This window comes from Streptomyces sp. NPDC001700, from assembly GCF_053596435.1.
Genome location: NZ_JBSFGE010000001.1, coordinates 1 through 57,129, shown reverse-complemented (window position 1 = coordinate 57,129; position 57,129 = coordinate 1). Strand labels below are relative to the sequence as shown.

49 protein-coding genes and 2 pseudogenes are annotated in these 57,129 nt (G+C 71.6%); 28 read left to right on the top strand and 23 right to left on the bottom strand.

Annotated features, from left to right (window positions below):
• Nucleotides 1–116 precede the first annotated feature (116 nt).
• Complete coding sequence (locus tag ACWC5C_RS00255; RefSeq protein ID WP_450872258.1) at nt 117–1,310, top strand: alpha/beta hydrolase; 1,194 nt, start codon at nt 117–119, stop codon at nt 1,308–1,310.
• Between the two features lie 17 nt (nt 1,311–1,327).
• Here the strand turns inward: ACWC5C_RS00255 and ACWC5C_RS00250 are convergent, their stop codons facing one another.
• The gene (locus ACWC5C_RS00250) at nt 1,328–1,804 is read right to left on the bottom strand and encodes a MerR family transcriptional regulator (RefSeq protein WP_450872257.1); all 477 of its coding nucleotides are present in this window, start codon (nt 1,802–1,804) and stop codon (nt 1,328–1,330) included.
• A 127-nt stretch (nt 1,805–1,931) separates the two neighbouring features.
• On the opposite strand from ACWC5C_RS00250, the gene ACWC5C_RS00245 reads away from it, so the two are divergent.
• Complete coding sequence (locus tag ACWC5C_RS00245) at nt 1,932–2,744, top strand: serine hydrolase domain-containing protein (RefSeq protein WP_450872255.1); 813 nt, start codon at nt 1,932–1,934, stop codon at nt 2,742–2,744.
• Between the two features lie 670 nt (nt 2,745–3,414).
• On the opposite strand, the gene ACWC5C_RS00240 is transcribed toward ACWC5C_RS00245, so the two are convergent.
• Nucleotides 3,415–4,080: a pirin family protein gene (locus tag ACWC5C_RS00240; RefSeq protein ID WP_450873203.1), complete on the bottom strand. Its 666-nt coding sequence runs from the start codon at nt 4,078–4,080 to the stop codon at nt 3,415–3,417.
• 122 nt (nt 4,081–4,202) lie between these two features.
• On the opposite strand from ACWC5C_RS00240, the gene ACWC5C_RS00235 reads away from it, so the two are divergent.
• The 5 genes from ACWC5C_RS00235 (at nt 4,203) to fabF (ending at nt 9,132) form a co-directional block, all read left to right on the top strand.
• Entirely contained in the window at nt 4,203–5,387 is a 1,185-nt protein-coding gene (locus tag ACWC5C_RS00235; RefSeq protein ID WP_385445430.1) for a PucR family transcriptional regulator, read from the top strand.
• 89 nt (nt 5,388–5,476) lie between these two features.
• Nucleotides 5,477–6,433 (top strand): ACP S-malonyltransferase, encoded by a 957-nt coding sequence (locus ACWC5C_RS00230; RefSeq protein ID WP_450872254.1) that lies wholly within the window; start codon nt 5,477–5,479, stop codon nt 6,431–6,433.
• A gap of 21 nt (nt 6,434–6,454) precedes the next feature.
• Nucleotides 6,455–7,465 carry a beta-ketoacyl-ACP synthase 3 gene (locus tag ACWC5C_RS00225; RefSeq protein WP_450872252.1) on the top strand — a complete coding sequence of 337 codons (1,011 nt, stop codon included), beginning with the start codon at nt 6,455–6,457 and terminating at the stop codon, nt 7,463–7,465.
• 82 nt (nt 7,466–7,547) lie between these two features.
• Entirely contained in the window at nt 7,548–7,796 is a 249-nt protein-coding gene (locus ACWC5C_RS00220) for an acyl carrier protein (protein WP_009718247.1), read from the top strand.
• A gap of 70 nt (nt 7,797–7,866) precedes the next feature.
• Nucleotides 7,867–9,132: a beta-ketoacyl-ACP synthase II gene (fabF, locus tag ACWC5C_RS00215; protein WP_450872250.1), complete on the top strand. Its 1,266-nt coding sequence runs from the start codon at nt 7,867–7,869 to the stop codon at nt 9,130–9,132.
• A gap of 70 nt (nt 9,133–9,202) precedes the next feature.
• Here the strand turns inward: fabF and ACWC5C_RS00210 are convergent, their stop codons facing one another.
• Together ACWC5C_RS00210 and ACWC5C_RS00205 are read right to left on the bottom strand one after the other, a co-directional pair.
• On the bottom strand, nt 9,203–10,108 hold the full coding sequence (locus tag ACWC5C_RS00210; RefSeq protein WP_450872249.1) for an NAD(P)-dependent oxidoreductase: 906 nt from the start codon (nt 10,106–10,108) through the stop codon (nt 9,203–9,205).
• Between the two features lie 49 nt (nt 10,109–10,157).
• Nucleotides 10,158–10,652, bottom strand: coding sequence for a DUF3145 domain-containing protein (locus tag ACWC5C_RS00205; protein ID WP_385445426.1), 495 nt, complete (start codon nt 10,650–10,652; stop codon nt 10,158–10,160).
• A gap of 326 nt (nt 10,653–10,978) precedes the next feature.
• Here ACWC5C_RS00205 and ACWC5C_RS00200 point away from each other — a divergent pair, with 326 nt between their 5' ends.
• A complete protein-coding gene (locus ACWC5C_RS00200; RefSeq protein WP_450872248.1) occupies nt 10,979–11,869 on the top strand; it encodes an SGNH/GDSL hydrolase family protein in 891 nt (296 codons plus the stop codon).
• Nucleotides 11,870–11,875: 6 nt separating this feature from the next.
• Here the strand turns inward: ACWC5C_RS00200 and ACWC5C_RS00195 are convergent, their stop codons facing one another.
• Entirely contained in the window at nt 11,876–14,440 is a 2,565-nt protein-coding gene (locus ACWC5C_RS00195) for a beta-glucosidase H (RefSeq protein WP_450872247.1), read from the bottom strand.
• Nucleotides 14,441–14,540: 100 nt separating this feature from the next.
• On the opposite strand from ACWC5C_RS00195, the gene ACWC5C_RS00190 reads away from it, so the two are divergent.
• Nucleotides 14,541–15,149, top strand: a complete 609-nt coding sequence (locus ACWC5C_RS00190; RefSeq protein ID WP_450872246.1) for a TetR/AcrR family transcriptional regulator — start codon at nt 14,541–14,543, stop codon at nt 15,147–15,149.
• A 4-nt stretch (nt 15,150–15,153) separates the two neighbouring features.
• Here ACWC5C_RS00190 and ACWC5C_RS00185 read toward each other — a convergent pair whose 3' ends face one another.
• The 6 genes from ACWC5C_RS00185 to ACWC5C_RS00160 all read right to left on the bottom strand — a co-directional run bounded on the left by ACWC5C_RS00185 (nt 15,154) and on the right by ACWC5C_RS00160 (nt 21,320).
• Complete coding sequence (locus ACWC5C_RS00185; RefSeq protein ID WP_450872245.1) at nt 15,154–17,904, bottom strand: ABC transporter substrate-binding protein; 2,751 nt, start codon at nt 17,902–17,904, stop codon at nt 15,154–15,156.
• Nucleotides 17,905–18,003: 99 nt separating this feature from the next.
• Nucleotides 18,004–18,555, bottom strand: coding sequence for a DUF6299 family protein (locus tag ACWC5C_RS00180; protein WP_450872244.1), 552 nt, complete (start codon nt 18,553–18,555; stop codon nt 18,004–18,006).
• 116 nt (nt 18,556–18,671) lie between these two features.
• Nucleotides 18,672–19,874, bottom strand: a complete 1,203-nt coding sequence (locus ACWC5C_RS00175) for an HTTM domain-containing protein (protein ID WP_450872242.1) — start codon at nt 19,872–19,874, stop codon at nt 18,672–18,674.
• A 1-nt stretch (nt 19,875) separates the two neighbouring features.
• On the bottom strand, nt 19,876–20,592 hold the full coding sequence (locus ACWC5C_RS00170) for a DUF5819 family protein (protein ID WP_450872241.1): 717 nt from the start codon (nt 20,590–20,592) through the stop codon (nt 19,876–19,878).
• Nucleotides 20,593–20,961, bottom strand: coding sequence for a hypothetical protein (locus ACWC5C_RS00165; protein ID WP_450872239.1), 369 nt, complete (start codon nt 20,959–20,961; stop codon nt 20,593–20,595). It lies immediately after the preceding gene.
• A gap of 41 nt (nt 20,962–21,002) precedes the next feature.
• On the bottom strand, nt 21,003–21,320 hold the full coding sequence (locus ACWC5C_RS00160) for a hypothetical protein (protein WP_450872238.1): 318 nt from the start codon (nt 21,318–21,320) through the stop codon (nt 21,003–21,005).
• A gap of 233 nt (nt 21,321–21,553) precedes the next feature.
• Here ACWC5C_RS00160 and ACWC5C_RS00155 point away from each other — a divergent pair, with 233 nt between their 5' ends.
• The 9 genes from ACWC5C_RS00155 (at nt 21,554) to ACWC5C_RS00115 (ending at nt 32,905) form a co-directional block, all read left to right on the top strand.
• Nucleotides 21,554–22,717 carry a mandelate racemase/muconate lactonizing enzyme family protein gene (locus ACWC5C_RS00155; protein WP_450872236.1) on the top strand — a complete coding sequence of 388 codons (1,164 nt, stop codon included), beginning with the start codon at nt 21,554–21,556 and terminating at the stop codon, nt 22,715–22,717.
• Between the two features lie 14 nt (nt 22,718–22,731).
• On the top strand, nt 22,732–23,748 hold the full coding sequence (locus tag ACWC5C_RS00150) for a zinc-dependent alcohol dehydrogenase (protein WP_450873202.1): 1,017 nt from the start codon (nt 22,732–22,734) through the stop codon (nt 23,746–23,748).
• Nucleotides 23,749–23,842: 94 nt separating this feature from the next.
• On the top strand, nt 23,843–24,859 hold the full coding sequence (locus tag ACWC5C_RS00145) for a hypothetical protein (RefSeq protein ID WP_450872234.1): 1,017 nt from the start codon (nt 23,843–23,845) through the stop codon (nt 24,857–24,859).
• A gap of 32 nt (nt 24,860–24,891) precedes the next feature.
• Nucleotides 24,892–26,001, top strand: a complete 1,110-nt coding sequence (gene chvE / locus ACWC5C_RS00140) for a multiple monosaccharide ABC transporter substrate-binding protein (RefSeq protein ID WP_450872232.1) — start codon at nt 24,892–24,894, stop codon at nt 25,999–26,001.
• A 14-nt stretch (nt 26,002–26,015) separates the two neighbouring features.
• Nucleotides 26,016–27,578, top strand: coding sequence for a multiple monosaccharide ABC transporter ATP-binding protein (gene mmsA, locus ACWC5C_RS00135; protein ID WP_450872230.1), 1,563 nt, complete (start codon nt 26,016–26,018; stop codon nt 27,576–27,578).
• Nucleotides 27,575–28,804 (top strand): multiple monosaccharide ABC transporter permease, encoded by a 1,230-nt coding sequence (mmsB, locus tag ACWC5C_RS00130; protein ID WP_450872228.1) that lies wholly within the window; start codon nt 27,575–27,577, stop codon nt 28,802–28,804. Before mmsA ends, mmsB begins: the two co-directional genes overlap by 4 nt.
• Nucleotides 28,805–28,834: 30 nt before the next feature.
• The gene (locus tag ACWC5C_RS00125; RefSeq protein WP_450872226.1) at nt 28,835–30,019 is read left to right on the top strand and encodes an aldose epimerase family protein; all 1,185 of its coding nucleotides are present in this window, start codon (nt 28,835–28,837) and stop codon (nt 30,017–30,019) included.
• Nucleotides 30,020–30,102: 83 nt separating this feature from the next.
• Nucleotides 30,103–31,353, top strand: coding sequence for a pyroglutamyl peptidase (locus ACWC5C_RS00120; RefSeq protein ID WP_450872224.1), 1,251 nt, complete (start codon nt 30,103–30,105; stop codon nt 31,351–31,353).
• 118 nt (nt 31,354–31,471) lie between these two features.
• Entirely contained in the window at nt 31,472–32,905 is a 1,434-nt protein-coding gene (locus tag ACWC5C_RS00115) for an FG-GAP-like repeat-containing protein (RefSeq protein ID WP_450872223.1), read from the top strand.
• A gap of 76 nt (nt 32,906–32,981) precedes the next feature.
• Here ACWC5C_RS00115 and ACWC5C_RS00110 read toward each other — a convergent pair.
• From ACWC5C_RS00110 to ACWC5C_RS00080, 7 genes and pseudogenes are all read right to left on the bottom strand, one after another.
• Nucleotides 32,982–33,266 (bottom strand): annotated as a pseudogene (locus tag ACWC5C_RS00110) (NUDIX hydrolase); the annotation flags it as partial.
• A gap of 33 nt (nt 33,267–33,299) precedes the next feature.
• Nucleotides 33,300–34,091, bottom strand: a complete 792-nt coding sequence (locus ACWC5C_RS00105) for a MerR family transcriptional regulator (RefSeq protein ID WP_450872221.1) — start codon at nt 34,089–34,091, stop codon at nt 33,300–33,302.
• Between the two features lie 15 nt (nt 34,092–34,106).
• Entirely contained in the window at nt 34,107–34,868 is a 762-nt protein-coding gene (locus ACWC5C_RS00100; protein ID WP_450872219.1) for an ABC transporter permease, read from the bottom strand.
• A gap of 9 nt (nt 34,869–34,877) precedes the next feature.
• Nucleotides 34,878–35,651, bottom strand: coding sequence for an ABC transporter ATP-binding protein (locus tag ACWC5C_RS00095; RefSeq protein WP_450872218.1), 774 nt, complete (start codon nt 35,649–35,651; stop codon nt 34,878–34,880).
• 119 nt (nt 35,652–35,770) lie between these two features.
• Nucleotides 35,771–36,559, bottom strand: coding sequence for an EI24 domain-containing protein (locus tag ACWC5C_RS00090; protein ID WP_450872217.1), 789 nt, complete (start codon nt 36,557–36,559; stop codon nt 35,771–35,773).
• Between the two features lie 18 nt (nt 36,560–36,577).
• Nucleotides 36,578–37,897, bottom strand: a complete 1,320-nt coding sequence (locus ACWC5C_RS00085; RefSeq protein WP_450873200.1) for a jacalin-like lectin — start codon at nt 37,895–37,897, stop codon at nt 36,578–36,580.
• Between the two features lie 66 nt (nt 37,898–37,963).
• Entirely contained in the window at nt 37,964–39,019 is a 1,056-nt protein-coding gene (locus ACWC5C_RS00080; protein WP_450872215.1) for a pectate lyase family protein, read from the bottom strand.
• A 162-nt stretch (nt 39,020–39,181) separates the two neighbouring features.
• Between ACWC5C_RS00080 and ACWC5C_RS00075 the strand changes: the two genes are divergently transcribed.
• The 6 genes from ACWC5C_RS00075 to ACWC5C_RS00050 all read left to right on the top strand — a co-directional run bounded on the left by ACWC5C_RS00075 (nt 39,182) and on the right by ACWC5C_RS00050 (nt 46,480).
• Nucleotides 39,182–39,961 (top strand): intradiol ring-cleavage dioxygenase, encoded by a 780-nt coding sequence (locus ACWC5C_RS00075; RefSeq protein WP_450872213.1) that lies wholly within the window; start codon nt 39,182–39,184, stop codon nt 39,959–39,961.
• 207 nt (nt 39,962–40,168) lie between these two features.
• Nucleotides 40,169–40,870 (top strand): FadR/GntR family transcriptional regulator, encoded by a 702-nt coding sequence (locus tag ACWC5C_RS00070; protein WP_450872211.1) that lies wholly within the window; start codon nt 40,169–40,171, stop codon nt 40,868–40,870.
• A gap of 124 nt (nt 40,871–40,994) precedes the next feature.
• A complete protein-coding gene (locus tag ACWC5C_RS00065) occupies nt 40,995–42,428 on the top strand; it encodes a four-carbon acid sugar kinase family protein (protein WP_450872210.1) in 1,434 nt (477 codons plus the stop codon).
• Nucleotides 42,428–43,288: a class II fructose-bisphosphate aldolase gene (locus tag ACWC5C_RS00060; protein WP_450872209.1), complete on the top strand. Its 861-nt coding sequence runs from the start codon at nt 42,428–42,430 to the stop codon at nt 43,286–43,288. The genes ACWC5C_RS00065 and ACWC5C_RS00060 overlap by 1 nt, the downstream gene beginning before the upstream one ends.
• A gap of 889 nt (nt 43,289–44,177) precedes the next feature.
• Nucleotides 44,178–45,119, top strand: coding sequence for an NAD(P)-dependent oxidoreductase (locus ACWC5C_RS00055; RefSeq protein ID WP_450872208.1), 942 nt, complete (start codon nt 44,178–44,180; stop codon nt 45,117–45,119).
• The gene (locus ACWC5C_RS00050) at nt 45,116–46,480 is read left to right on the top strand and encodes a GntP family transporter (protein WP_450872207.1); all 1,365 of its coding nucleotides are present in this window, start codon (nt 45,116–45,118) and stop codon (nt 46,478–46,480) included. Before ACWC5C_RS00055 ends, ACWC5C_RS00050 begins: the two co-directional genes overlap by 4 nt.
• Nucleotides 46,481–46,510: 30 nt before the next feature.
• On the opposite strand, the gene ACWC5C_RS00045 is transcribed toward ACWC5C_RS00050, so the two are convergent.
• From ACWC5C_RS00045 to ACWC5C_RS00035, 3 genes are all read right to left on the bottom strand, one after another.
• Complete coding sequence (locus ACWC5C_RS00045; RefSeq protein WP_450872205.1) at nt 46,511–48,586, bottom strand: FUSC family protein; 2,076 nt, start codon at nt 48,584–48,586, stop codon at nt 46,511–46,513.
• Nucleotides 48,587–48,654: 68 nt separating this feature from the next.
• Nucleotides 48,655–50,163: an arabinosylfuranosidase ArfA gene (gene arfA / locus ACWC5C_RS00040; protein WP_450872203.1), complete on the bottom strand. Its 1,509-nt coding sequence runs from the start codon at nt 50,161–50,163 to the stop codon at nt 48,655–48,657.
• Nucleotides 50,164–50,270: 107 nt separating this feature from the next.
• Nucleotides 50,271–51,242 carry an arabinan endo-1,5-alpha-L-arabinosidase gene (locus tag ACWC5C_RS00035; RefSeq protein WP_450872202.1) on the bottom strand — a complete coding sequence of 324 codons (972 nt, stop codon included), beginning with the start codon at nt 51,240–51,242 and terminating at the stop codon, nt 50,271–50,273.
• A gap of 128 nt (nt 51,243–51,370) precedes the next feature.
• On the opposite strand from ACWC5C_RS00035, the gene ACWC5C_RS00030 reads away from it, so the two are divergent.
• Nucleotides 51,371–52,792 carry a glycoside hydrolase family 30 protein gene (locus tag ACWC5C_RS00030; protein ID WP_450872200.1) on the top strand — a complete coding sequence of 474 codons (1,422 nt, stop codon included), beginning with the start codon at nt 51,371–51,373 and terminating at the stop codon, nt 52,790–52,792.
• 13 nt (nt 52,793–52,805) lie between these two features.
• Here the strand turns inward: ACWC5C_RS00030 and ACWC5C_RS00025 are convergent, their stop codons facing one another.
• Nucleotides 52,806–54,032: an RNA-guided endonuclease InsQ/TnpB family protein gene (locus ACWC5C_RS00025; protein WP_450873199.1), complete on the bottom strand. Its 1,227-nt coding sequence runs from the start codon at nt 54,030–54,032 to the stop codon at nt 52,806–52,808.
• A gap of 23 nt (nt 54,033–54,055) precedes the next feature.
• On the opposite strand from ACWC5C_RS00025, the pseudogene tnpA reads away from it, so the two are divergent.
• Nucleotides 54,056–54,471 (top strand): annotated as a pseudogene (gene tnpA / locus ACWC5C_RS00020) (IS200/IS605 family transposase).
• Nucleotides 54,472–54,599: 128 nt separating this feature from the next.
• Here the strand turns inward: tnpA and ACWC5C_RS00015 are convergent.
• A complete protein-coding gene (locus ACWC5C_RS00015; protein ID WP_450872199.1) occupies nt 54,600–55,619 on the bottom strand; it encodes an NADP-dependent oxidoreductase in 1,020 nt (339 codons plus the stop codon).
• A gap of 90 nt (nt 55,620–55,709) precedes the next feature.
• On the opposite strand from ACWC5C_RS00015, the gene ACWC5C_RS00010 reads away from it, so the two are divergent.
• Nucleotides 55,710–56,132 carry a MarR family winged helix-turn-helix transcriptional regulator gene (locus tag ACWC5C_RS00010; RefSeq protein ID WP_450872197.1) on the top strand — a complete coding sequence of 141 codons (423 nt, stop codon included), beginning with the start codon at nt 55,710–55,712 and terminating at the stop codon, nt 56,130–56,132.
• A 512-nt stretch (nt 56,133–56,644) separates the two neighbouring features.
• Nucleotides 56,645–57,129, top strand: a 485-nt coding sequence (locus tag ACWC5C_RS00005; RefSeq protein WP_450872195.1) for an ABC transporter ATP-binding protein, incomplete at its 3' end; no start/stop codon positions are given.

Sequence of the window (57,129 nt, the reverse complement as noted above, 5' to 3'; positions counted from 1 at the left end):
CCGGGCACCCCCTACCCCGGTATGACATCCGACTTGGCACCGGGGGTTGACGCCCCGCCATACGTCCGCTCCTTACGTTTCCCTCCGCCACCCACCGGAAGAGGGAAACCGCGGCCATGTCCCAGACGCTACGCCCCAGGCACTACGCCCGACGCCTGATCACGGCGGCGCTCACCATCACCGTCATGGCGGGAACGGCCGGGTGGACCGTGGCGCACGAGGAGCAGGCCGTCACGGGGCCCCCGCCCGGGACCGAGCGATGGCTCGCCGATCACTCGTCGGGCGGGCGCGAGCTGCCGGACCCGGGCCGCGTGTCGCCCGCCCGCATCGCCCGGTTCTTCGACGGGCTCGGCGACGCCCAGCGGCAGGCGCTGGTCATCCGGCACCCCGGGGTCGTGGGCAACCTCGACGGGGCGCCGCTCGCGCTGCGTTACGCGGCCAACGCGCGGGCCATCCGGGCCGCGCGGGACGCGGAGCGGCGGGCGGATCCGGGCAGCGCGCTGGCCGAGCGGTACGACGCGCTGCTCGCGCCCGGGCGGCAGATCCTGGCCTTCGATCCGCGCGGGCGCGGACAGGTCGCCGAGGTGTACGGGGACCTGGTGACGGCGCGGCGGACGGCGGTCGTCGTACCCGGGTCGGACATCGACCTGGCCGACTTCGACCGTACGCACGACCGGTATGGCGCCCCCGCCGGGATGGCGAAGTCCCTGCGGGCCCAGTTGGCCCGGGACGCGCCGGGGACCCGTACCGCCGTGGTGGCGTGGGTGGGGTACACCACCCCGGTCGGGCTCGGGCCGGACGCGGCGACCGACCGGCTGGCGAAGGCGGGCGCGCCACGGCTGGACCGCTTCCTGGCGGGGCTGTCGGTGACCACGGCGGGGACCGCCGACGCGCCGCCCGCCGTGTTCTGCCACAGCTACGGTTCCGTCGTGTGCGGCTCGGCCGCGTCCGCGATGGACCGTACCCGGGTGTCCGATCTGGTGGCGTTCGGCAGCCCCGGCATGGGTGTGGACGACGCCGAGGAGCTGGGCACGGAGGCGCGGGTGTGGGCGGCGCGGGACGGCTCCGACTGGATACGGCGGGTGACCGGTTACGACTTCATGGGTCTTGGCCACGGCGAGGACCCCACCGCCGCCGCCTTCGGCGCCCGCGTCGTATCCGCCGACCAGGCCGACGGCCACACCGGCTACTTCGCGCCGGGCACGGACTCGTTGCGCAACTTCGCGCGGATCGTCCTCGGGGACTTCGGGGCGGTGCGGTGCGGCGACGACGCCGGACGGGACGAGGACTGCCGCCACGACCTCGTCTAGCGCCGCGCGATACGGGGTTACGTCCCCTCCGGCAGCCCCCGGCCGGTGGCATAGATGTTGATCTTGTAGTCGAGGACGTCGAGCGTGCTCTCCAGCTCGGCGATCCGTTCCCGGACGTTCGCGCGGTGCGCGGTCAGCAGATCCTCGCGTTCGCCGTAGGTGTGAGCGCCCTCCCGTACCAGCTCGGCGTAGCGGACCATGTCCGCCACCGGCATTCCGGTCAGCCGCAGCTTGCCGACGAGGTCGAGCCAGTCGAGGTCGCGGTTGGTGAAGCGGCGCTGGCCGGTGTGGGTGCGGTCCACGTGCGGCATCAGCCCGATCCGCTCGTACCAGCGCAGGGTGTGCGCCGTGAGCCCGGTGTGCGCGGCGACCTCGCTGATCGTGTACCGGTCCTGGCCGGTCGGCCGGGGATGCGGGCGGCGGCCCACGCACGCGCGCGGCCTCGCCAGGGCCGGAACCCGCTCCTGCTCCTGCTCCTGCTCCATCACGGTCATGCCGTTGCACCCTCTCGCCGTCGTCGATGCGCAAAGCCACTCGACCACCTCAACGCTATAGACCTGGAGTGCACTCCAAGCAAGCGCGGATTTGGTGGAATCTTGGTCGGCGATAGGCTCGGGCCCCATGGAGAGCCTGCGGATGATCGAGAACTGGCCGGTCCCGACGGCGGCAGCGGCCGTCGTACGCGCGGACGGCACCGTGGCCGGATCCTATGGCCCGGTCGGCCACAGATTTCCGCTGGCCTCGGTGACCAAGCCGCTCGCCGCGTACGCGGCGCTGGTCGCGGTCGAGGAGGGCGCGGTCGAGCTGGACGAGGCGGCCGGGCCCGAGGGCGCCACGGTGCGCCACCTTCTCGCCCACACCTCCGGGCTCGCCTTCGACGAGCACCGGGTGGTCGCCGCGCCCGGCGATCGGCGGCTGTACTCCAACGCCGGGTTCGAGGTCCTCGGCGATCACATCGCCAAGGCCACGGACATCCCGTTCGGGGAGTATCTGCGCCAGGCGGTCCTGGAGCCGCTGGGCATGACCGCGACCGAGCTGAACGGCTCGCCCGCCAAGGACGCCGTCTCGACCGTCGAGGATCTCGTACGCTTCGCCGCCGAGCTGCAGGCGCCGCGGCTGCTGGCGGCCGAGACCGTGGCGGAGGCGACGGCCGTGGTGTACCCGGGGCTGACCGGGGTGCTGCCGGGGTACGGGCACCAGAAGCCGAACGACTGGGGCCTCGGCTTCGAGATACGCGACGCGAAGTCGCCCCACTGGACGGGGGCTTCGTCCTCCCCCCGCACCTTCGGACATTTCGGCCAGTCCGGGACGTTCCTGTGGGTGGACCCGGAGGCCGGGGCGGCCTGCGTCACCCTGACGGACCGCCCCTTCGGCCCCTGGGCCACCGAGGCCTGGCCCCCGCTGACCGACGCGATCCTGACCGACCTGGTGTAGCCCCCACCCCGCCCCTTCCCGAACCCATGGGCTCCGCCCCTGGACCCCACCGGCGGCCCGGTCGCCCGGGCGGGCCCCCGCCTGCGTCGCGGGTGCGCGGCGGCAGGCACCGGTCCGAAGCGGCCGTCGACTGGCCGGGCGGGGGCCACCCTGTCCCTGCGGACGGACGTGGCGGCACGGACCGCACCGTGGCGCGGGGCGCGCCACGCCTGTACGCGGCCCCCGACGCCAGCGCCATCGGCGCTGCCGCATCGCGGCGTGGGGCCTGACCGGGCCCTAGCCGCCACGGCCACCACCTCAGCGACCTGGCACCCGGCGCGGATCCAACTGCCAGGCGCCGACCGCACAACCAGCCCCAGCCCTGTGAGCGGGCGTGGGGGCGTCGGTGCTGCCGCAGCGCGGCGTAGGGCGTGCCCGGACCAGGGTCCAGGGGCGGATCCCCTGGTTCGGGAAGGGGCGGGGTGGGGACAAGCCCGCCCCAGCGCCCCGGCACCCGGCGCGGGCCCAACTGCCAGGCGCCGACCGCGCCGCGCCCACACACAGCCCCCAGCCCTGCGGCTGGACGTGGGGGCATCCGTGCTGGCGCATCGCGGCGTGAGGCCTGACCAGGCCCGGGGCCCAGAGGCGGAGCCCCTGGTTCGGGAAGGGGCGGGGTGGGGAGAAGCTCGGGCTAGCCGAAGGTTGGTTCCGCTTGCATCTCCCACAGCAGCAGCTCCGCCGGGCCGACAGCGCGGGCCTCCAGGCCCTCCGGGGCCGTGGCGCGGGCCGCGTCGCCCGCGGTGAGGGCGGCGGCGCCGATGCGGGCCTCGCCCCGGGTCACGTGGGCGTACACCCACGGCGCGTCCGGGAGCGCGGTGCGTTCGCCGTCGGCGAGGCGGCGTACGTGGAGCACCGCCTCGGCGCGGGCCAGGGCGTACGGGGTGCCGTCGGCGATGCCGCGGACGACCTCGTACTCGGGCTCGGCGCCGACCGCGCCGGAGGCCAGCCACATCTGGACGAAGGTGAGCGGCGCCCCGGACTCGTTGCGCTCGGAGTGGCGCACACCGCCACCCGCGCTGAGCCGCTGGACGTCGCCGGGGCGGATCACGGTGCGGTGGCCGGTGGAGTCCTCGTGGGTGAGTTCGCCCTCGACGACCCAGGTCACGATCTCCAGATCGCGGTGGGGGTGTTCGGCGAAGCCCGCGCCGGGGGCGAGACGCTCCTCGTTGCAGGCGACGAGGAGCCCGAACCGCACGTTGTCCGGGTCGTAGTGTCCAGAGAAGGAAAAGGCGTGGCGCGTCTCGACGCCCGCTCCGTCCCCGCCCCGATACCGTGCACCGGACCGCTGTACCCACATCATCCGGTCCACGGTAGTGCGCCCCGGACCGGACCGCTCCCGCCCCGTCCCTACCCCCGCGTATACCCCCGCGTAGCCTCCCGCCCCCAGCGTTCACCATCCGATAAGGCAGTCTTGTCCTCGTGCCTGAACCAGCCGCGAATACCCCGCATCCGCACAGTGCCACCCTGCGACGTCTGGAGAAGTCGTCCGGAAAGCTCGCCGCCGCCGCCATCACGCGCATGGACGAGCAGCTGCCGTGGTACAGGGCGATGCCACCGGAGAACCGCTCGTGGATCGGACTGGTGGCGCAGGCGGGCATCGCGGCCTTCACGGAGTGGTTCCGGCACCCGGAGGCGCCGCAGGCGATCAGCACCGATGTGTTCGGTACGGCGCCGCGCGAGCTGACCCGGGCGATCACGCTGCGGCAGACGGTGGAGATGGTCCGTACGACCATCGAGGTCATGGAGTCGGCCATCGACGAGGTGGCGGCTCCCGGCGACGAGTCGGTGCTGCGCGAGGCGCTGCTGGTGTACGCGCGGGAGATCGCCTTCGCCACCGCCCAGGTGTACGCGCAGGCGGCCGAGGCGCGCGGCGCCTGGGACGCCCGGCTGGAGTCGCTGGTGGTGAACGCGGTGCTCTCCGGCGAGGCCGACGAGGGCGCGCTGTCCCGCGCGGCGGCGCTCGGCTGGAACTCGCCCGAGCACGTCTGCGTGGTGCTGGGCACGGCGCCCGACGGGGACAGCGAGCTGACCGTGGAGGCGATCCGGCGGGCCTCCCGCCACGCCAAGCTGCAGGTGCTCACCGGGGTACTCGGCAACCGGCTGGTGGTGGTGGCGGGCGGCTCGGACAACCCGCTGCAGGCGGCGAAGGCGCTGATCGGGCCGTTCGCCAGCGGCCCGGTGGTGGCCGGTCCCGTGGTGTCGGACCTGCTGGCCGCCACCCGCTCGGCGGCGTGCGCCGCGGCCGGGCTGAAGGCGTGCACGGCCTGGCCGGACGCCCCGCGTCCGGTACTGGCGGACGATCTGCTTCCGGAGCGCGCGATGGCCGGAGACCCGGCCGCCCGCGCCCAGTTGGTGGAGGAGATCTACAGACCGCTGGAGGAAGCCGGCTCCGCGCTCCTGGAAACGCTGAGTGTGTACCTGGAGCAGGCGAGCAGTCTGGAAGGCGCCGCCCGGATGCTTTTTGTTCATCCCAACACTGTGCGCTACCGGCTACGACGTGTGACCGACGTCACCGGATGGTCACCTAGTGACGTCCGGTCGGCCTTCACGCTCCGGATAGCCCTGATCCTCGGCCGACTTGTCGATGGGGACATCAATCCCTAGTCCTTTGTGGGACTCCAACAATTCCCTTGACCGTTCTTCGTCCTTGTCCCCACGGGCGGGCGGGACCACCCACAAGAGAGAGTGTGAGAGTGCTCGTACTCGTCGCTCCCGGCCAGGGCGCCCAAAAGCCCGGCTTCCTGACCCCTTGGCTCGACCTCCCCGGCGTCACCGAACGTCTGGGCTGGTGGTCGGCCGTCTCCGGCCTGGATCTGGTCCACTACGGGACCGAGGCCGATGAGGAGGCGATCCGCGACACCTCGGTGGCCCAGCCGCTGCTGGTGGCCGCCGGACTCGTCTCCGCCCAGGCGCTGTTCGCCGACGGCCCGCACCGCGTCCAGGACGTGGTCGGCGCCGCCGCGGGCCACAGCGTGGGCGAGATCACCGCCGCCGCGGCCACCGGTGTGCTGACCGACGAGGCCGCCATGGTCCTGGTGCGCCGCCGTGGCCTGGCCATGGCCGAGGCCGCGGGCCGTACCGAGACCGGCATGGCCGCCATACTGGGTGGTGAGCAGGAGACCGTCGTCGCGCACCTCGACAAGCTCGGGCTGACCCCGGCCAACGTCAACGGGGCCGGACAGATCGTCGCCGCGGGCACCGCCGAGCAGCTGGCGGCGCTGGCCGAGGACAAGCCGGAGGGTGTGCGCCGCGTCGTACCCCTGAAGGTGGCCGGGGCGTTCCACACCGACCACATGGCCCCGGCGGTGGCCACGCTGGAGAACCTGGTCGCGGGCGTGCCGATCGCCGACCCGGGGACCGCGTACGTCTCCAACCGGGACGGTGCGGTCGTGGCGTCCGGCGCCGAGGTGATCCAGCGCATGGTCGCCCAGGTGTCCAACCCGGTCCGCTGGGACCTGTGCATGGAGACGTTCCAGAAGCTGGGCGTCACCGCGATGATCGAGGTCGCTCCGGGCGGGACGCTCACCGGCATCGCCAAGCGGGCCCTGCCGGGCGTGGCGACGCTGGCGCTCAAGACTCCGGACGATCTCGAGGCGGCACGCGCGCTGATCGCCGAGCACGCCGTACCCGCCGACACCCCGGCCGTATAGCCGAATAGGAGTTCCGAGAGCATGACCGCGAAGATCAAGCCCAGCAAGGGCGCCCCGTACGCGCGCATTCTCGGCGTCGGCGGCTACCGCCCCACCCGGGTGGTGCCGAACGAGGAGATCCTCAAGCACATCGACTCCTCGGACGAGTGGATCCGTACCCGCTCCGGCATCGCGACCCGCCACTGGGCCGGTCCGGACGAGTCGGTCGCCCAGATGTCCGTCGAGGCGGGCGGGAAGGCCATCGCCGACGCCGGGCTGACGCCCGAGCAGATCGGCGGCGTGGTCGTCGCGACCGTCTCGCACTTCAAGCAGACGCCGGCGGTCGCCACCGAGATCGCCCATCTGCTGGGCACCGGCAACCCCGCCGCGTTCGACATCTCCGCGGGCTGCGCGGGCTTCGGCTACGGGCTCACCGTCGCCAAGGGCATGGTCACCGATGGCACGGCGGAGTACGTGCTGGTCATCGGCGTGGAGCGGCTCTCGGACCTGACCGACCTGGAGGACCGGGCGACGGCCTTCCTGTTCGGCGACGGCGCGGGCGCCGTGGTCGTCGGCCCGTCCAAGGAGCCCGCGATCGGCCCGACCGTCTGGGGCTCGGAGGGTGACAAGTCCGACACCATCGCCCAGACGCTGCCCTGGGACGTCTACCGCGACCGCCCCACCGACGAGGTGCGCTTCCCGGCGCTGCGCCAGGAGGGCCAGGCGGTCTTCCGCTGGGCGGTGTTCGAGATGGCGAAGGTCGCCCAGCAGGCCCTGGACGAGGCGGGTGTCAGCGCGGACGAGCTGGACGCGTTCATCCCCCACCAGGCCAACATGCGGATCATCGACTCGATGATCAAAACCCTCAAGCTGCCGGAGCACGTCACGGTCGCCCGTGACGTGGAGACCACCGGCAACACCTCCGCCGCCTCCATTCCGCTCGCCATGGAGCGGCTGTTGGCGACGGGGCAGGCGAAGAGCGGCGACACCGCGCTCGTCATCGGCTTCGGGGCGGGTCTCGTCTACGCAGCGACGGTCGTTACCCTCCCATAGGCTCTCTAGCCCAGAACCACGCAGCCCCGGACGAGTCGGGCGCTGCTCACCCACCGCAACACACCGAAGAAGGAGCGCCGCAATGGCCGCCACGCAGGAGCAGATCCTCGAAGGTCTCGCCGAGATCGTCAACGAGATCGCCGGTATCCCGGCCGAGGACGTCGCGCTGGACAAGTCCTTCACCGACGACCTGGACGTCGACTCGCTGTCCATGGTCGAGGTCGTCGTCGCCGCCGAAGAGCGCTTCGACGTGAAGATCCCGGACGACGACGTCAAGAACCTGAAGACCGTCGGTGACGCCGTCGACTACATCCTGAAGCACCAGGGCTGAGCCGATCGCCTGTCGCCACCCGAGCGGTGGCAGAGGTCCAGCACCTCCTACGTAGGAGTGAAGAATTCCTGTGAACTCGACCAATCGCACCGTGGTCGTCACCGGTGTTGGTGCCACGACGCCGCTGGGTGGCGACGCCTCATCGACCTGGGAAGCACTGATCGCCGGTCGTTCCGGCATCAGCCACCTGGAGCAGGACTGGGCAGCCGAGCTGCCGGTCCGGATCGCCGCGAGCATCGCGGTGGACCCGGCCACCGTCCTGCCGCGGCCGCAGGCCCGCAAGCTCGACCGGTCGGCGCAGTTCGCGCTGATCGCCGCGCGTGAGGCGTGGGCCGACGCGGGCTTCACCGGCAAGGCCGGCGAGGACCCGTCGGTCGACCCGGACCGGCTGGGCGCGGTCGTGGCCTCCGGTATCGGCGGCGTGACGACCCTGCTCGACCAGTACGACGTGCTGCGCGAGAAGGGGGTCCGCAAGGTCTCCCCGCACACCGTGCCGATGCTGATGCCCAACGGTCCGGCGGCCAACGTCGGCCTGGAGGTCGGCGCCCGTGCCGGTGTCCACACCCCGGTCAGCGCGTGTGCCTCCGGCGCGGAGGCCATCGGCTACGCCATCGAGATGATCCGCAGCGGCCGCGCCGATGTGGTCGTCGCGGGCGGCACCGAGGCGTCGATCCACCCGCTGCCCATCGTCGCCTTCGGCAACATGATGGCGATGTCGAAGAACAACGACGACCCGCAGGGTGCCTCGCGCCCCTTCGACGTCAACCGCAACGGCTTCGTGATGGGCGAGGGCTCGGGCGCCATCGTCCTGGAGTCGGCGGAGCACGCCGCCGCGCGCGGCGCCCGGGTGTACGCGGAGGCCGTCGGCCAGGGCATCTCGGCCGACTCCCACCACATCACCCAGCCGGAGCCGTCCGGCAACGGCATCGCGCACGCGCTGCAGAACCTGCTGGAGAACACCGACCTGAAGCCCGCCGAGGTCGCGCACATCAACGCGCACGCGACCTCGACGCCGCAGGGCGACGTGGCCGAGATCAAGGCGCTGCGCAAGGTCTTCGGCGACGACGTGGACCACATGGCGATCTCCGCCACCAAGTCCATGACGGGTCATCTGCTGGGCGGCACGGGCGGTGTGGAGACGGTGGCCAGCGTGCTCGCGCTGTACCACCGGATCGCCCCGCCGACGATCAACATCGAGGAGCTGGACCCGGAGGCGGACGCGGACATCGTGCGCGGCGAGCCTCGGCCGCTGCCGGGCGCGGGCCCGATCGTGGCGCTGAACGACTCGTTCGGCTTCGGTGGCCACAACGTGGTGCTGGCCTTCCGTACGGTCTGAGCCCACACGGTGTGAAGGGCGCGCTTCCGGCTCCGGCCGGAAGCGCGCCCTTCGTGTGTCAGCCCGTGTGTCAGTTCTCCGTAAGGCCGCCGTCCGGAAAGCTGGCGAAGTACGAGGCGATCATGTCCTCGTCGCCATGGCCCTGCTCGACGGCGCGCCGGAACCGCTCCGCGCCCGCGGCCGCCACGTCCAGCCGCACCCCGGACCGCTGTCCCGCCTCGACGATCAGCCGGGCGTCCTTCTCGGCGGTCCTGGCCGCGAAGCTGGGTTCGAGGTCGCCGCCGAGCAACTGGCCCGCCTTGGCGTGCAGATAGCCGTTGTCCAGTGGTCCGCCCGCGATGGCGTCGAAGAAGCCCTGCGGCTCCACGCCGAGCCCCTCGGCGAGGGCGAGCGCTTCGGCGGTGCCGTGGGTGATGGCGAGGATCCAGCTGTTGATGACGAGCTTGAGCCGGGTGGCCGCGCCCTCCTCCCCGGCCTCGCCGACCCAGACCGTACGGCTGCCGATGGCGTCGAAGACCGGTGCCACGGCGGTGCGGGCGGCGGGTGGTCCGGCGGCGAGGACGAGGAGCTGGCCGTTCTCGGCGGGCTGCTTGGTGCCGAGGACCGGTGAGTCGAGGAGGATGAGGTCCTGCTCGCGGGCGAACGCGGCGAGCGTGTCGAGCCCGTCGAGGCCCGCGGTGGTGGCCTGGGCCCACACCGTGCCGGGGCGCAGCGCCGGGGCGGCCTGGCGCATCGTCTCCAGGGCGGCCGGGCCGTCGTGCAGGATCGTCAGGACGGCGTCGGCGCCGTCCACGGCCTGCGCCGGGGTGTCGGTGACGCGGACGCCGTCGGTGGTGAGGGGTTCGGCCTTGGCGCGGGTGCGGTTCCACGCGCGGACGTCGAGTCCGGCGCGGGCGAGGTTGCGGGCCATCCCGGAGCCCATGATTCCGGTGCCGAGGACCGCGACGGAGGTCGCTGCGGGGAGTTGTTCGGTCATGTCTCGCCACGCTAGGAGGAGAGTGCGTTTCAAGCCAATGCCGAAGGGGTCAGACGACCTGGTGCAGCCAGCGGACCGGGGCGCCCTCACCCGCGTAGCGGAACGGCTCCAGCTCGTCGTCCCACGGCTTGCCGAGCAACTTGGCGATCTCCGCGTGCAGATCGCCCTCGCCCCGGGCGGAGCGGGCCAGCGCGGCGCGCAGCCGGTCCTCGGGGATCAGGATGTCGCCGTGCATTCCGGTGACGGCGTGGAAGATGCCCAGTTCGGGGGTGGAGCTGTAGCGCTCGCCCTCGGCGGTGGCGCAGGGCTCGGCGGTCACCTCGAAGCGCAGCAGATGCCAGCCGCGCAGCGCGGAGGCCAGCTTGGAGGCGGTGCCGACCTCGCCCTGCCAGGAGAATTCGGCGCGCCAGGCGCCGTTGGCGGCGGGCTGTTTGATCCAGTCGAGGGTGACACGCACACCGAGTACGCCCGCGATGGCCCATTCGACGTGCGGGCACAGCGCGCGCGGAGCGGAGTGCACATACAGAACTCCACGTGTCGTCACCGGGGCCTCCTGTGCGGTTCGAGGTACGCCTTCCCCAGCGGCCTCGTGCCCGTACCGGTCACGCCCGGGACAGCACACGTCATTCTGCCCCAATGATCACCCTCGCACCAGTCCCGAGGTTACCTGCGGTGAAATTTATCGGGCAGAATTCTTTAGAAAAGGGACAGGATGTGACGCAGCGTAATGTGACGGTATCGCAACGCGCTTCCTTGCGCTGGAGTGGCGCTCAACTGCCACAAGAAAAACGTACCGCGCGGACCGGCCACAGGAGTGACGTACCGTCGGTCCCGGATAGATATCACCCAACAGTCGGAGGGGGAACAGCCATGCGGGCCAGCGCACCACGCTTGAAGCAGCGGATCACCGTGTCGACGCGTACCGGTGTCGTCCTGCTCACGACGGCCGCCGTCCTGAGCACGGCGGGGTGTTTCGGCAGCTCCGACGACCCCTCCCGGAACGGGCCGAGCAAGGGCGGCAAGAGCCGTGCCGAGGGCCCGGTGTGGAACACCCGCCCCAGCTCCATCGCCTCCCTGGGCGACTCCGTCACCCGGGGCTTCGACGCCTGCTCGGTGCTCTCCGACTGCCCCCAGGTCTCCTGGTCCACCGGCACCGATGTGAACAGCCTCGCCCAGCGGCTGCGCTCGGGCGCGCGCAGCTGGAACTACGCCAAGACCGGCGCGGTCATGGCCGATCTGCCCGGCCAGATCGAGGCGGCCGTCGCGCGCAAGCCGCAGCTGGTGACCCTGATGATCGGCGCCAACGACGCCTGCCGGAACTCGGTCACCGCCATGACCCCCACCGACGAGTTCCGCTCCACCTTCGCCTCGGCCCTCACCCGGCTGCGCCGCGAGGTGCCGAAGACGCAGGTGTACGTCGCGAGCGTGCCGGATCTGAAGCGGCTGTGGGCCGAGGGGCGGAAGAACGTGCTGGGGCGGCAGATCTGGAAGCTGGGCATCTGCCCGTCGATGCTGAAGGACTCCGACGCGATGGACGCGGCCTCGACGGAGCGTCGCCAGCAGGTGGACGAGCGGGTGGACGACTACAACCAGGCGCTGAAGGACGTGTGCGGGAAGGACCCGCTGTGCCGGTACGACGACGCGGTGCACAAGTACCGTTTCACGGAGCGCGAGTTGAGCAAGTGGGACTGGTTCCACCCCAGCAAGGCGGGTCAGCAGCGGCTGGCCGCGATGGCCTACCGCCGCATCACCAGCCCCTGACGCCCCTCAGACCACCGTCACCGGTGCCGTGAGGCGGAGGTCGGCCACGCTGCGGCCCGCCTCCGCCACGTACGGGCCCGGGACCAGACGCCAGGCGTCCGACGCCTCGTCCCAGATCTCCGCCGCGCGGCGCCGCACCGGAATCGTCACCTCCACCACCTCCCCCGGGCCGGCCTCCGCGGCCGCGAAGCCCGCGAGGCAGCGGATGGGCCGCTCCTCAGGGTCGCCGGGCGACGGGGCCAGATAGAGCTGGACGACTTCCCGGCCCGGCCGGGAGCCCACGTTCCGGATACGGACCGTGATGGTGCCCAGCGCGTCCGCCGAGTCGCCCGTGCGGGTGCCCGGGGAGGCCCCGGGGTCGCCCGCGGGGGTGAAGTCCACCGCCTCGTACGCCCAGTCGGTGTACCCGAGCCCGTGTCCGAACCAGTACGCCGGAGCGGCCCCCTCCTGCCGCTCCCACGCCCGGTAGCCGATGAAGACGCCCTCGTCGTAGGAGAGTTGGCCACCGCTGGGTGCCACCTGGCGCACCGGCGCGTCCGCCAGCCGCTCCGGCCAGGTCGTCGGGAGGCGGCCGCCCGGCTCCTCGGCGCCGAGGAGGACGTCCGCGAGGGCGGCGCCCGCCTCCTGGCCCGGGAACCAGCCGAGGAGGACCGCGGCGACCTCCTCACGCCACGGCATCTCCACGGGTGAGCCCGTGTTGACGACCACGACGGTCGGGGTGCCGGTGGCGGCGACGCGGCGCACCAGCTCGTCCTGGCGGCCCGGCAGCCGCAGGTCCTTACGGTCGAAGCCCTCGCTCTCGACGCTCTCCGTGGTGGCGACCACGACCACGGCGGTGTCGGCGGCGGCGGCCTCGGCGACGGCCTCCGCGATCAACTCCTCGGGATCGCGCTCCGGGGCGCGGTGCACCAGGCTGAAGCAGACGGCCTGCCAGTTCGCCTCGTCCGACTTGGCGACCGTGCTGGTGAGGCTGACCTCGACCGGGACGCCCGCCGTCAGCTCGGCCTGGCCGCGCGGCACGGGCGCGCCGAAGAACGCCTCGAACGGGTCGTCCTCCTCCCCCATGGGCTGGTGCCCCTCGAAGAGCACCGCGTCGCCGACGACCAGCCGGAAGCCGCCGAGACCCCGGGTGCCGAAGGAGTGCGTCCCGCTCTCGCGCGGGGTGAAGGTGCCGGTGACCTCGACGGTGCGCAGCTCCTCGAAGGAGACGCCCTCGGGGAAGTCGCCGAGCCACTGCACCTGGCCGCTGGGCAGCCGGGACTCGCCCAGCACCCGCCCGTCGGCGGCCCGGACGACGGCGCGCAGCGCGAAGCCCTGCCCGGCGGGGGCGAGTTCGTCGGTGGGGTCGGCGCCCACGGCGTAGCCGAGCGGGACGTCGGCGGGCAGCGCGGCGCGCAGCCCGTCCAGCGGGGAGACGACGTGGTCGGGGAAGACCAGCGCGGAGCCGCCGCCGAGCACCCGGGCGTCCCGCGCGGCGGCGCCGATGAGCGCCAGGGACCGTACGCCGGAGGGGCCGCCCGGGGTGAGCGGCAGCACCCCGGCGCCGCTCTCCCCGGAAGGCTCGTTGCGCAGCAGTACGAAGGAGCGCCGGGCGATCTCGCGGGCGAGCGCGTCGCCGTCGATCGGCCCGGGGCGGTCGGCGGGGGCGACGGCGGGCTCCGCGCCGTCCAGCGCGCCGACCCGGGCGGCCAGGGTCAGCACCCGCCGCACCGCGTCGTCGACGTCCGACCCGGCCACCTCACCGTCGCGGACGGCGGCGGCCAGCGCCTCGCCGTAGACGGTCTGCGGTCCTGGCATGGCGACGTCGAGCCCGCCCGCCATGCACCCGGCGGTGTCGCGGGCGGCCATCCAGTCGGAGACGGTGAAGCCGTCGAACCCCCACTCGCCGCGCAGCACGCCCCGCTGCAGGGCGCGGTGCTCGGTCATCGTGACGCCGTTGACCGCGTTGTAGGCGGCCATGACGCCCCACGGGCGGGCGTCCCTGACGATGGCTTCGAAGGGCGCGAGATACAGCTCGCGCAGCGCCCGCGCGCCCACCTGGTTGTCGACGCTGAAGCGCTCGGTCTCCGCGTCGTTGGCCACGAAGTGCTTGACGGTGGTGCCCACTCCGCCGTCCTGGACGCCGAGGACGTAGCCGGTGCCGATCGCGCCGGTGAGATACGGATCCTCGCTGTACGCCTCGAAGTGGCGGCCACCCAGCGGGGAGCGGTGCAGATTCACGGTCGGGGCGAGCAGTACGTGCACCCCCTTGCGCCGCGCCTCCTGGGCCAGCAGCCGCCCCGCGCGGCGGGCCAGCGCCGGGTCCCAGGTGGCGGCGAGGGCGGTGGGGCTGGGCAGGGCGATGGACGGGTCGTCGGCGGTCCAGCGCACGCCCCGTACGCCGATCGGGCCGTCCGACATCACCAGCGAGCGCAGCCCGATGGCGGGGACGGCGGGCAGCGACCACATGTCCTGCCCGGCCAGCAGCCGTGCCTTGGTGTCCAGATCGAGCGCGCCGAGGGCCTTTTCGACGACTTCCGCGACGCCGCTCACGCCCGCACCGTTCACGCCCGCACTGATCGCATCTGCCACGACTGGGCCTCCTCAGGTCGCCCATATCGTGGACCCATGGCCCTGTAGTCCGGTAGGTACCGTTATCATTTTGTTATCGAATCTGCTTTACGGTACTCCCATGGAGAAGCTGGACGACGACGCGCCGACCCGGCGCGGCCAGGAGCGGCGCGCGGAGATCGTCCGCCGCGCCCTCGAAGTCATCGCCGAGCGCGGCTACCGGGGCGCCACCCTGAGCGCGGTCGCCGAGCGCGCCGGGCTCACCCAGCAGGGGCTGCTGCACTACTTCCCCACCAAGGACGCCCTGCTCATCGCCGTGCTGGCGGAGCGCGACCAGTGGGACACCGGCGCCGCGCGGCGCGACGGCGGCGGCACCTGGCCGCTGGACCTGCTCGCCTCCCTGGTGGACTACAACGCGATGCGCCCCGGCATCGTGCAGACCTTCTCCGCGCTGCTGGGCGAGAGCGTCACCGAGGACCACCCCGCGCGCGACTGGTTCACCCACCGCTACGAGCGGGTGCGCACCGACATGGCGGACACCCTGCGCGGCGAGTTCGGCGACCGGCTGCCCGGCGGGCTCACCCCCGAGAGCGCCGCGCCGCTGCTGGTCGCGGTGCTGGACGGGCTGCAGTTCCAGTGGCTGCACGACCCGGACGCGGTGGACATGCCGGGCCTCTTCCGCACCTTCGTCTCCCTGCTGACCCCGGGAGAGGAAGCTGCCACCGAATAGGCCCTCAGTCGGCGGGGGCCGGGCAGGTGTACCGCTGCCCGGGCCCCCACTTCTCGCGGACGTCGGCCGCCGTCACCGCCCCGCACAGCAGCGCGGTCCGCGACGCGCCCTCGGGCGCGCCGTGCAGGACGGCCACCAGCTTGTCGGCGGTCAGCCGCCCGCCCCCGGCCACCCCGTGGGCGTCGATCCGGCCGGTCGCCCCGTTGAACCCGCCGCTGCCCAGGCCCTGGTAGAGCACGGCCTGCACCAGCGCCCGGTCCAGCCGCCCGTCCCGCTTCCCGCTGCCCACCCAGGCCTCGTCGATGGCCTGGGACAGATAGCACAGCGCGTCCCAGGCCAGCGGGGAGTGCCCGTCGAGCCGCATCGCCTTCGCCAGCACGCCGCGCTCCCGGCCGTACTGCGCGTCGTACGCCCGCAGATACGCCTGGGCGCTCTCGCCGCCGACCCGGGAGGGCTCGCCGTGCGAGACGTAGTACAGATTCAGCCCCTGGAAGATCGCCCAGGGATTCTGGCCCAGCAGCAGCGCGTTGGTGACATCGTCGCCGCCGAGCACGCTGACGGTCGGGCAGCTGTCGGCCATCCGGCTGTACTCGGACAGGAACGTCACGAACTGGCTGCCACGGGCCGTCCACACGACGCCCGTGGGCTCTCCGCCGCCCGCCACCCGGCACACCCGCTCCGCGAAGTCCTCCATCGTGTCGTACGACCGCCCGGCCGGTCCGGTGGCGCTCCCGCCCGCCCCCAGCAGCAGCGTCTCGACCGGGCCCGACTGGTATTCGGCGCGGAACGAGCGGGCGAGACCGGAGCTGTACGGATCCTTCGGATCGGCGACCATCATCACCCGGCGCGCCTTCACCGGGGCCTGTCCGGGCCGGGTCACCATCGCCGCCTCCCGCACGAAGGCCGCCATCACCTGGGCGGCGCGGGAGTCGACGGGCGCGAGCTGGTAGTAGTGCGGGCCCTGGGAGAGCAGGGAGTCGGCCGTGCCGGAGGTGCCGATCATGGGGATTCCGGCCGCGTCCAGCTTGCGGATCGCGGAGTACGTGGTGCCACGGCTCTGGCCGAGGCCGACGGCGCCGACGATCGACGCGTCGCGCCGGGCCAGCTGGACGATGGAGTCGGCGACGGCCGGGGCGTCCTCGAAGAGATGGCCCGCGTTGGCCACCAGCACCCGCACCGGAACCCGGTCGTCCGACGTCAGCGCGAGGGCGTTGACATGGGCCTGGGCGAGCGCGATCCCGCGCAGCTCGGGCAGGGTGCCGCCGCGCACCGGGTCATCCGCGCCCGCGCCGCCGCTGAACGGGCCGATGTAGACCACGGTGCGGTGGCGCGGCGAGGCCTCCTCGCGGCGGCGCGTCGCGGCGTCGACCGCGCCGTTCTGCCGGTCTATCTGCGCCAGCACCTCGCTGACCTGGCGTTCGTTGGTGCCCTGGGCGAACGTCTGCTGGCCCGTCGTCACCCCGACGCACTGACCGTCCTTGCCCAGGAACGTCTGGCCCGTGCAGCTGTCGTCGCCCTCGCCCCAGAAGGGCCGGTAGAGGCCGCCCGCCACCATCCCCAGCGTGAGCAGCGCGATCAGCGCCGCCCCCGCGATCTCGGTGCGCGGGCCCCAGCGGCGGGCGGTCGCGACCAGGGTGGGACGGCGGCCGAGCCAGTACGACGCCCGCTCGTCGTCCTCCGGCCCCTCGCTCACCGGCACCACGATCCCGGTGGGCTGGCCCGCGCGCATGCCCTGCCGCTCGACCAGCTCCAGTTCGGCGCCCGCGTGGGCCAGGTCGGCCGCCTCGATGTCCGGGATACGGGAGGCCAGCGAGCGCGCCCCGGCCGCGATCGCGATCACCGACGTACAGCGCAAGTCCTCGACGGCGGAGCGCAGTTCGCGTAAGAACCGCTGCACCCGCGAGTCCAGCGCCCCGGCCTCCTCGAAGAGCAGCACGAACCGGGTGGTGCGGCGCATCCGCCACGGGTTGAAGCGGCGGCGGCGCACCGCCCCGTCCAGGTCGGCGAGCAGGGCGTGCATCAGCACCCGGTCCAGCCGCTCCGGGTCGCTGCCCTCGCCGCCGGGGACGTGGTCGAGCGCGGAGCGGAAGAAGTCGGTGGGCGGGGTGCCGCGCTGCAGCCGCGCCCACTCCGCGTACCAGCGGCGGTGGCGGCCCCGGCCGAGCATCCGGCGGCTGGACCGGACGCCGAACAGCCAGCGCGGCAGGGTCTGGCAGAGCGGCCCGGCCACGAAGTTCCACAGCAGCTCCACGACCGAGCCGCCGCTCGCGTGGTCCCGGCCACCGATCCGCCACAGCGTGTTGGCCGTGCGCGACCAGCGGCGGTGCTCGTCGTAGCAGTGGTTGCGCAGATCGCGGTGGCGGTATTCGACGGGCCCGTCGATGGCCGGGGCCGTGACCACCGAGTGCAACAGCCGGAAGCCCGGCAGCCGCAGCTGCCCGGTGTCCACCGGCATGGACTCGGCGAGCTGCAGCGCGATCTGCTCGAACAGCTCCAGCGGCGGCGGATCGGCGCCGGGCGGGAGTGCCGGGAGGTACGCGTGGGGCGCCAGCACCTGGCTGCGGCCGCGCAGCCGCGACCGCAGCCCTCCCACGATCCTCCGCCCGGCCCGCCCGGCGCCCTCCTCCGTCAGCAGCACCACCGGCACCCTGCTGCGGCTGCGCCGCTGCTGGATGACCAGCTTGTCGAACGCCTCGACGAAGCGCTCGACACCCGGATACGCCGGGATGCGGTCCTGTGGATCCCCCGTCACCATCGTCCCCGTCCCCCTCTCCGACCCGCCCTCACAAAGGCGGTGGAAACAAGGGATATCCCCCGTACGGGAAGGGCTCAAGCGCGGCGACGGGGGCGGGTCTCACATCTCGCGCGCCTCCAGCGTGATCGCGCGCTCCCCTACGGCCGCGGTCCGCGGAAGCGGAACGAGCTGCTGGCTCGCCTCGAACCTCAGCAGGCTGCTCTCCACGAACGCCGGGCCCGGTACGAAGTTCACGCCCGGGGCCTCCTGCACCGACCAGGAGTGGGTCAGGCCGTCGCAGAGCGCCGGGCCGCCGCCGAGCCCGTACCGCATCTGGCCCTGGATGAGCGTGACGAGGAGATCGGCGCGCGGAATGGTCGCGCCGTCCCGCAGACAGCGGTACGTCCCCGTCAGGGCGACGGTGCCGGTGCTGCTCACGTATCCGACGCGGCTCACGGTGACGTTGTTGCCCCACGGCAGCGGCAGGGCCTGCCGCCCCATCTGCGGCATCCCGGGCACCCCGGCCCCGGCGGACGGCCCGGCGGGGGCCGGGGCGGCGGGGGCCGGGGCGGGCGAGGGGGCGGGGGCCGGGGCCGCGTGGGCGGCGGGGGTGACGGGCGCGGCGATGATCAGACCGGTGACGGCACCGAGAAGGCGGCGACGGTTGCGCATGAGGGCGTACCTCCGTGAGCGGGTCGGAATCCCTGTGACGGGATCCCTGGGGAAATCCCTGTGGGGGACGAAGTCCCCGTACAGCTATCGGGCCCGCCGCGCGGCCTGCGGGAACCTCACCCCCGTGCGGCGTGTCCGATACCGCTGGGCGGGTGCTCCCGCGACGCCGGGTTGACCGCCGCCCCGGTCGGGCCCCCGGTCAGGCCCCCGGTCGGGCGCCGGGTCAGACGCCCGGTCCAGCGGGCGCAGTGCGCGCCCAGCAGGAGCAGGAAGGAGGTGGGCAGGAAGACCGCGTCCGAGACGATCATCATGGCGGACAGGAAGGGGATGCCGAGGACGACGGCGATCGCCAGATGCTCCAGCATCATCACCGCCAGCAGGACGTTCTTGAGCCGCCGGTAGCCGAGCAGGAACGGGAACGCCACCTGGGTGATGACCGTCCCGTAGCTCAGCAGATAGACCGCGAGCATGCTGTGGGTGAGCAGCGCGCCGAGGGCGGGCCAGGGCGCGAAGTAGTCGAGGTGCAGGGCGTAGTACAGCCCGCTGCCCTCCTGCCACAGACTGCCCTGGACCTTGTACCAGCCCGACGTCGCGTAGATGAGGCAGACCTGCGCCGCGATCACCAGCATGGCGCAGTTGTGCAGCATCGCCGTCGCCGCGTCGAGCAGGTCGTGCGCTCGGTGCCCCCAGGGCCACCGGTGCGCCGCGTACCAGAGGCCATACGCCGCCCAGAACGCCCACAGGACCGCCGCCCACGCGGTGTGCGGGAAGCCGTCGGACACCCACAGGAGCACCACCCCGAGCGCCTGCCACAGCCCGACCCCGGCCCGGTCGTACGCCGGTCGCCGCTGCCGCCGCGCCCGGGCGAGGCGGTGGGCGTCGAGCGACCAGACCGCCCCGCAGCGGGTGAACGCCAGGTACACGGCCATCACCCGCAGCGCGTTGTCCCCGGCGTCACCCAGATAGGGGTTATGGCTGTCGAGGGAGACGACGGCCACCAGGAACACCACGGACGTGCCCCGGGTACGCCAGCCCAGCATCAGCAGGACGGCGGCCACGATCGCGCCGTGGTAGACGGCTTCGAACCACCAGTGGCCGCCGGACCACAGCAGGGCGCTGAACCGGTGGTCCTCCGCGACGACCTGCGCCGCCATCTCCGCCGACCAGGGGCTGCGGTCGCCGTACAGCAGCCGCCGCTGCGGCCACTCCCGGAGCAGGAAGGCGGCGGCGATCGCGCCGAGCCCGATGCGGAACAGGGCGGCCTGGTACGGGGCGTGGGTGCGGGCGGCGAAGGTGATCAGCCGGGCCAGTCGGTTCACGTCACAGTCCCCTGTGGTCGTCGTGCGTCACCGGCCACCAGGGCAGCGTGCGGTGGGGGGTGTTCCGTACGGGCGCGTGGGCGCTCCAGCGCGGTGGGGTCACGGGCACGGCCCGGCTGCGCACCTGCACGGCGACGATGCCCTCGCTGTGCGCGAGGCGGCTCAGGGCGATCCGCTTGAGGTATTCGGCGGACAGCGCGCCCCGCGCGGCGGTCGGCGCCTCCCGCCGGTCGTGGGTGTCCCGGTAGAAGTCCCAGGCGCGGCGCAGCAGGTTCTGGTCCGCGTGGCTCGGCAGCAGGCTGTGCCGTACGCCCTCGATGTCGCGGGCCGTGAGGCTCGTCCACCGCCCCGTACGGAGCGCCCCGGAACCCTCCGCCGTCCGCACCCGGGCCTCGACGCGGACGTTCGCCTGGAGCGGCTGGGGCGCGAACAGCTTCCAGTCCTGGGCGAATTCGGGGTAGACGTGCGCCTCGATGACGGGTGCGTACGCGCGCCGCACCGGACTTGGCGGCGCGTTGCTCAGGAACACCATGGCCAGGTGCCAGAGTGCCGCGCCGAGCAGCACGGCGGCGGTCGCCGTCAGCAGGGCGAGGGAGCGGAGGGACCAGGTCCGCTCGGGCTCGCCGCGCTCTTCCGGCAGGGGCGCCCGGGGCGCGCACACCCGCCCGACACGGTCCTTGGTGTGCTGTTCCACGATCTCCTGGGCCCTCCTGCTCACCTATCCGCGGATGTTGCTGCAGCCCCGGGCGGCGCCGGGCACGATCGACGGGACGGCCGGGCTGTTGAACGCCGCGAGGGACATCCCGCCACCGCCGCCGCTCAGCGCGGTGAGGTCGCCGGTGCTGCTCGCCCCGCTGCTGCCGTCCCCGGTCGCCTCGCCCCCGAACAGGCCGTCGCAGTCGTTGTGCTGGGTCGAACCACCCCGGATGGTGGCGCGGAACAGCTCGCCCAGGTCCGGCCCCTGCTGCGCCCGCGTGGCGGGCCCGGCCCCGTCGGCCCCGTCTGCTCCGTCGTCGTGGATGCCGCCGAAGGCGACAGCCGCGGCAGCGCACGCGCTCAGGACGACCGTTCTCAGTACTCTCTTCATCTGTTCGCCTTTCTCGATCTTTCTCGATGGATCCGTCGCCGTCAGCCGCGGGAGTTGCTGCACTTCTGGCCCGACCCGGTGCCCCGGTCGAAGGGCATCGCGGGCGCGCCGCCGCTGCCGCCGCCGCTGCCGCCCGTGGCGGAGCCCAGCGCCGCGAACGCGGAGTCACAGCCGTTGTTCTGCCTCGATCCGCCCCCGAACCCGGCGCGGTACAGGTCGGCCAGCGGCGGGCCCGGCTGAGCCCGGGTCGCGTGGCCGTCGCCGCCGTCCCCGTCAGTCCCGCCGTCGTGGATGCCGCCGAAGGCAACGGCAGCGGCAACACACGCTCCCAGAACGACCGTTCGCAGTACGCTCTTCATCTGTTCGGCCTCTCTCGATGATTCTTCCGCCGTTAGCGGCGCAGCCTGCCGGGCGGCGGAAGCAGGTCGCGGCACCGACACGTCCGCGTCCACCGAATGGCCCGAGGCGGGGAGGTCCACAGTCGATAACCATTCGACGCAGGACCATTGACACCCGTGACACCCGGTGATTACCGTCACGCCAGGATTTCGAACGTGTGACGAAATATCGAACATCGCGAAGGGTCATAGCCTTGCGCATCACCGGAATCAGCACGCATGTCGTCGGCACCCCCTGGCGCAATCTCACCTATGTGCAGGTCCACACCGATGAGGGCATCACCGGCGTCGGCGAGACCCGCATGCTCGGCCGCACCGATGCGCTCCTCGGCTATCTCCACGAGGCCGAGAAGAACCACATCGCCGGATCGGACCCGTTCGCGGTGGAGGACCTGGTCCGCCGGATGAAGTACGGCGACTACGGCCGCGCGGGCGAGATCGTGATGTCCGGGATCGCCTGCGTCGAGATGGCCTGCTGGGACATCAAGGGCAAGGCGCTCGGGGTGCCGGTCTGGCAGCTGCTCGGCGGCAAGGTGACCGACAAGGTCAAGGCGTACGCGAACGGCTGGTACACGGTCGAGCGCACCCCCGAGGCGTTCCACAAGGCGGCCACCACCGTGGTCGAGCGCGGCTACCAGGCGCTGAAGCTGGACCCGTTCGGCACCGGCCACTTCGAGCTGGACCACGCCGAGACGCTGCACTCGATCTCGCTGGTCGAGGCGGTGCGGGACGCGATCGGGCCGAACGCGGAGCTGCTGGTCGAGATGCACGGGCGGTTCAGCCCGTCGACCGCCGTGCGGATCGCGGGCGAGCTGGAGCGGTTCCGTCCGTCGTGGCTGGAGGAGCCGGTGCCGCCGGAGAACCTGAAGGCGCTGGCGAAGGTCGCGGAGAAGACGAACCTGCCGATCGCGACGGGTGAGCGCATCCACGACCGGATCGAGTTCCGCGAGCTGTTCGAGTCGCAGGCCGTCGACATCATCCAGCCGGACGTCGGCCACCTCGGCGGCATCGGTGAGACCCGCAAGCTGGCCGCGACCGCCGAGACCCACTACGTGCTGATCGCGCCGCACAACGTCGGCGGCTCGGTGCTGACCGCCGCGTCGCTCCAGGTCGCCGGGTGCACCCCGAACTTCAAGATCCTGGAGCACTTCAACGACTTCGCCGACGCGGAGATCAAGAAGGTGGTCAAGGGCGCCCCGCAGGTGGTGGACGGCTACTTCGAGCTGTCGCACGAGCCGGGCCTCGGTGTCGAGCTGGACACCGACGCGGCCGCCGAATTCCCGCAGCAGCAGGCCCGGTTCGACCTGTGGGCCGAGGGCTGGGAAAAGCGGGATCCCTCCGGGGGACGTGGCGAATGAGCGCCGTGAGCCGCATGGAAGAGGCGCTCGTCCTCGAACGGCCCGGCAGCCACCGGCTGGACACCCGTACCGTCGCGGAGCCCGGGCCCGGCGAGGCCAGGGTGCGGGTCCACGCGTCCGGGATCTGCGGCAGCGACCGCGAGGTCTACGAGGGCAACCGGCCCGAGGGGTACGTCCGGTATCCCGTCACCCCCGGCCATGAGTGGTCCGGGACGGTCGAGGCGGTCGGCGCGGGCGTCCCCGAGGCGCTCACCGGCCGCAAGGTCGTCGGCGAGGGGTTCCGCAACTGCCAGGTGTGCGACCGCTGTCACGCCGGGGAGACCACGCTGTGCACGGCGGGGTACGAGGAGACCGGCTTCACCCAGCCCGGCGCGATGGCCACCACCCTGACCCTGCCCGCCCGGCTGCTGCACCCGCTGTCCGACGACGCCGATCTGACCGCGGCCGCGCTGCTGGAGCCCGCCGCGTGCATCGCCGCCGCCGCGCTCAAGGCGAACGCGCGGCCGGGGCAGCGGGTCGCGGTGGTGGGCACCGGGACGCTCGGCATGATCGCCGTGCAGTTCCTGGCCGCCGTCTCCCCCGCCGAGCTGCTGGTGGTCGGGACCCGGCCGGACCGGGAGCGGCTGTCGCTGTCGTTCGGTGCCACGTCCTTCCGTACGAACGACCGCCTCGACGACGTCCGGGGCGGCTTCGACATCGTTATCGAGACCGCCGGATCCGCCCCAGCAGCCCGCACCTCCGCCGCGCTGCTGCGGCGCGGCGGACGGCTGGTGCTCACCGGGATCCCGGCGGCGGACACGGCGGACGGGCTCGACCCGACCGACCTGGTCGTCCGGCAGATCGAGGTACAGACCGTGTTCGGGGCCGCGCCGGACGCGTGGGCGCACGCGGTGCGGGTCTTCGACGCGGGGCTGCTGACGCTGCTGCCGCTGGTGACCCACGAACTGCCGCTCAGCGACTTCGCCACCGCCATCGAGCTGGTGGGAAGCGGTGATCCGAAGGTGGGCAAGGTCCTGCTGCGGCCCGCGTAGCCCCTTCCCTGTCCGGGGGCTCCGCGCCCCCGGGCCCGACGGTCCTCACACATCGAGGGCTTCACCTAGTCCTTACGGCGATACAAGGAGCACCGTGACCACCGCCGCCTCGCCCCGCCCCTCCGGCCCCCGCCGTCCCGCCGACGCCGCCCTCGCCTCGCTCGGCCACGCGACGCCCGAGCCCGACCCCGCCGACGCCTCCGCGCACTCCTTCCCCGACGGCGGCACCTGGCGCACCGAGGTCCCGTCCGTCGAGGGCCCGGAGGCGCTGGCCACCGTGTTCAAGGAGGCCGGGCGGCTCGACGTACCGATCCACCGGATCAGCCAGGGCAGCGGCGTCTGGATGCTCACCGACGCCGAGATCACCGAGATGGTGGAGTCCTGCGCGGAGCGCAATGCCGAGCTGTGCCTGTTCACCGGACCGCGCGGCACCTGGGACATCGGCGGCGCCACCCGCTCCGACTCCGGCGGCGGCGGGCTGCGGGCCCGCGGCCACGACGCGGTCGCCGGATGCGTGGAGGACGCCCTGCGGGCCGCCTCGCTCGGGGTGAAGTGCCTGCTGGTCGCCGACGAGGGCGTGCTGTGGCTGCTGCACCAGCTGCGCGAGCGCGGTGAGTTGCCCGCGGACACCACCTTCAAGCTGTCGGCGCTGGTCGGCCCGGTCAACCCGGCCTCGTTCGCGGTGTACGAGCGGCTGGGCGCCGACTCGATCAACATCCCCTCGGATCTGACGCTGGAACACCTCACCGAGATCCGCCGGTCCTCCCGCGCCCCGATGGACTTCTACATCGAGGCCCCGGACGACCTCGGTGGGTACGTACGGCTCTATGACGCGGCCGAGTTGATCCGCCGCGGCGCCCCCATCTATCTGAAATTCGGGCTCAGCAAGTCTCCGGGGATCTACCCCTACGGCGCGCAACTGCGGGACGTGGCGCTGAACAGCGCGCGCGAGCGGGTGCGCCGCGGCCGGCTCGTGCTCGATCTGCTCGCCCGGCTGGGCGCGGACGGCGGGCTGTCGCCGCTGGGCTCCCGGCTGCCGGGGCCGCTGCGGCGCTTCCCGGTCACCGACGCGTCCGACGCCGACACCGGCGCGGCCCCCCAGAAGTCCTGAGCAATGACGCCCCAGGGAAGGACCCCATCACCATGCGTACGGTAAGAGGCGCACGAGCCGCGGCGATAGGCGCCGGTCTCCTCGCGCTCTCGCTGACCGCCACGGCCTGTGGCCAGGAGGCGGTCGGTGGCAGTCGGTACAAGAGCAAGGAAAAGGGAGGGACGATCGGCATCGCGATGCCGACCAAGTCCTCCGAGCGGTGGATCACCGACGGCCGCAACGTGGCCAAGCAGTTCAAGGAGGCGGGCTACAAGACGGACCTCCAGTTCGGCGAGGACGACGTCCGCACCCAGGTGGCCCAGCTCGAAAACATGATCACCAAGGGCCACCGGCTGCTGGTGATCGCGCCGATCAACGGCGGGGCGCTGAACGACGTCCTGAAGCAGGCCAAGCAGGCCAACATCCCGGTGATCTCCTACGACCGGCTGCTCCTGGGCACGAAGGACGTCGACTACTACGCGACCTTCGACAACGAGAAGGTCGGCAGGCTCCAGGGCCAGTACATCGTCGACAAGCTGGGGCTGTCCAAGGGCCGCAAGGGCCCGTTCAACATCGAGCTGTTCGCCGGGTCGTCGGACGACAACAACACCCGGTACTTCTACGACGGCGCGATGAGCGTGCTCAAGCCGTACATGGACAAGGGCGAGCTGGTCGTCCGCTCCAAGCAGACCAAGCTGAACCAGCTCTACACCGAGAAGTGGAGCGGAAGCGCCGCCCAGGACCGCATGGAGGACCTGCTCAACGCGGCGTACAGCGGCAACGATGTCGACGCCGTGCTCTCGCCGTACGACGGCATGTCCATCGGCATCCTCTCGGCGCTCAAGAGCGCCAGCTACGGGACGAAGGCCAAGCCGTTCCCGGTGGTGACCGGGCAGGACGCGGAGCTGGCCTCCGTGAAGTCCATCGCGCGGGGCCAGCAGACGCAGACCATCTACAAGGACCTGCGCAAGCTGGCGAAGGCCACCGTGGCGATCGCCAAGGCGGAGCTGACCGGCGGCAAGGCTCCGATCAACGACACGAAGTCGTACGACAACGGCGAGAAGGTCGTGCCGACGTATCTGCTCAAGCCGGTCAGCATCGACAAGTCCAACACCCAGGTGCTGGTGGACGAGGGCTACTACACCGCGTCACAGCTGAAGTAGGGCGGATCCGAGCTATGAGCACCATTCTCGAATTGCGCTCCATCACCAAGACCTTCCCCGGTGTGAAGGCGCTCTCCGACGTCAACCTCCGTGTCCGCCAGGGCGAGATCCACGCCCTGTGCGGGGAGAACGGCGCAGGCAAGTCCACCCTGATGAAGGTGGTCAGCGGAGTCCATCCGCACGGTTCCTACGACGGCGAGATCCTCTTCGACGGCGAGGCCTGCTCCTTCAAGGACATCCGCGCGAGCGAGCAGCGCGGCATCGTCATCATCCACCAGGAACTCGCGCTGATCCCGTATCTGTCCATCGCCGAGAACATCTTCCTCGGCAATGAACACGCCACCCGCGGCCTGATCAGCTGGAACGAGACCCTCAAGCACGCCAACGCGCTGCTCAAGCGGGTCGGGCTGACGGATTCGCCGCAGACCCGGGTCACCGACATCGGCGTGGGCAAGCAGCAGCTCGTGGAGATCGCCAAGGCGCTCGCCAAGGAGGTGAAGCTGCTCATCCTGGACGAGCCGACGGCGGCGCTCAACGACGAGGACAGCGGCAAACTCCTCGATCTGCTGCTGGAGTTCAAGGCGCAGGGCATCTCCTCGATCATCATCTCGCACAAGCTGAACGAGATCCGCAAGGTGGCCGACTCCGTCACCATCCTGCGTGACGGCCAGTCCATCGAGACCATGACGGTCCGGGAGACCCCGGAGTCCGAGCCGGAGGTCTCCGAGGACCGCATCATCCGCGGCATGGTCGGCCGCGACCTCGACAGCCGGTTCCCCGACCGCACCCCGTACGAGGGCGAGGACGCCGCCGAGGTGGCCATGGCCATCGAGGACTGGACGGTGCACCACCCCATCGACCAGCAGCGCAAGGTCGTGGACGGGGTGTCGCTGAACGTCCGGCGCGGCGAGATCGTGGGCATCGCCGGGCTGATGGGCGCGGGCCGCACGGAGCTGGCGATGAGCGTCTTCGGGCGCACGTACGGGCGCTACGCGGGCGGCCGGGTCCTCCGCGACGGCCAGGAGGTCCGTACCCGTACCGTGCCGGAGGCCATCGACCACGGCATCGCGTACGTCACCGAGGACCGCAAGACGTACGGGCTCAACCTCGGGGACACCATCAGCCGCAACGTCTCGCTCTCCTCGCTCCCGAAGGTGGCCCGCCGAGGCGTGGTCAACGAGCACGAGGAGTCGCGGGTCGCCGAGCGGTTCCGCAAGACGATGAACATCAAGGCACCGACGGTCTTCGAGCGGGTCGGCCGGCTCAGCGGCGGCAACCAGCAGAAGGTCGTCCTCAGCAAGTGGATCTTCGCTGGTCCCGAGGTGCTCATCCTCGACGAGCCCACCCGTGGGATCGACGTCGGGGCCAAGTACGAGATCTACACGGTCATCAACGACCTGGCGGCGCAGGGCAAGGCCGTCGTCTTCATCTCCTCCGAGCTGGGCGAGCTGCTGGGGATGTGCGACCGGATCTACACGATGGCGGCCGGACGGCTGACCGGGGAGGTTCCCCGGGCCGAGGCGACCCAGGAAGTTCTGATGCGCCATATGACAAGGGACAGAGGAGACGAAGGATGAGCACGGCCACCAAGACCGAGAGCCCGGCGCCACCGCCGGCCGAGGGGTCCAAGAGCCTTGGGACGCTGCTGCTGCAGGGCATGCGGACCAATATGCGGCAGTACGGGATGCTGGTCGCGCTCGCCCTGATCATCGTCATCTTCCAGATCTGGTCGGACAACATCCTGCTGCGGCCGGGGAACGTCACCAGCCTGGTGCAGCAGAACGGCTACATCCTCATCCTCGCCATCGGCATGATGATGGTGATCATCGCGGGGCATATCGATCTGTCGGTCGGCTCGCTCGTCGCCTTCATCGGCGCGGCGGCCGGCGCGATGATGATCAAGCACGACATGCCCTGGGGCTACGCGGCCGTCCTCTGCCTGGTGATCGGCGCGCTGGCCGGGGCGTGGCAGGGCTTCTGGATCGCGTACATCGGGATTCCGTCGTTCATCGTCACCCTCGCCGGAATGCTGGCCTTCCGTGGCGGCACCCAGATCCTGCTCGACGGGCAGTCCCTGTCGCCGTTCCCGGACGGCTTCGAGAAGCTGAGCACCGGCTTCATACCGGAGATGGGCCCGTACACGCAGTACCACAACCCGACGATGGTGCTCGGTCTCATCGTGTGCGCGGCCGTCGTCTGGCAGGAGTGGCGCGGGCGGCAGCAGCGGGCGGCGTACGAGCTGGAGGTGGTCCCGCTCGGGCTGTTCTTCACCAAGTGCGCGGCGATCGTGGCCGCCGTGATGGCGTTCACCATGACGCTGTCCAGCTGGCACGGCGCGCCGTACGGGCTGCTGATCCTGGCCGTGCTCTTCGTGATCTTCAGCTTCGTGATGCGCAACACCGTCATCGGGCGCCATGTGTACGCGCTCGGCGGCAACCAGCCCGCGGCCAAGCTCTCGGGTGTCCGGGACAAGCGCGTCACCTTCCTGGTCTTCGTCAACATGGGGCTGCTGTCCGCGCTCGCCGGAATGGTCTTCGCGGCCCGGCTCGGCTCCGCCACCCCCAGTGCGGGCCTCAACTTCGAACTGGAGGCCATCGCCGCGGCGTTCATCGGCGGCGCGTCCGCCAGTGGCGGTGTCGGCACGGTGCTGGGCGCGATCATCGGCGGTCTGGTGCTCGGTGTGCTCAACAACGGCATGTCGCTGGTGGGCATCGGCACCGACTACCAGCAGGTGATCAAGGGGCTGGTGCTGCTGGCGGCGGTCGGCTTCGACGTGTGGAACAAGCGCCGGGTCGGTTCGTAGCCCTTCCAACTACCTTTTGTGGAGCCGCACATGACGCACCAAACGAGCAAGAGCAGCACGAGCAGACGCACGGTGATCACGGCCGCGGCGGCCGCCGCCGGAGTGGCGGCCACGGGCCCGGCGTACGCGACGGGTGGCGCCAGCCGGAAGGGCGAGGGACACGCGGTGAAGGAACACTTCGGCACGCTGGCCGACGGCACCAAGGTCGACCGCTGGACCATCGACAACGGCCGCACCCGGCTCTCCGTGCTGTCGTACGGCGGTGTCGTCCAGTCCCTGGAGATCCCCGACCGGCACGGCCGCCGGGCCAACGTCTCGCTCGGCTTCACCGACCTGGACGCGTACGTCGCCAGCAGCCCGTACTTCGGCGCCCTCATCGGCCGCTACGGCAACCGCATCGCGCGCGGTGCGTTCACCCTCGACGGGAAGGCGTACCAGCTGCCCGTCAACGACGGCCCCAACAGCCTCCACGGCGGTGACAAGGGCTTCGACAAGCGCGTCTGGTCCGTCGAGCCGTTCCGCAAGGGCGCCGACGTCGGCCTCACCCTGCGCCGGGTCAGCCCCGACGGCGAGATGGGCTACCCGGGCCAGCTCACCGTGCGGGTCGACTACACCCTGACCCCGGCGGGCGACTTCCGTATCGACTACGAGGCCACCACCGACAAGGCCACCGTCGTCAACCTCACCAACCACACCTACTACAACCTGGCCGGGGAGGGCTCGGGGTCCATCTACGACCACCGCCTCCAGATCGCGGCCTCCCGCTACACCCCGGTCGACAAGACCCTCATCCCGACCGGCGAGCTGGCCAAGGTCGCCGGGACCCCGTTCGACTTCCGCCGCGCCAAGGAGATCGGCCGGGACATCCGGGACGCGCATCAGCAGGTGCTCTACGGCCAGGGCCTCGACCACAACTTCGCGCTCGACAAGGGCCTCACCCGCCGCCCCGAGCACATCGTGACGGTCACCGAGCCGGAGTCGGGCCGGGTGATGAAGATCGCCACGACCGAGCCGGGTGTCCAGCTCTACAGCGGCAACTTCCTGACCGGCACCTTCGCCGGTACGTCCGGCCAGGTCTACCGCCAGGGCGACGGCTTCTGCCTGGAGACCCAGCACTTCCCGGACTCCCCGAACCAGCCCGCCTTCCCCTCCACGGTGCTCCGCCCCGGCGCCACCTACCGCTCCACGACGGTGCACTCCTTCTCGACCCGCTGAGCCCCGGCGCTCCGCCTCCCTCCCGCTCCGCGTTCGCGCGGGCGGGAGGTTCGTCGTTTCCCTCCCCTCCCGAGAGGCCCCGTATGAGACCGCTCCGCACGCTCCTCGCCCTCGCCGCCCTCCCCTTGGCCACCCTCACCACCCCGGCGGCGGCCGCCCAGGAACGCACGGTGACCGTGGAGGAGCAGCGGCTCGGCAAGGCCGCTCCCCAGGAGATCCTGCGCCGCAGCGGCTTCGACGACGTGGCGCCGGGCTTCGCGCGGGATCTGGCGCGCGTACGGTCCGTGGCCGAGGCCGAGCGTGTCGTACGGCGGGACGGCGGGCGGCTGTGGGACCGCGCGGTGGCCCGTGCGCAGGGCCGTGGCCCGGCGGGCGGCGACCTCAGCCGGGACGACGACCGGCCGCTGTACTGGGCGCGGCTGGGGATGACGCGCGCGCTCGGCGAGTGGCAGCCGCGTTTCCCCCTGAGCGAAGCCCACCGCGCCAAGCTGCTGAACGCTTTGGAACGCGGCTCGCGTGGCCAGGACGCCCTCGACCTCCCGCCCGGCAGGCACATCAAGCGCATCGTGGTCACCGGCTTCGACCCGTTCCAGCTGGACGCCGACGTACGACGCTCCAATCCGTCCGGCGCGGCGGCGCTCGCGCTGGACGGGGTGACGCTGCGTACGCCCGAGGGCCCGGCGCGCGTCGAGACCGCCGTCTTCCCCGTCCGCTGGGCGGACTTCGCGGACGGCACGGTCGAACGGACCCTGCTGCCGGTGTTCCGCCCCGGCCCGCGCCAAGTCGACGCCTTCATGACCGTGAGCCAGGGCCGGGTGGGCCGCTTCGACGTCGAGCGCACCAATGGCGCGTGGCGCGGGGGCTACCCCGACAACGCCAATGTCTCCCGCACCGAGACCATCCCCCTCCCGCCCGGCGCCCCGCAGCCGCAGTGGACGACGACCACCCTCCCGTACGCCGCGATCGTCGCGGCGGACACCGGGCCCGTCCCCGTGTACGACAACACCACCGTCACCGAGATCCCGGCGGGCGCCACGGCCCCGGTGGTCCGCCCGGGCGGTCCGACGCCCGGCTCGACGGCCCGCGCGGGCGGTGGCGGCGACTATCTCTCCAACGAGATCGCCTACCGCGCCACCCTGCTGCGCGACACGGTCGGGTTGAAGGCCCCGGGCGGCCATCTCCACACCCCGGTCCTCCAGTTCGGCCCCGGAAACACCGACCCGGCGACGGGCCGGATCACCGACCCCGACTTCGTCCGCGACCGCGAGGCCATCACCGCCCAGGTGCGCACGGTGCTCACGGTGGCGGCCACGACGGGAGGCGCCAATGACTGATGAACCCCCCAGGTTTTCCGTGGGTTCTGCAACCGTTCCGCTTTCCGACCCCTCTACCTCCCCGCAGGGTGAACGACGCGTACCCAATGGAGGTTTTATGCGCAATAGGACCAGAGGTGTGGTGGGCGTAGCAGTCGGCGCCGCCATGACCGCCGCCGTGGCCGCCGGGGCCCATGCCGTCGTATCGGACGACGACGGGCCCGACCGGAACCAGCCCGCCGCGGCGGGCAAGACCACACCGGGCGACATCGACCACGACGGCTACGCCGACCTCGGGGTGGGCGCGCCCGACGGCACCGTCTCCGGGAAGTCCAAGGCGGGCTACGTGGGCGTGACCTACGGCGCCCAGTCCGGCGTCGACGCCGGACGGCACAGCACGCTGTCGCAGGCGAGCCCGGGCGTTCCCGGCACCCCCGAGGCCGGGGACCACTTCGGCTCGGCCGTCGTGCGCGGCGATGTGGACGGGGACGGCTACACCGACCTGATCGTCGCCGCGAACAGCGAGGCCATCGGCACCGCCAAGCGGGCCGGTTCCGTCACGGTCGTCTTCGGCGCCAAGGGCGGCCTCTCCGGCGACGCCATCGCCTTCCACGCGCCGAAGGCCACCGCCTACGCGCTGTTCGGCGACACGATGGCCGTGGGCGACTACAACCACGACGGCCGCGACGACATCGCCATCACCGACGGCACCAAGGTCCAGCTCGTGGGCGGCGCGGCGAACCTGCGCGAGACGGCGACCCCGAAGATGACCGCCGTCACCCCGCCCGGCGGCGGAGCGGGCATCGAGCACCTGTCCTCCGGCGACATCAACGGGGACGGCTTCGCCGACCTGGTGACCGTCGCCTACCAGGACGACCCCGCCGACGAGGGCACGCTCGGCGTGCTGCCCGGCTCGTCCGGCGGTCTGAAGAGCACCCCGCTGGGCGAGGACGTGGCGCTGCCGTTCGCCTCGTACCAGGCCGTGGTGGGTGACATCAACGGCGACGGCAAGGACGACGTCGTCACGGACACCGGCTTCGAGGACGGTCCGGACGACGCGCGCCTGCGCACGTTCCCGGGCACCGCAGCGGGGCTCGACACCGCCAACCCGGTGATCTGGAAGGGCAAGCCGCAGAACGGCACCGCCTCCCGGCTCGCCGACATCAACGGCGACGGCCACGACGACCTCGTGGTCGGCGACACCGCCGCCGAGGCCCCCGGCGGCTACAACGACGCCGGCGCCATCACCGTCCTCAAGGGAACCAAGGACTGGCTGACCGACGCGGGTGCGCAGACCTTCTCCCTCGACACCGAGGGCGTCCCCGGCGAGATGACGGGCAACGACAAGTTCGGCGACGCCGTCTCACCGGCCGACTACAACGGTGACGGCAAGCCCGACCTGGCCATCGGCGTCCCCAACCGCACCGAGGGCGCGGGCGCGACGGCCCTCCTGTACGCGGGTACCGACGGCCTCACCGCCGAGGGCTCCGCCCTCATCGGCCCCGGCGACCTCGGCGCCCCGGCGGCCGATGCCGCCTTCGGCACGGAACTGTCCGACCCCGCGACGAAGTAGCACGACGTCGCCCTCAGGCGGTGGCCGGGCCCAACCGGGCCGGGCCACCGCCGTGGGGATCTGCCCTGTCGGCCTGCCGCGCCTCGTAGAGGTGCACGCGGGCGGTCGAGTCGAGCGTGATGGCGTACGCCCCCAGCGCCCGCCACACCTCGGCGACAACCCCCGCCTCCTCCCGCAACTCCCGCCGCGCACACTCCTCCGCCGTCTCCCCCGCCTCCCGCCGCCCGCCCGGCAGGAACAAGTACTCCCCACCGTGACGGGGAAAGTGGGCGCTCAGGAGGGCCACCCGGCCGTCGGCGTCGCGAGCCACCACCACAGAAGCGTCCCGAACCGGCCCATGGCCCCGGGCATCGTCGTCCATGGCTGGGGAGCGTAGCGGTCAACACGGGCGGCTTTACGAGGGCGGTAGCTCTGGGTTGAGTCTGTCGGCGGGCACTCGCTCAAGGCGGGTCCAGCCCTTCCAGCCACGTTCCGCCAGGATCGCCAATACCCGCTGGGCGCCCGGCGCGGACTCGGCCATGGCTGAGTCCAGCAGGTGGACGAACTGGTCGTCGAAGCCGTCGGGCCCCACCTCGCCGGCCTTCACGGCACGAATCCTCAGGCGCTCCAGGATGTCGGCGAGTTCGATGACCCGCGGGTCCTCGGCCGACCAGTCGAGCGCCCCTTTGAGGAAGCTGTAGAGCCTCAGCATGTCGGGGTCGTCCAGCTGCTCGTGCTTCTTGGCGATCACGGCGTCGATCAGATGCGGCACCTGGGCGGCGACCATGATCCAGGCGTCCCGCTCCAGCTCGATGTATCGCTCCTCGACGCCGAGACCGCGCAACCGGTCGAGGTAGCCCACGACGCTCCGCGGGAGCGCCAGGTGTTCTCCGGCGGCGATCCGGGCAAGGCGTCTGCGGGTGTCCTGCAGCCGCCTGATCTCGGCGCGCAGATCCTTGTCGATCTCCTGGACGCCCTCGGAGAACTCCTCCGGGCCGGCGTCGAGGAGTTCCTGCACCCTGGCCAGCGGCACACCGGCATCGGCCAGGGTGTGGATCTGGATCAGTCGCGCGACCGCGGCAGCGTTGTAGGCCCGGTAGCCGGACTGGTCGCGCGCGGGCTCAGGCAGCAGCCCGATCTGGTGGTAGTGGCGTACCGCCCGCACCGTCACCCCGGCGTACGCCGCCAGCTGGCTGATGGTGAGCATGAGTCCCAGCCTGCCTCAGGAAATCTTCCGTCGATAGGCGGCCATCGCGAAGCCGTACGCCACGACGAGGATGCCGACGCACCACGCGAGTGCGATCCAGATATCGTCGCCGACCGGCCGCTCGGCGAACAGGTCGCGGATCGTGTTGACGATCGACGTCACCGGCTGATGCTCGGCGAACCAGCGCACCGGGCCGGGCATGGTCTCCGTGGGTACGAACGCCGAGCTGACGAACGGCAGGAAGATGAGCGGGTAGGCGAACGCGCCCGCGCCCTCGACCGACGCCGCGGAGAGCCCGGGGATCACGGCGATCCAGGTCAGCGCCAGGGTGAACAGGAGCAGGATGCCGACGACCGCGAGCCATGCCAGCACTCCCGCCCCTGAGCGGAAGCCCATGAGCAGAGCGACGCCCACGACGATCACGAGCGAGATCAGGTTGGCGACCAGCGAGGTGAAGACGTGTGCCCACAGCACACCCGACCGTGCGATCGGCATGGACTGGAATCGCTCGAAGATCCCACTCTTCATGTCGGTGAACAGCCGGTAGGCGGTATAGGAGATGCCCGACGCGATGGTGATGAGCAGGATGCCGGGCAGCATGTAGTTCACGTACGAAGCCGACCCTGTGTCGATCGCGCCGCCGAACACGTAGACGAACATCAGCATCATGGCGACCGGCGTGATGACGGTCGTGATGATGGTGTCCCAGCTGCGGGTGACATGGCGCAGGGTCCGCGCCGCAAGAACAGCGGTGTCGCCGAAGAAGTACGCGGTCATCCCTGCCCCCTAGTTGTTGGTGCCACCGACGACCGCGAGGAAGATCTCCTCCAGGCTCGGCTGCTTCTCGACGTACTCGACCGTGGCGGGCGGGAAGAGCTGCTTGAGCTCGGCGAGGGTGCCGTTCACGATGATCCGCCCCTGGTGGAGGATCGCGATCCGGTCGGCCAGCTGCTCGGCCTCGTCCAGATACTGCGTGGTGAGCAGCACTGTCGTGCCGTGGCGGGCGAGCTCCTTGACCGCATCCCACACCTCGATACGCGCCTCGGGGTCGAGCCCGGCCGTCGGCTCGTCCAGGAAGATCACCGGCGAACTCCCGATGAGGCTCATCGCGATATCCAGCCGACGGCGCATCCCGCCCGAATACGTCGACGCTCGGCGCGCGCCCGCCTCGGTCAGCGAGAAACGCCTCAGCAGGTCATCCGCGATCGCGCCCGGGTCCTCCAGGTGGCGCAGCTTGGCGACGAGGACGAGGTTCTCCCGCCCGCTCAGGATCTCGTCGACGGCCGCGAACTGCCCCGTGAGGCTGATGGACTCCCGCACGTTCGCCCCTCGCGTGGCGACGTCGAAGCCATGGACGCTCGCCGTCCCCGCATCGGCCTTGAGGAGCGTGGCGAGGACCCGCACGGTCGTGGTCTTGCCCGACCCGTTGGAGCCGAGCAGGGCGAAGATGTCGCCCCGCGCCACGTCGAAGTCCACGCCGCGCAGCACGTCGAGCTTCCCGTACGACTTCTCAAGACCCCGCACGCGGATCGCCGGACCGGCGATCGATTGGGCCGTCATGGTCAGCTGCCTCCTTCGCGGAGCTGTTCCAGGCGACTGCGAGGAAGCTCCTGTCGGAAGGATGGAGGGTTGACCCAGCGTCAAGGTCAAGCCCGCTCCGACGACGGCCCGGTGGTTCGTTACGCGGTGCCGTGGGTGTTTGCCGCGGTGTCGCCCTGGGTGGGGGTGTTGGCTTCGCCTGTCAGGTCTCGGACGAGGAGGGTCGCGCCCGCTACCGCGCCCGGCATCAGGAAGACCGCTACCAGGGGGAGCAGGAAGAGCAGGGCCAGGGGGAGGCCGAAGCCCACGGTGAGGAGGCGGCGGCCGCGGAGCAGACGGCGGCGTTCCCCCAGGAGGACGCCGCGGCGCAGGAGGGCGACCGAGGTCAGTTCCTCGGCGAGGAAGAAACCGGTCACGCAGAGGGCGAGGGCCGGGATCACGGTCTGGCCGACGACCGGGATGAAGCCGAGGGCGAAGAAGAGCACGCTCCACAGGGTGACGCGGATGAGCAGGACGATGGCCTCGCGGATGCCGATCCACACCTCCTGCCAGGTGGACAGGCCGGATTCGGGGACGGCGCCGCCCTCGGAGCGGTCGACCTCCTCGGAGAGGGATTCGTAGAAGGGCTGGCCGACCAGGAGCGTGACCGCGGTGAACGTGATCACCGCGAGGAAGAGGCACGCGGCGGCGAAGAGGAGGGAGAGGGCACCGCGGAAGGCGGCGAGCCACGGGGAGGCCCAGTCGTCGGCGAAGGGGGTGGCCCAGGAGATGACGTCGTCGGTCCAGAAGAAGAGCACGACGAGCGCCGCCGCGTAGCCGACGAGGGTGATGAGGGCCGGGATCATCCCGATCCCCCACCACCGCCCGTGCTGGGCCACCCAGCGTTGGCCCTTCACCAGATAGCCGATGCCCACTCCAAGATCACGCATGGGCGGAAGCCTACTTGGCTACCTCGGCGCGTAGATGACGCCCAGCTTGTCGATCTCGTCACCGGCGCGGCCGGTGAAGCCGACGATCTGCCAACCGGTGGGGGCGGTGTAGGTGGCGGTGTCGGAGGTGGGTGTTCCGGCCTTCACGGTGCGGCCCGTGTCGGTGGTGAAGGCCGCCGAGAAGAGGCGGGTGCGGTTGTCCTTCTTGCCACGGGTGAGGGTGACGGAGGTGAGGTGTTCGGCGGGGCCGAGGGTGAGGGTGGCCGGGGTGCCGCCGCTGCCGCCGTGGGTGAGGGTGGTGCCGCCGCCGAGGGTCAGGGACACGCCGTCGAGGCGGGAGCCGCCGCGCAGGGTGAGGGTGCGGGGCGCGGGGGTGGCGGGCAGGTCGTCGGCGTCGTTGAAGGCGGTGCCGTGCGGTCCGCCGAACTGGTCCCCGGCGCGGAGCGCGTCGGCCGCCTTCCAGGAGAAGTCCACGGTGTGCGGGTAGTGGTCGGAGAGTGGCTTGCCCTCGGCGTCGAGGAAGGACGTGTCCTCGTTGTTGTAGCGGTTGGCGGTGAGGGAGAGGAGGGGGCCGGAGCGGTAGAGGACCTTGTCGACGACCTCGCAGGTGTTGGTGACGTTGTCCGGGTCGCACACGAGCGCGTCGGACCCGGCGGGCGGGGCCGAGCCGCCACGGACGAGGTTCACCCAGGCGTCGGTGAGGCCGTTGCGGGTGGCGAGGTCGCGGATGTTGTCGGCGGCGCGGGTGTAGCGGGTGTTGGTGTCGCCCATGACGAGCACCGCGTTTCCGGCCGAGTTGGCGGCGATGAAGTCGGAGAGCTGGGTGATGTTGGCGCGGCGGGCGGCGAGGTCGGCGTCGGTCGTGCCCGCGTTGGTGTGCACGTTGTAGAGGTCCACGTACGCGCCTTCGGCGAGCCGCACCCGGGCGAGCGTGAAGCCCTTGGGGGTGAGGCAGTCGGTGCCGTTGCACTTGGTCCACTTGACCCGCTCGAAGTCGTCGTACGGCAGGTCGGAGAGGGTGTTGAGGCCGTCGCCGAAGGCCGCGCCACCGCTGGTGGGGGTGCGGTACGGGTGGTCGTCACCGGCGTAGAGCGCGGCGTGGTAGTTGAAGTCCTCCTGGACGTTGACGATGTCGTACGCGCCGAGGCGCGGCGAGATCAGCGGGGTGTTCTTCTCGGGGTGGCCGGAGGACAGCCCCTCGGGGAGTCCGGCCACGTTGTAGGTGAGGACGTTGAACGAGCCGGAGGTGGCGGGCGCGGCCTTGGTGTCCGCCGTGGCGGGGGTGGCGGTGAGCAGGCCTGCGGTGGTGGCAAGGGCCGCCGCGGCCGCGATGGCCATGCGGCGTCCGATGAATCTCACGAAGGGGGTCCTCTCGGGGAGTGACGAATCAAGGAGTGACGAACGTCAGAGCTTGCCGGTGCCCGCCTGCGCGGTCACCGAGGCGACCACCGACGACGCGGGCTCCGCCGTGTACGCGTACGGCGGCTTGGTGAAGGTGCCGGTCCGGGAGATCTCGGTGGCCGCGCCGCCCAGGTCGTTTCCGCGCAGCACCGCGTAGCCGTCCACGTCGCTGCTGCGGCTGGTGGTCACGGCGATCTTGGTGTCGCGGAACACGTTGTTCTCCACCAGCATCTGCGCGCCCATGCGGGAGTGCGCGGCGGTGTCCGCGCCCTGGACGTAGTTGTCGTAGAAGTGGCCGGTGCCGAAGCGGAGGCTGGGGATGCGGGAGTAGACGTTGCTGAACCAGTTGTGGTGGTACGTCACCTTGAGGTGTCCGGTGTCCTCGGCGGCGTTGTTGTCGCTGTGCCCGACCAGGCTGCCCTTGAAGTGGTCGGCGAACTTGTTCCAGGACACGGTGATGTCGTCGGAGCCGTGGTTGATGTCCAGCAGGCCGTCGTAATAGTCCTTGTCGTGGTCCCGGTCGGCCGAGAACGTGTTGTGGTCGATCCACACCCTGGTGGACTCCTGGACCGTCACCCCGTCGGACGGCTTCCTCGGCTTGCTGATGGCGAGGTTGCGGATGATGACGTTCGTCGCCTCCTTCAGCCGCAGGCCCCCGCCGGTGAATCCGGAGCCCGAACCGACGCCCAGCACAGTGGTGTTGGAGCCGATGTCCACCTGGCCGGTGAGGGAGAGCAGACCGGACACCTTGACCACCTTGGCGCCGTCCCCGGCGACGGCGGCCTTGAAGGCGGCCAGGGTGGTGACGGTGGTGGCGGTGGCGTTGCCACCGCCGGTGGTGGCCGCGCCGAAGCCGATGGGGGTGGTCTCGGCGGCGGCTGCGCGCGCGGAGGGCGTGGCGGCCGTGGCGGCGTCCGCGTCCTGCGCCGAGACGGCGGACAGTCCCCCGAGCGCGAGGGTTGCGGCCACGCCCGCGGCGATGGCCGTCAGCCTGCGCCTGCTGTGGCCGGTGGCGGTGGTGGTGGCGTCCGTCGTGAAGTGGTCACCTGCGGAGTTCATGAAGAGCCCTCTCGGTCGGGGGACCCCCGCCCAAGCACGCTAGTAAGCGCTTGTCGAGGAGTCAACACCACTGACTCATAAGGGAGTTGGCGATAAGAAGAGTTGACGCGCGACGACTTTGCCGAACTGACAGGCGTCCCATAGAAACCATCCGTACCTTCCATGCTCATGACAGATACCTCCCCCGCCCCTCTCGGGCGCCGCAGAGTACTCATCGCCGGAAGCGCTGCCGCCGCGGCCATCGGAATCGGTGCCGGTGCCGCCGCCACGCGCCCGGAGGCATCCGCCACCGGCGTCACCGACATGGCCCCGGCCGCGAACGCGGTCTGCACGCTCACCAAGCAGCTGACCGAGGGCCCGTACTACCTCGACCACGCCCTCGTCCGGGCCGACGTCAGCGAGGACAAGCAGGGCGTACCCCTGGAGCTGGTCCTGCCCGTCGTCGACAAGGACACCTGCGCACCGCTCAACAAGGCGCTCGTGGAGATCTGGTACTGCGACGCGCTCGGCGAGTACTCCGGCTTCGTCGGCAACAACGGCCACGACGAGCCGGACAACGGGAAGTTCCTGCGCGGCGGTGTGCTCACCGGCACCGATGGCGTGGCCAAGATCAAGGGCATCTACCCCGGCTGGTACCGGGGCCGCTGCATCCACATCCACATCAAGGTGCACACGGGCGTCACGCTCACCGCCGACGGCTCGTTCACCGGCGGCAACGAGATCCACACCGGTCAGCTCTTCTTCAGCGAGACGATCACCCAGGCGGTCGCCAAGCTCGCCCCGTACTCGACCAACACCGTCCCCCGCACCCCGCTGTCCTCCGACGGCATCTACGGCAACGGCGGCACCGCCGCCGGGCTGATGGCCGTGACGGCGCTGGGCAGCACCCCGTCGGCCGGATATCGCGGCACCCTCACCCTGGGCATCGACTCGGAGGCCTGACCGCGCCACCGAACCACCGCTGACGCCGCCGCGTCCCGTCCCCCTACCGCTCAGTACCCCACTCCAGGCCCCGTCCGGCTTCCCCGGGCGGGGCCCGCCTTTTCGCCAGGAGGTGCCCAAGGGGTCTTGACGGTGGCCGAAACCTTACCTAGGTTCTCCTGGACATCAGATGTCTGATGTCTGGTTCTGGCAAGGAGGTCGACAGCAATGCCGCTGTCCGACGACATCGCCGAGCGACTGCTGACCGCGATCATCGACGGCCACTATCCGCCCGGCACGGCCCTCCCCCCGGAGGGCGTACTGGCCGAGCAGCACGCCGCCAGCAGGCTCACGCTGCGCGAAGCGATCAAGGTCCTGCGCTCGCAGAACGTCGTCCGCATCCACCGGGGACGCGGTACGTACGTCAACAACCCCGACCAGTGGACCGCGCTGGAACCGATGATCCGCGCGGCCGCCACCGGGCCCCGGGCGGGCGGGGCGATCTCCGAGAAGCTGATCGAGGCCCGGCAGATGATCGAGGTCGGCGCCGCGCAACTGGCCGCGGCCCGGCGTACCGACGACGATCTGACGGAACTCGCCGAGCTGCTCGATGACATGCGGGCGGCGGCCGACGCCGGGGACACCGAGCAGTTCGTGACCGCCGACATGGCGTTCCACGACGTGGTGATGCGCGCCTCCGGCAACGCCTTCGTCCCGCTCCTCTTCGAGCCGTTCGGCCGACTGCTGATCGAGGGCCGCAGGCAGACCTCCGCCGTACCCCAGATCCGTACGAACGCCATCGCCCAGCACGAGAGCGTCCTGGCGGCGCTGCGCGGCGGCGACCGGGAGGAGGCCCGGCGCGCGATGGCCGACCACATGACGCAGACGGCGGACGATCTGCGGACCCACGTGATCGAGCCACGCGGCTAGCCCTCCCAGCTCTCTCTTACGAACACCGCCACACCCGGCGGTGCGCCCCGGCCTGCCCGAAAAGGCCTGAAAAGGCCTGAAAAGCCGGAAACAGCACGAACGCGTCAGGAAAGTAGAGCCGCACATGCCCGACACCGACACCGGCACCCACACCGCGCACTTCCCCGAGGCGCACGAGCTGCCGCCACCCCGCGAGGTCGAGCCCGCCGAAGTGGCCGCCGCCGTCGCCGACGGGCGCCGTCTGGTCGTCCTGGACGACGACCCCACCGGCACCCAGACCGTCGCCGGAGTGCCCGTCCTGACCGCCTGGACCGTCGACGACCTGCGGTGGGCGCTGCGCCAGGACAGCACGGCCTTCTTCGTCCTCACCAACACCCGCAGCCTCGCCCCGGACACCGCCGCGGCCCGTAACCGCGAGGTCGTACGGGCCCTGGCGGAGGCGTCCGAGGCCGAGGGCGTGGGGTACGTCCTGGCCAGCCGCAGCGACTCCACGCTGCGCGGGCACTTCCCGCTGGAGACGGACGTCCTGGCCGAGGAGACGCCCGTCGACGGCGTCGTGCTCGCCCCCGCGTACATCGAGGCGGGGCGGCTCACCGCCGACTCCGTGCACTGGATGCGGACGGGTGACGGGATGCTTCCGGTCGGCCGGAGCGAGTTCGCGCGCGACGCCACGTTCGGGTACGCCAACTCCCGGCTGCCCGAGTGGATCGAGGAGAAGACCGGCGGGCGCGTGTCCGCCGGGGACGTCCTGCGGATCACCGTGGAGGACCTGCGGCTGCGCGGCCCGGGCCATGTCGCCCAGCTGCTGGCCTCGCTGCGCGACGGCCGGATGGCGGTGGCGGACGCGCTCTGCGACGACGACCTGCGCGTCCTGGCCCTGGCGGGGGCGGCGGCGGAGTCGGAGGGCGCGCGGCTGCTCTACCGGTGCGGCCCCTCGTTCGTACGGGCCCGGGCGGGCCAGGCGGCGCGTGCCCCGCTGACCCCGGCCGAGCTGCGGCGCCCCGGTGGCGGGGCGGCGACCCATGGGCTCATCGTCGTCGGGTCCCATGTCGGCCAGACCACCCGGCAGTTGGACCGGCTGCGCGAGCGCGGCGGGATCGCCGAGTTCGAACTCGATGTGCACGCCCTGCTCGACGAGGGGCGGCGGGTCACGCACATCGCCGACGTGGCGGCGGCGTGCGCGCGGGCGCTCGGCGAGAGCGAGGTCGTCGTACGTACCAGCCGCGCCCTGGTCACCGGCGCCGACGCCGACGACTCCCTGGCCATCGCGCGCAGCGTGTCCGCCGCGCTCGTCGCCACCGTACGAGCCGTCACGGCGGCCCGGCGCCCCGCGTACGTCATCGCCAAGGGCGGCATCACCTCCAGCGACATCGCCACCGAGGGCCTGGAGATCCGCCGGGCCTGGGCGCGCGGCACCCTGCTGCCCGGGATCGTCTCGCTGTGGGAACCCGAGTCCGGCCCGAGCACCGGCATCCCGTACATCGTGTTCGCCGGGAACGTCGGGGACGACAACGCCCTCGCGGACGCCATCGACCTGCTCACCGCTCGGAGCCGATGATGCTGCTCACCGGAACCGACGCGCTGACCGCCGCCGCCCGCGAGGGCCGCGCGATACCCGGCTTCGTCGCGTACAACCTCGAAACGGTGCAGGGCATCGTCGCGGCGGCCGAGGCATCGGGCACGCCCGTGCTGCTCCAGGCCGGTTCGAGCGCCTTCAAGCACGCGGGGCGCGAGGCCCTGATGCGGCTCGCGCTGGACGCGGCCCGGCGGTCGAGCGCGCCCATCGGCGTCCACCTGGACCACAGCCGGGATCTGGCCGAGATCGCCGCGTGCGTGGACGCGGGCTATACGTCGGTGATGGTCGACGGCTCCCATCTGCCGTTCGCGCAAAACATCGCGCTGACCCGGCGGGCCGTGCAGCACGCCCACGCGGCCGGGGTCTGGGTCGAGGCCGAACTCGGCGCGCTCGCCGGTGACGAGGACGTGTCCACGGACGCGACCGCGCCCGGCGGCTCGATGACCGACCCGGCCCAGGCGGCCGAGTTCGTGGCCGCGACCGGGGTCGACGCCCTGGCCGTCGCCGTCGGCAACGTGCACGGCTTCACGGCGGAGCCGGTACGGCTGGACCTGGCCCGGCTGGAACGCATCCGCGCCGCCGTCCCCGTCCCCCTCGTCCTGCACGGCGCGAGCGGCCTCCCGGAGGCGGAACTGCTGGGCGCGGTGCGGCGCGGCGTCGCCAAGGTGAACGTCAACGCGGAGCTGCGGCGGGCCTATCTGACGGCCGTCGCGTCAACCCTCCCGAACGCCACGGACAGCGCGGACGCCGTCGCCACGTGGTCAGCGGGCCGGGACGCGGTGGCCGCTACGGCCCGCCGGATCGCCGACCGCCTGGCGTCGGCGGCCGAGCCGGTGCCGTAGCCCAGTTGGCCGCTGCGGGCTGGCGGGGTGCGCTTGATCCCCCACCCCGCCCCTTCCCGCAGCATCGATATGCGGCTCCGCCGCGTGGCAGGGCTCCGCCCCTGGACCCCGCCGTCCGACGGCCGACAGTCGGTGGCGGGGCCAGACCAACAGGGCTCGTCGGCCCGGGCCCAGCGCGGCCCCGGCCTCGCGGAACGCCACCAGACCGGTGGCATTCGGCGAGGCAGGCGGTGCCAGGACCAGGCCCAACAGGACCGGCGCCACCGGCCGTGGCACCGACCGACAGGCGGCGCAGGGCCAGGCAACGGGCCCGGCGGACCGGGCAATGCCTCGGCCAGCCGGGCCGGTTGTCCCGGGCGGCCCAGCCTCGCGGGGCGCCGCCTGGCTGGTGTCGCCGAGCGGCATGCGGTGCGGGGGCCGGGCCGACAGAACCTGTCGGCCCGGACTCCACTGACCGCAGACCCGACGCGGCTCCTGCCACGCGGGACGCCACCAGACCGGTGGCACCGAGCGACAAGCAGTACCGGGCGCGGGCCCAAACACGGCCCGTTGGGCCGGACCTCGCGGGCCGCAGGCCCTGCGCGGTCCGGGCGTCGCCAAACGCCACCGACCGTGGCGCCGAGCGGCAGGCGGCGCCAAGACCGGGCCAGACGGCAACGGGCCCCGGCCGGGCAACCAGTCCGGCGGACCCAACAACTGCCTGGCCCTCGTAGGCCACGCCCGGCGCCACCAACCGTGGCGCCGACACCCGGGCAACGGGCCCGCCCCACTCGGGGTCCAGGGGGGAGCCCTTGGCTCGGGAAGGGGCGGGGTGGGGGATCAAGCCCACCGGCCGCGCCACAACAACACACCCACACCCACACCCACACCCACTCTCACAGGAACACCTATGCCTTCTGCCACTTCCCCCCGCACCGCCGTCCTCGGCCTAGGGGCCATGGGGCTTCCCATGGCGCAGCACCTCGCGGCCGGGGACTTCCCCGTCACCGTGTTCGACATCGCCGCCGAGCGGCGGGCCGCCGCCGTCGCGGCGGGGGCCGACGAAGCCGTCACTCCGGCCGAGGCCGCGCGGGGCGCGGATGTCGTGCTGCTCGCCGTGCGGGATCAGGCCCAGGTCGACAGCGCGCTGTTCGGCGAGACCGGCGCGGCGGGCGCGCTGCGCGCCGGGGCCGTCGTCATCCTCACCAGCACCGTGGGGCCGGTCGCGGCCCGGGCGACGGCCGCCGCGCTCGCCGAGCGCGGCGTACGGCTCGTGGACGCGCCCGTCAGCGGTGGGCCGACGCGGGCCGGGAACGGCGACCTGCTGATCGTCGTCGGTGCCGAGCCCGACGCCCTCGCGACGGCGCGCCCCGTACTGGACCGCCTCGCGTCCACGCTCACCGTCATCGGCGACAAGCCCGGCGACGGTCAGGCGCTCAAGGCCATCAATCAGCTCCTCGCCGGAGTGCACATCGCGGCGGCCGCCGAGGCCGTGGCGCTCGCGCGCGGGCTCGATCTGGATCCGCGGACGGTCATCGACAGCCTGAGCCAGGGCGCGGCGGGGTCGTTCATGTTCGCCGACCGGGGGCCGCGTATGGCGCAGGTCTACGAGGAGGCGGCGGACGCGGTCGAGGTGCGGTCGCGGCTGGACATCTTCGTCAAGGACATGGGCATCGTGACCGGCATCGCGAAGGACGCACACGTCCCGGTGCCGCTGGCCTCGGCCGCCGAGCAGCTGTATCTGCTGGGCGAACGGGCCGGGCTCGCCGCGCGCGACGACTCGTCCATCGTCACCGTCCTCTCCCCCGAGGCCCCCAAGGCCCCCAACACTCCTGAGGGAGCCGGACAATGAGCCACAACTCGCTGCTCCTCGTCGCCGCCGCCGGAGTCGCCCTCCTGCTGGTGCTGATCATCAAGGCGAAGGTCCAGCCCTTCGTGGCGCTGCTCGTCGTGAGCATCGCGGTGGCCCTCACCGCGGGCGTCCCGGCCGCCGACCTCGTCACCACCATCGAAGAGGGCATGGGCTCGACGCTCGGCCACATCGCCACCATCATCGCCCTCGGCGCGATGATCGGCCGGATCATCGAACTCTCCGGCGGCGCCGCCTCCCTGGCGCATTCGCTGATGGAGCGCTTCGGCGAGAAGCGCACCCCGCTCGCGCTCACGGCCGCCGGTTTTCTGCTCGGTATCCCGGTCTTCTTCGAGGTCGGGCTGATCATCCTGATGCCGATCGTGTACGGGGTGGCCCGGGCGTCCCGTAAGCCGCTGCTCGTCTACGCCCTCCCCATGGGCGCGGCGATGCTCACGGTGCACGCCTTCCTGCCGCCCCACCCGGGCGCGGTGGCCGCCGCGACGACGATCGGGGCGGACCAGGGCTGGGTGCTGCTGTTCGGCATACCGGTGACGGCGGTCGTGATCGCGATCGGCTATCTGCTGGCCAAGCGCATGACGCGGCGTACGTACGCGATGACGGCCGATGTGCGCGAGAAGGTCCTCGGAAGCGATTCCGGCAGCGACAAGGACGTGGCGAGCGTCGAGAATCCGCCCTCCTTCGGCATGATCCTCAACCTCATCGTCACCCCCATCGCCCTCATCCTGCTCGGCACCATCGCCGAGAACGCCCTCGCCGAGGGCTCGACCCTCCGCGCCGTGCTGACCGTCCTCGGCGCCCCCATGGTCGCCCTGCTCGTCGCGGCCGCGCTGAGCGCCTACTTCCTGGGCATACGCCGCGGCTGGTCGGGCGCGCGCGTCTCCGAGGTGATGGGGTCGGCGCTGCCGGGCGTGGCGATGGTGATCCTGGTGGCGGGCGCGGGCGGTGTCTTCGGCAAGGTGCTGGTGAAGACCGGCATCGGCGATGCCGTGGCCGACGTCCTGGACCGCACCGGACTCCCCCTCCTGGCGCTGGCCTTCGCGATGACGGCCCTGCTGCGCGCGGTGCAGGGCTCCACGACGGTCGCCCTGGTGACGACGGCCGGTCTGATCAACCCGCTGCTCCAGCGCACGGACCTCTCCCCGCAGCAACTGGCCCTGATCTGCCTGGCGATGGGCGCGGGCGGACTGTCGCTGTCGCACATCAACGACGCGGGCTACTGGATGTTCACCAAGCTGGTGGGCCTGGAAGTCGGCGACGCCCTCCGCACCTGGACCGTCCTCACGACGGCGATGGGCACGGTCGGCTTCCTGCTGACCAGCGCCCTGTGGCTGGTGGTCTGAGGGAGGCCGGGGCCGGGCCGCGTCCGCCCGCTAGCGGGCCATGGCGTACGACGAGCGCTCGGCGGCCGGGGAGGACGACAGCCCGGTGGCGAAGGTGTCGACGGCCAGGGCCGTGCGCAGACAGAGGGTCAGGGCGCGGGCCCGGGCGTGGGCGATGCCGTCCGGGGAGCGGTGGTCGGCGAGGTCGGTGAGGCCACCGCGCCGGGCCGAATCGTCGAAGGACGCCCGGAGGGTGGCGGCCGGGATCGGGGCGCCCCGGTCGAGGGCGTCGGCGAGGGCCGTCAGCTGGTCGTCGAAGAGGGCGGCGATCTCGGCGGCCTCCGGCACGGCGTCGGCCTCGCGGTGCGGCTGCGCGGCGTACAGCTGCGAGGCGCACCGGTTGAGGTCCGCGATCGACCGCTGGATGGACGTGATCTCGGCGGCGCTCCAGCGGGCGCGGTGGCCGCGCGGTTCATGACGGACGGCGGCGACCGCGGCCTCCAGGCGCTCCCGGGTGTGACGGCTGCGGGAGCGCAGGGCGTCGATGTCCTCGTGCCGTACCACCCCGGGCTCGGTCAACCCGCCGACCAGGGCGTTCAGCAGCCGCCGCTGGACGTCCGTCCACGCGGCGACCAGGGAGGACAGCCGGTCGTGGTGGTACGTGGGCAGGACGGTGAAGACCAGGAGCCCGATCAGGGCGCCGAGAAGGGTATCGGCCGGACGGCCCCAGGCGATGAGGTCGGAGGCCTTGCCCAGGCGGGTGATGAGGACGACGAGCCAGGCGGTGATGAAGAAGTTCAGCGCCAACTGGCCGACGCGCAGGGTGAGGAAGACGCACGCGGCGAGCACCACCGCGGCGACGACCAGCCGGTCCGGCGTCCACCAGGCGGGCAGCAGGGCGGCCCAGGCGGCGAGGCCACCGAGGATCGAGCCGATGGGGCGGGCCCAGCCTCGGGCGAAGGTGTGCCCGTAGTCGGGGAACAGCACCAGCATGGTGGTGAGCGCCGCCCAGAAGCCGTGTCCGGGCAGGCCGTGGCCCCAGAAGTCGCCGAGGGCACGGCCCGCCGCCTCACCCGCCGTGGTGCCGATGGCGACGCGGAGGGCGTGCGCGAACAGCGGATCACCGGGCCGCGCCGCGCCCCACAGCCGCCGGAGCCCGGCCCGGGTGGGGTGCTCGGCGGGGAACAGGTCCAGGACGGGGTGCGGGCCTTCGGGGCGCTCCCGGTCGGCCCAGAGGGCGACGAGTCGCCCGGCCTCGTTCAGTGACGGCAGCAGGTCCTCGGCCATCGCGCCGTGCCAGGCCTCCAGGGTCCGTACGGCGTGCGGCGCGAGGGGTTCCCGGTGGGAGGTGCGCAGGGTGCGGGCCACGGAGTCGAGCGCTTCGGCGATCTCCTCGCGGGGCACCTTCGGGGTGTCGGGCGCGAGCAGCAGGGCGCGCCGGATGCGTTCGGCCTCGACGAGCAGTCCGTACAGGGGCGCCGCGCCGGGGCGGGCGAAGCGCGGCAGCAGGTCCAGGGCCCGGCGGGCGGCGGTGAAGGGTGCCGGGGCGGGGTAACCGCCATCCGCCCCGCCGCGTGCGTGCGCCGCGAGCGAGCCGTAGAGCGTGGCCAGCGCCTTGCGCTGCGCGGGGTGGCGCCGCCCGTACGGGGGCAGCAGCTGGGCGGCGAAGGTGAGGGCCGCGCCCGCGGCCATCCAGCGCACCATCACCAGCCCCGCCTCGACCGTGGCGGCGAGATCGGCGGTGATCATGCAGCCGATGACGACGAGGCAGGCGCGGATGCCGGGCGCCACGCCCAGCGCCCGCCACAGACCGGCCAGATACGCGAGCGCCGCGAGGGCGATCAGGAACCACCAGCCCGCCTGGTGCAGCCAGACACCGGCGAGGGCGGCGAGTGTGAAGCCCGCGCCCATCCAGAACGCGTTCACCGCCCGGTGCCGGACCGGCGCCAGCAGGGTGCCGATGCCGCAGATGAAGGCGCCCACCGACAGCATGACCCAGGCCAGCGGATCGCCGGTCAGCCCGCCGATCACCGCCGCGGCGACGACCGCCAGGACCGCCCGTACGATCGCGCCGGGCTCAGAGAGAACGCGTTCCATGGTGAGGGCCGCCCGGAAGCTGCGGCCCATCGCTGATGTCCATCCCTGTATCTCGCGCACCACATCCATATAGGTGCATCATACAAATAACCCGCCGCTCACCCCAAACGGATCACGTTCCACGACATCGGCTCCAGCGTGGCGCTCAGCACACCGTCCGCCAGCACCGTGCCCTCGCCCGCATGCGGGGCGACGCGCTCGGGGTCGGTGAGGGTGTTACGGGCCTCCGGGTCGGCGTCGGCGAGGACGCTGTGCTCGACGACCCGACCGAGCGCGAGACCGTGCAGCGCCACCTCCAGCGGCAGCGGCCGGTGCTGGTCGCGGTTGACGGCGAAGACGGTGACCTCGCCGGTCTCCTCGTTCCGTACGGCCGTGGCGTGCAGCAGCGGCACCTCGCCGTACTTCGCCGTCTCGTGCGCCGGACTGTCGACGGCGACCTGGAGCACCCGGCCGCGCCCGTACGCCGAGGCCTGGGCGAAGGGGAAGAAGGTGGTCTGGCGCCAGGCCGGACCGCCCGGTTCGGTCATGATCGGGGCGATGACGTTGACGAGCTGGGCGAGGCAGGCGACCGTCACCCGGTCGGCGTGGCGCAGCAGCGCGATGAGCAGCGAGCCGAAGACGACGGCGTCGGTGACGGAGTAGTTGTCCTCCAGCAGCCGTGGCGCCTCGTCCCAATTGGGCGGCTCGGCGGCGTGGAAGCGGTCCTGGTACCAGACGTTCCACTCGTCGAAGGAGAGGTTGATCTTCTTCTTCGACTTGAGCCGGGCGCCCACGTGGTCGCAGGTGGCGACCACGTTCTCGATGAAGGACTCCATGTCGACGGCGGAGGCGAGGAAGGAGTCGCGGTCGCCGCCGCGCTCCTCGTAGTAGGCGTGCAGGGAGATGTAGTCGACCAGCTCGTAGGAGTGCTGGAGGACGGTGGCCTCCCAGGCGGCGAAGGTCGCCATGCCCTGGTTGGAGCTGCCGCAGGCGACGAGTTCGACGTCCGGGTCGATCTGGCGCATCGCGCGGGCGGTCTCGGCGGCCAGCCGTCCGTACTCCTCCGCGGTCTTGTGGCCGGTCTGCCAGGGGCCGTCCATCTCGTTGCCCAGACACCACAGCCGGATGCCGTACGGGTCCTTGTCGCCGTGGCCGATGCGCCGGTCGGACAGCGTGGTGCCGGACCGGTGGTTGGCGTATTCCTGCAGCTCAAGGGCCTCGGCGACACCGCGCGTGCCGAGGTTGAGCGCCATCATGGGCTCGCCGCCGACCTTGCGGACGAAGTCGATGTACTCGGAGAGCCCGAAGCGGTTGGTCTCGGTCGAACGCCAGGCGAGGTCGAGGCGGCGGGGGCGCTCCTCGGCGGGCCCTGTGCCGTCCTCCCACTTGTAGCCGGAGACGAAGTTGCCGCCGGGGTAGCGGAGCGCGGTAACCCCGAGTTCACGGATGAGGGCGAGGACGTCGGTGCGCAGCCCGGCCTCGTCGGCGGCGGGGTGGCCGGGCTCGTAGATGCCGGTGTAGACGCAGCGGCCGAGGTGTTCGACGAACGAGCCGAAGAGACGGGGGTCGACATCGCCGACGGCGAAGGCGGGGTCGAGGGTGAACCGGGCGGGGGCGGTCGACGGCATGGCGGCGCCTCTCTACTGTCCGTTCGATATGCCGGATAGGGGTCGCATATCCGAACGTGACGGTAAGAGCTGGCCGCGCGCGCGTCAACGCCCCCGCCGCGCGCTGATCAATAGGCGGTCGGCCAGCCGCCGCTCCAGCTCAGCAGGTTGACGCCGAGCTTGGCGGTGCCGCTCGCCTGGCCGTCGTAGTAGTGGTAGACGAGCAGGTCACCGTCGGTGTCGCTCATGATCGACTGACCGCCGGGGCCGATGTAGCGGCCGTGGGACTCCAGGACCGGTGAGCCGCCGTTGTTCATCATGCTGACGCCGTTCCTGTCGTAGTACGGCCCGGTGGGCTGGGTGGCGCGGCCGACCTTGATCTTGTACGTGGAGCTGGTGCCCGCGCAGCAGGTGTCGTACGACGCGAACAGGTAGTAGTAGCCGTTGCGCTTGACGACGGACGGCCCCTCGACCGCCTTGGTGCCGGTGGGCCGGGAGGCGATGCCGTAGACGGTCCTGTCGCCCGCGTAACTCTTGCCGGTGGCGGGGTCGAGCCGGATCATCTTCAGCCCCGACCACCACGAGCCGAAGGACAGCCACCACTTCCCGTCGCCGTCGACGAAGAGGTTGGGGTCGATGGCGTTGTAGTTGCTGCTGCCGGTGGTGGAGTGGACGATGCCGTAGTCGGTCCAGGTGCCCGCCTTGCCGCTCGGTGAGGTGGCGAAGCCGATGGCGGAGTTGCTGGAGCCGAAGGACGAGACGGCGTAGTACATCAGGTACTTGCCACCGTGGTACGAGATGTCCGGCGCCCAGGGGTCGTTGCCCGAGGAGTACGTCTTCCACCAGGACGGCGGGGAGTTGAAGGCGTTCCCGGAGCGGCTGAAGGCGATCCGGTCGGTGGAGGTGCGGGCCTCCAGACCGCCGTGGGTGGAGTAGAGCAGATAGGTGCCGTCGGCGGCGCGCAGCATCGTCGGGTCGTGGACGGTGATGTCGCCCGTCACCCGGCCCGGATTGGGGTAGGCGGAGGCGCTGGTCGGGAGTAACGCGAGCAGGAGCGCGGCGGGCAGGGCGAGCCATCTGGTGCCGCGACGGGTTCTCATCCGGCGGTTCTCCTCTCATCTGCCGTGCGGTGTTCGCTCTCTTGACCGGGGGTGGGGCCGCCTCTAGCGTGCGGCCGACGTTACGGAAACGTTCCGGAAGTTTTCGGAGCCTGGGAAGGGAAGTTTTCGTGATCAAGACGATCCGTACCGCTCTCGTCGGCGCACTCGCCGCCGCCCTGATCCCTCTGGCCATGCCGTCCGCCGCCGCCTCCGCCGCCTCCGCCGCCTCCGCCGCTGAGCAACCTTCCACCCCCGGCGCGGATTTCGGAAGACCTCTCCAGCCGATCGATGGCTTCGGTTTCTCGGAAGCCTTTCAGCGCGCCGATCTGATGCGCGGCGCGGGCGGGCTCACCCCCGAGCACCAGCGGGAGGTGCTGGATCTGCTGCTGAACCGGCGCACCGGCGCGGGGCTCAGCATCCTGCGGCTGGGCATCGGCTCGTCGTCGGACGAGGTCTACGACCACATGAAGTCCATCCAGCCCACCGACCCGGGCGGCCCGGACGCCCCGCCGCGCTACGAGTGGGACGGCGAGGACGGCGGCCAGGTGTGGCTGGCCAAGGAGGCGAAACGGTACGGCGTCCAGCGCTTCTACGCCGACGCCTGGAGCGCGCCCGGCTACATGAAGACCAACGGGACGGACGCCAACGGCGGCACCCTCAAGCCGGAATGGCGGCGCGCGTACGCGAACTACCTCGTGCAGTACGCGAAGTTCTACCGCCAGGAGGGCATCCGGATCACCGACCTCGGCTTCACCAACGAGCCGGATCTCGCCACCTCGTACGCCTCCATGCAGTTCACGCCCAAGGAGGCGGCCGAGACCGTGAAGGCGGTCGGCCCGGCGGTCCGGCGCGCCGGGATCGACCTGGTGTGCTGCGACGCGGCCGGATGGAAGCAGCAGGCCGAGTACAGCGCGGCGATCGAGGCGGACCCGGAGGCGGCGCGCCACGTGCGCACGCACACCGGCCATCCGTACGTCACGCCCTCGGACCAGCCACTGCCGACGGCCCGGCGCACCTGGATGTCCGAATGGAGCCCCAACGGCACGACGTGGAACGAGGCGTGGGACGACGGCAGCGGGTACGACGGTCTGGCCGTCGCCGAGGCGATCCACACGACGCTCGCGGACGCGGGGGCGAGCGCGTACGTGTACTGGTTCGGCGCCTCGATCGGCGCGACGCGGGGCATGATCCAGCTCGACGGCGCGGACTACCACGTCTCGAAGCGGCTGTGGGCGCTCGCCGCGTACAGCCGCTTCGTACGGCCGGGGGCGGTACGGGTCGCGGCGTCGGCCGGGGCGGCCGAGGCGGACGGCGTGAAGGTGACGGCCTTCCGCAACCGGGACGGGGGCCGGGTGCTGGAGATCCTCAACACGGGCCGGGAGGCGGTCCGTACGGACTTCGCGGTGAGCGGCGGCGGGCGTGGCGTTGGTTCGGTCTACCGGACCGATGAGACGCACTCGCTGAGCCGGGTCGGCCGGGCGGTGGTGCGGGGTGGTGCGGTGGATGTGGACCTTCCGCCGCGCGCGTTGACGACGGTGGTCCTGCCTTGACGTGCTCCCCGACCTAAAGTCCGGGGGTTCCTGCCACGGTCGGGTGACCGTCTGGGTGGCTTCCTGCTTCAACGCGCTGTGCCGGGACTTTCGTCCTGGTCTTACCTGCGCTCTGCGAGGCGTTTAGCCTGTCCGCCCGTCCGGCGGCCAGGGTGTTCCGGGAGGCGTTGTCGTCGCGGTCGTGGACAGTCCCGCACCCTGCACACGTCCATTGGCGGACGTGGAGGGGCTTGGGGCCGTCCTTAACTCCGCACTCGGAGCAGACTTGCGAGGTCGGCTCGAACCGTCCGATCTTGCCGAAGTACCTGCCGTGCTTGACCGCCTTGTACTCCAGCATGTTCACAAACGCCGACCATCCGGCGTCGTGGACGGACTTGGCCAGCCGGGTGCGTGCGAGGCCGGACACCGCGAGGTCTTCCACATACACCGCTTGGTTGTCGCGGATGATCTGTGTGGATGCCTTGTGGTGCCAGTCCCGGCGCCGGTCTGCCACCCGGGCGTGCTGCCGCGCGACCCGGGTACGAGCCTTGGCCTGGTTCTTCGACCCCCTGGCCTTGCGGGAGAGATCCTTCTGCAACCGTTTGAGCTTCTTCTCGGCGCGGCGCAGGAACTTCGGGGAGTGGATGCGGGTGCCGTCGGAGAGGACGGCGAAGGTGGACAGGCCCAGGTCGATGCCGACTTCGGTATCGACCTCGGGAAGGATGTCGGGTTCGGTGTCCACTACGAAGCTCATGAAGTACCGGCCCGCGCAGTCCTTGGTGACCGTCACAGAGGTGGGTGCGGCTGGAAGTGGCCTGGACCAGGTGACCTTGATGTTGCCGACCTTGGCCACATACACCGTGCCGTTGCCCTGGAGAGAGAAGGCGCCGGCGGTCAGGCGGATGGACTGCCGGGTGTCCTTTTTCGACTTGTACCGAGGTGGCGCGACCTTGCGGCCTTTGCGTCTGCCGTTGAGGGAGTCGAAGAAGTTCCTGTAGGCGGTATCCAAGTCCCGCAGCGACTGCTGAAGCGCGACCGCCGACACCTCGGCCAGCCAGGCACGCTCGGGTGTGCGCTTGGCCTGGGTGATGCGACGCCGAGACAGCTCAGCCGACGTCACATACGGCAGCCTCGCCGCAGGTGCTTCCTGCCGGTCACGCAGGCAGTCGTTCCACACCACACGCGCACACCCGAACGCGCGCGCCAGCGCGCGGCGCTGCGGGGCGTCCGGGTAGACCCTGTAGTTGTAGCGGAGCTGCACGAACACGAACATATTGCCGTCTCATGGACGGCGAGGACGAATGTCGCCATGACAGGCATATGGTTTCAGCGATGCATGTTCACACGGTCTTTGTGACCAAGTACCGGCGTGGAGTGTTCACCGATGAGATGCTGACACGCTGCGAAAGATCATGCGGAACGTGTGCCAGGACTTCGAGGCGGACCTGAGGGAGTTCAACGGCGAACGCGATCACGTGCACCTGCTGGCGCACTACCCGCCGAAGGTTGCTGTCTCCAAGCTGGTCAACGGTCTCAAGGGCGTCTCCGCCCGCTACCTGTGGCGCGAGTACACCGGAGCCATGAACCGCGCCGTCATGCACGGACACCTATGGTCGCCGTCCCGCTTCTCCGCCTCCTGCGGAGGCGCGCCGCTGACGATCATCCGCCAACACATCGAGCAGCAACAACGTCTGCTCTGACCTCCAAGTCAGAGCAGTCCAGAGATGCGTTTCATTCCCGGCCTGAAGGCCGAGGCTTTCACGCAAGATGATGGGTAAGGGGCTTTCACAAGCCGGTGCCCCGGCGCGGCGGCCGGGGCACCACGGGCTCAGTCCTCGAAGGCGACGATCATCTTGCCGATGTTCTCGCCACGGAGCATGCCGAGGAACGCGTCCGCCCCGTTCTCCACGCCCTTGACGATGGTCTCGCGGTAACGCAGCTTGCCGTCCCGCACCCAGGCGCCGACCTCCTCGAAGAACTGCGGCTGGAGGTGGTTGTGGTCGTTGACCAGCATGCCCTGCATGCGCAGCCGCTTGCCGATGATGAGCGCGAGGTTGCGCGGGGCGGCGGGCGGCTCGGTCACGTTGTACTGCGCGATCATGCCGCAGATGGTGATGCGGCCGTGCACCTTGAGGCTGCTGAGGGCGGCCTCCAGGTGGTCGCCGCCGACGTTGTCGAAGTAGACGTCGATGCCGTCGGGGGCGGCCTCCTTCAGCTGCTCGGCGACCGGGCCGTTCTTGTAGTTGAACGCCGCGTCGAAGCCGTACTCCTCGATCAGCAGCCGCACCTTCTCGTCCGAGCCCGCGCTGCCGATGACCCGCGAGGCGCCCTTGAGCTTGGCGATCTGGCCGACCTCACTGCCGACCGCGCCCGCCGCGCCGGACACGAACACCGCGTCGCCCTCCTTGAACGACGCGACCTCCAGCAGCCCCGAGTAGGCGGTGAGGCCCGTCATCCCGAGCACCCCGAGGTACGCGGTGAGCGGGGCGATCTCCGGGTCCACCTTCACCGCGCGCTTGCCGTCCACCACGGCGTACTCGCGCCAGCCCGCGAAGTGCAGGACGTGGTCGCCGACCGCGACACCCTCCGCGTTCGAGGCGATCACCGTGCCGACCGCGCCGCCCTCCATCGGCTGGTCCAGCTGGAACGGCGGCACGTACGACTTCACGTCGTTCATCCGCCCGCGCATGTACGGGTCCACCGACATGTACAGGTTGCGGACGAGCACCTGGCCCGGACCCGGCTCGGCCACCGGGACCTCGCGCAGCGCGAAGTCCTCCGGCTTCGGCCAGCCCTGGGGGCGGGCGACGAGGTGCCATTCACGGCCGGTGGCGGGGATCGCCGACATGGGGGTGCCTCCTCTTAATTACTTCACTACCTGAAACAATCATGTGCCTCGATATTTCATGTTGTCAAGTAAACGGGTAACCTGAGGGGCATGACGTCCACCATCGACCCGCTGACCCTCGAGGTCGTCGAGCTGATCGGCACCATCGTGGCCCGTTATCACGAGGAGTACGAGGAGGCCGCCGCCAAGCACGCCCTGACCGGCGCCCAGGCCCGCGTCCTGGGCCTGCTCTCCCGGGGGCCGACGCCGATGCGGCGGATAGCGCAGCAGCTCAAGTGCGAGCCGTCGAACGTCACGGGGATCGTGGACCGGCTGGAGTCCCGTGGCCTCGCCGAGCGCCGCCTCGACCCCGCCGACCGCCGCGTGAAGCTCGCCGCCGCGACCGAGACGGGCCGCGAGACCGCCGCGCGCCTGCGCGGCTCCCTGGACTTCGCCCGCGAGCCGCTGGCGGGGCTGTCGGCGGACGAGCGGACGGTGCTGCGGGACCTGCTGCAACGGATGCTGGGCGCGTAGCCCCGGCCCCCCCCGCTCCGTGGCTCCGCCCGGGCCCGTTCCGGGGACTCCGCCCCGCAGCTCCGATACGCGGCCCCGCCACGCACCGGAGCAAGCCCCGGCCCCCACCGGGGCCCCGCCCCGGACCCACGGCAGCGGCTCAACGCCCTGTCCCGGCCCGCCGTGCGCGAGGCGTACGAACGGGAGGGCACCAGCGGGTCACTCAGCACCGCACCCTGGCTGACCAGCCTCACCCACATCGGCACCACCCGCCCAGCCGCACCCCGGACATCACGCGTTCCGGGGACTCCGCCCCGCAGCACCGATACGCGGCCCCGCCACACGGCGGAGCAAGCCCCCGGTCCCATCGGGGCTCCGCCCCGGGCCCCGCGGGGCTCCGCTGCGGCCCGCTTCCAGGGGCGCCCCCGAAGCCGCCAGGGCTCCGCCGAGCGCCTCGGGCGGCATCCTCGGTTTCTGGGCGCTGAAAGCGGGCTGAAACCGGGCTGAACCCGCCGCGTCGCACGCTATGCCCCATGACGACGACATCGAACGCCCTCGCCATCGCGGCCAGAGGGCTGCGCAAGTCCTACGGCGAGAAGAAGGTCCTCGACGGCATCGACCTGGCCGTCCCCGAGGGAACGATCTTCTCCCTGCTCGGCCCGAACGGCGCGGGCAAGACCACCGCCGTCAAGATCCTCTCCACCCTCGTCACCGCCGACGCCGGTGATCTGCGGGTCGGCGGCCACGACCTGGCCACCAACCCGCAGGCGGTCCGCGCCGCCATCGGCGTCACCGGACAGTTCTCCGCCGTCGACGGCCTGATCACCGGCGAGGAGAACGTGCTCCTCATGGCCGACCTCCACCACCTCTCCCAGCGCGAGGGCCGCCGCGTCACCGCAGAACTCCTGCAGCGCTTCGACCTCGTCGAGGCCGGATCCAAGCCCGCCGCCACCTACTCCGGCGGCATGAAACGCCGCCTCGACATCGCCATGACCCTGGTCGGCAACCCCCGCATCAT

Excerpts from the sequence above, each read along its gene's own strand:
- mmsB (WP_450872228.1), top strand. The coding sequence starts at position 27,575 with ATGAGCACGGCCACCAAGACCGAGAGCCCGGCGCCACCGCCGGCCGAG.
- ACWC5C_RS00250 (WP_450872257.1), bottom strand. The coding sequence starts at position 1,804 with ATGACCGTGATGGAGCAGGAGCAGGAGCAGGAGCGGGTTCCGGCCCTG.
- ACWC5C_RS00225 (WP_450872252.1), top strand. The coding sequence starts at position 6,455 with ATGACCGCGAAGATCAAGCCCAGCAAGGGCGCCCCGTACGCGCGCATT.
- ACWC5C_RS00125 (WP_450872226.1), top strand. The coding sequence starts at position 28,835 with ATGACGCACCAAACGAGCAAGAGCAGCACGAGCAGACGCACGGTGATC.
- ACWC5C_RS00120 (WP_450872224.1), top strand. The coding sequence starts at position 30,103 with ATGAGACCGCTCCGCACGCTCCTCGCCCTCGCCGCCCTCCCCTTGGCC.
- ACWC5C_RS00015 (WP_450872199.1), bottom strand. The coding sequence starts at position 55,619 with ATGTCGGCGATCCCCGCCACCGGCCGTGAATGGCACCTCGTCGCCCGC.
- ACWC5C_RS00150 (WP_450873202.1), top strand. The coding sequence starts at position 22,732 with ATGGAAGAGGCGCTCGTCCTCGAACGGCCCGGCAGCCACCGGCTGGAC.
- ACWC5C_RS00050 (WP_450872207.1), top strand. The coding sequence starts at position 45,116 with ATGAGCCACAACTCGCTGCTCCTCGTCGCCGCCGCCGGAGTCGCCCTC.
- ACWC5C_RS00055 (WP_450872208.1), top strand. The coding sequence starts at position 44,178 with ATGCCTTCTGCCACTTCCCCCCGCACCGCCGTCCTCGGCCTAGGGGCC.
- ACWC5C_RS00210 (WP_450872249.1), bottom strand. The coding sequence starts at position 10,108 with ATGACCGAACAACTCCCCGCAGCGACCTCCGTCGCGGTCCTCGGCACC.
- chvE (WP_450872232.1), top strand. The coding sequence starts at position 24,892 with ATGCGTACGGTAAGAGGCGCACGAGCCGCGGCGATAGGCGCCGGTCTC.
- ACWC5C_RS00165 (WP_450872239.1), bottom strand. The coding sequence starts at position 20,961 with ATGAAGAGAGTACTGAGAACGGTCGTCCTGAGCGCGTGCGCTGCCGCG.
- ACWC5C_RS00035 (WP_450872202.1), bottom strand. The coding sequence starts at position 51,242 with ATGAGAACCCGTCGCGGCACCAGATGGCTCGCCCTGCCCGCCGCGCTC.
- ACWC5C_RS00185 (WP_450872245.1), bottom strand. The coding sequence starts at position 17,904 with ATGGTGACGGGGGATCCACAGGACCGCATCCCGGCGTATCCGGGTGTC.
- ACWC5C_RS00085 (WP_450873200.1), bottom strand. The coding sequence starts at position 37,897 with ATGGCCATCGCGGCCGCGGCGGCCCTTGCCACCACCGCAGGCCTGCTC.
- ACWC5C_RS00065 (WP_450872210.1), top strand. The coding sequence starts at position 40,995 with ATGCCCGACACCGACACCGGCACCCACACCGCGCACTTCCCCGAGGCG.
- ACWC5C_RS00180 (WP_450872244.1), bottom strand. The coding sequence starts at position 18,555 with ATGCGCAACCGTCGCCGCCTTCTCGGTGCCGTCACCGGTCTGATCATC.
- ACWC5C_RS00160 (WP_450872238.1), bottom strand. The coding sequence starts at position 21,320 with ATGAAGAGCGTACTGCGAACGGTCGTTCTGGGAGCGTGTGTTGCCGCT.
- ACWC5C_RS00010 (WP_450872197.1), top strand. The coding sequence starts at position 55,710 with ATGACGTCCACCATCGACCCGCTGACCCTCGAGGTCGTCGAGCTGATC.
- ACWC5C_RS00045 (WP_450872205.1), bottom strand. The coding sequence starts at position 48,586 with ATGGGCCGCAGCTTCCGGGCGGCCCTCACCATGGAACGCGTTCTCTCT.
- ACWC5C_RS00060 (WP_450872209.1), top strand. The coding sequence starts at position 42,428 with ATGCTGCTCACCGGAACCGACGCGCTGACCGCCGCCGCCCGCGAGGGC.
- ACWC5C_RS00220 (WP_009718247.1), top strand. The coding sequence starts at position 7,548 with ATGGCCGCCACGCAGGAGCAGATCCTCGAAGGTCTCGCCGAGATCGTC.
- mmsA (WP_450872230.1), top strand. The coding sequence starts at position 26,016 with ATGAGCACCATTCTCGAATTGCGCTCCATCACCAAGACCTTCCCCGGT.
- ACWC5C_RS00255 (WP_450872258.1), top strand. The coding sequence starts at position 117 with ATGTCCCAGACGCTACGCCCCAGGCACTACGCCCGACGCCTGATCACG.
- ACWC5C_RS00240 (WP_450873203.1), bottom strand. The coding sequence starts at position 4,080 with ATGTGGGTACAGCGGTCCGGTGCACGGTATCGGGGCGGGGACGGAGCG.
- ACWC5C_RS00190 (WP_450872246.1), top strand. The coding sequence starts at position 14,541 with ATGGAGAAGCTGGACGACGACGCGCCGACCCGGCGCGGCCAGGAGCGG.
- ACWC5C_RS00090 (WP_450872217.1), bottom strand. The coding sequence starts at position 36,559 with ATGCGTGATCTTGGAGTGGGCATCGGCTATCTGGTGAAGGGCCAACGC.
- ACWC5C_RS00105 (WP_450872221.1), bottom strand. The coding sequence starts at position 34,091 with ATGCTCACCATCAGCCAGCTGGCGGCGTACGCCGGGGTGACGGTGCGG.
- ACWC5C_RS00080 (WP_450872215.1), bottom strand. The coding sequence starts at position 39,019 with ATGAACTCCGCAGGTGACCACTTCACGACGGACGCCACCACCACCGCC.
- ACWC5C_RS00245 (WP_450872255.1), top strand. The coding sequence starts at position 1,932 with ATGGAGAGCCTGCGGATGATCGAGAACTGGCCGGTCCCGACGGCGGCA.
- ACWC5C_RS00075 (WP_450872213.1), top strand. The coding sequence starts at position 39,182 with ATGCTCATGACAGATACCTCCCCCGCCCCTCTCGGGCGCCGCAGAGTA.
- ACWC5C_RS00200 (WP_450872248.1), top strand. The coding sequence starts at position 10,979 with ATGCGGGCCAGCGCACCACGCTTGAAGCAGCGGATCACCGTGTCGACG.
- arfA (WP_450872203.1), bottom strand. The coding sequence starts at position 50,163 with ATGCCGTCGACCGCCCCCGCCCGGTTCACCCTCGACCCCGCCTTCGCC.
- ACWC5C_RS00095 (WP_450872218.1), bottom strand. The coding sequence starts at position 35,651 with ATGACGGCCCAATCGATCGCCGGTCCGGCGATCCGCGTGCGGGGTCTT.
- ACWC5C_RS00100 (WP_450872219.1), bottom strand. The coding sequence starts at position 34,868 with ATGACCGCGTACTTCTTCGGCGACACCGCTGTTCTTGCGGCGCGGACC.
- ACWC5C_RS00070 (WP_450872211.1), top strand. The coding sequence starts at position 40,169 with ATGCCGCTGTCCGACGACATCGCCGAGCGACTGCTGACCGCGATCATC.